Raw genomic sequence first — 57,281 nt, forward strand, 5'->3', positions numbered from 1 at the left:
ACTCATGTCGTACTCGTACCAGCCGTTGCCGCTTCCCGTCGGTATTGCTTTTTCGCTCTCCGTATCTGCCTTAAAGCCGGATTCGGGAGCTGTCGTCACCGTTTCAAACGACGTATCTTTCAACAGCAAGGCCGTTGCACCTCCCTTGCCGCTACTGCCGCCGTTGACCAGGATGGTCGTACGGTTGAATGCGATATCCCAATCTTGGGACCCTTCAGCGACTTCCTTCCCGGTCGCAAAACTAAAATAAGCGGTTTTGGCCGATGCATCGATGTTGCTTACTGTTTTTACTTCCTGGGCATGAAGTGCCTTGATGACAGTCAGTGCCAACACAACGACTGACAACGTTTTATAATACCGTGTTTTCATTCAGCAAATATAAAACAATTGACCGCTTATTTATAATCAATCTAAGAAACAAACACATACCAAAACAGTGCGGCAAGCATTCTTGTTGGAAACGCAGACGAACGTGTATTGGACGTGCTGGAGTCCGGTTGAAAGCTTGCCGCTTCGTTGCTATGCACTGAAGATGGATTACCTATCTTCAATTAATCCGTACTTGTACTCGTAGCGTTCAAAGAGTTGCTTGTGCAGATCATCCAGATTGATGTCACGCCCTTGTATAAACGCGCGCTCGATATCGTTACCGAGCATATCCAACGCATCGCCGCTGGACACGATGATATTAGCATCCTTGCCTACCTCAAGGGTGCCTGTGCGATCATCGATTCCAAGTATCTTCGCGGTATTGCTTGTGATCGTGGCCAATGCCTGTTCTTTGTCCATTCCGTAAGCTGCCGCTGTACCGGCCATGAATGGCAAGTTGCGCTGCTGCCAAAAACCGTCAATACTATATGCAACGAGTATGCCGGCATCGCTCAACAACTTTGCTTGTTTATAAGGAAGGTATACATCGGCATCGCTTGCATAAGGCAGCGAGTGCGACTGTCTGACGATGACTGGTATTTGATTATCGCTGAGCAACTCGGTCACCAGATGAGCCTCGGTCCCCCCGACCAACACCGGCTTGATGCCAAGACGCTTCAGGCTTGAAATTGCCGCTATGATATCCGTCGCCCTGTTTGCATGCACATATACTTGGCGATCGCCAGCAAATACCGCCCTGAAAGCTTCAAAACGTGCATTGCTGACCTTATCTCCACCCAACTCGGCATACGCTTTCGCCTCACTGAGGTAACCCTCCAATTGGGCGATTTCCGCCTGCACCTGCTCTTTTTGCGCCTCGGGATTGGAAGGCCCGCCACCGAAACGCCCGAAACGAACGGTAGGCCAATTGATGTGGATTCCTTCATCAATTTTGTAAGCGGCGTCTTCCCAATTCCACGCATCCAATTGGACAACAGACGATTGTCCGGATACAACACCGTCCTGCGGAGTAATCTGCGCGAGCAATATACCATTGGAACGCAAGGTATTGATGACCTTGGAGTCTGTATTATAAGCAATCAACGAACGCACATGCGCATTGTTCTCCCCTACTTCAGCGAAATCCACTGTAGCTCGTACCGATGAAACCTCCACAAGCCCCAGGTTGGTATTCGGCGCAATAAATCCGGGATAAACGTGCTTGCCCGCAGCGTCTATGGTCAACGCTTCGGCTGGGACGGTCGTTGCGCCGCCCACGTAAGTGATCTTTCCTTGGTCGAAAAGCAATGTACCCTGCGTGATGACCTCGCCGTTACCGACATGAATTGTAGCGCCCGTGATGGCCACAGGGCGTTCCTGCGCTTTCGCGGGATAGATGGTTGGTTGGGCGCTGGCCAAGCCACTGGCTAGTATGAATGCTGCCACGCCTGCTATATATGTGATAATTGATTTCATTTTCTCTAAAAGTTGAAAGCCGTTAATCCATGTATTCCTCATATTCACCGATTTCACCAATAGTATCGCAGTGGTACTCCATATTGGGTTGAGCGACGGCACGTTGCGTGGCGCCTCCATTGCCTTTGGCCTGCAAAGATTTGCGGATAAGCCGTGCCTTCTCCGCTGCCAATTCCTGCTGTTTAGCAAGATCTTCCTCGATATCCCAATATTTCACGCCGTCTACAAAGGTCTTTTCCGCTTTGGCATAAATGGAGAGTGGCCTATCGCTCCATATCACAACATCGGCATCCTTACCCGGTGCTAGGCTCCCCACCCTATCTTCAACATGGAGGATTTCGGCAACGTTGAGTGTTACCATTTTTAGCGCGTCCTCTTCCGTAGCTCCACCATATTTTACGGCTTTCCCCGCCTCTTGATTCAGCCGGCGCGCCATCTCGGCATCGTCCGAGTTGATGGCCGTCAGCACGTTTCGCTTATGCATGAGGTATGCATTGTAGGGGATCGCCTCCTGCACTTCCATTTTGTAAGCCCACCAGTCGGCGAAGGAGGCACCTGCAATCTGGCGGCTAGCCATCTCGTCTGCCAGCTTGTAGCCCTCCAGGATATGGGTAAAGGTATTCACGCGGAAGCCCATACTGTCTCCCACATGCATCAACATGTTTATTTCGGACTGCACATAAGAGTGGCAAGTGATGAAGCGCTTTTTGTCAAGTATTTCGACGAGCGCGTCGAGCGTAAGGTCCCGTCGCAAGGTGGGGTCATTAGCCGCCATCCGTGTTTTGTACTCCTTAGCCCGTGTAAATGCATCGTAGAATACCTGCTCCACCCCCATACGGGTTTGTGGAAAGCGGCTACCTGTAATTCCCCAGTTACTTTGTTTTACGTTTTCTCCCAGGGCAAATTTGATAAACCCGTCGTTGTTGCCAAATTTTAACCCTTCCGGATTTTGACCCCAGCGCAGCTTGATAAGCTGGGACTGGCCGCCGATGGAATTAGCAGACCCATGCAACAGGTGCGAGGCCGTGACCCCGCCCGCCAGCTGCCGGTAGATATTGACATCTTCCGAATTGACAACGTCGCCTATCCGTACTTCCGCGGTGACTGAATGCGAACCTTCATTGACGCCCCGGCTAATGGCAATGTGGGAGTGCTCATCGATGATCCCCGGCGTGACATGCTTGCCTGTTCCGTCGATTACCGTGGCTCCGGCGGCCGACAGTCCTTTGCCTACCGCTTTGATTTTTCCACCCGCCAACAGCACGTCCGCGTTTTCCAGGACCCCATCGGCTTCATTAGTCCATACCGTTGCATTTTTAATTAACACGGTTTCTGAAGCAGGTACGGTTTTATTGCCGTAGGCTACAAACGGGTAGATTATATCGCCTTCGGCGACGACTTTATTCGCGGCAGGCCGCGCCTTATTTGATGTCTCAGCTGTATATGCCGCGGTATACGTAGCCGCCCATGATGAAGATGTGCCGTCTGGCTGCACGACCTCTCCTTTCAGTATCAGCGGGTCGCCTTCGGCGATGTAACCACTGACGCGTGTGCTTCCTTGCTGCCCCTTGGGATTGAAGCTGAATGACACCAAATCGCCGGTTCGGGAGGCAACCATCTTGGTGGCCGTTGTATCCGACCCGATTTTCAGATGCGCCTCCAGTTTGCCATCATTGTCTTTGACAAACAATTTGGCGTTGCCCACATTGGGGAATTGCGTGGCATATTCTCCCGTCAACGCTTTGTCATAACTTTTTGTGGCTACGAATTTTTTGCCTTGTACCCAATTTTCATAAATCACCGTACCGTCTTTGAATAAGGAATCGCTGGTAATAATGAAATTGGCCAGTTTGCCTTTTTCCAGCGTTCCCAACTTGCTCGAAAGCCCTAACATTTCCGCCGGCACTTCGGTGAGCGCCCGTAGTGCATAATCCTGAGAAAGGCCGTTAGCGATGGCGACACGTAGATTGCTCCAGAAATCGCGGAGGTTATCCAGTCCGACGGGGGATATCGCAAAACGGATACCTGCTTTTTCGAGCATAGCCGGATTCGCTGGAGCCATCTCCCAATGTTTCAACTGTGCCAACGTCACGTTGCGCGCATCTGCCGGGTCTTCTACGTCGTATGCCTTGGGGAAGTTAAGCGGGACTATCAAACTGGCGTTCGTCGCTTTGATATCCGCAATCCGCTGATATTCATTGCCTCCGGTCTTAATGATATAGCTTTTTCCGAATTCTTTCGCAATCCTATCCGCCCGGAGGATATCCAGCATATCATCCACCTCAAAAAATTGAGGCAGCGATTGCAATTTGTTGAACGCTTCCAACGAGATATTATATTCATCGTGTTGCTTGGCGTACCATTGACTGTCATAATAGGTTTGACGAAGCAATGCGATGGTCCCCATTAACGATGATGGGTAACTGGTCCGTGCCGTCCCTTTGTTAAATGAATAGTGTGCTCCCGCTTCCGGAAGGATGATGACCTCGTTTTCACGGGCATCGGCCAAGGTTGCAACGACGGAGCTCCCACGGGCAATACCATCTCGCACAACGGATTGCACCGCGCCGAATCCTATCTTCTTTAATTCTTCGCTTTGCCGCTGGTTGACGGTAAAGGTCTCCTTAGCTGCCACTTCCGGGCGTATGGCTTCGTTCCAACCGTAAGGGCCATTTTTAGTCGACTCGAAAATCTGAGCCTGCCGTCCTCCGAATCCCTGTTGGCCGCCACTCCGGCTCTCCCTGGATTGACCATATTCGCTGAAGGCATCTATAAATGACGGATAAATAAATTTGCCCTTCAAATCGACAACAACATAACCTTTGGGGACGGCTTGGCCCTTTCCCAATGCGGCTATGCGTTGCCCGTCTACCAGTAACGTGCCGTTTTGGATAATCTCTCCCGCTTTCACTACGATGTTTGCATTGGTCAATGCAAATAATTGCGGGCGTTCATCATGCGATCCGTTTACCGGAAAGGTTCCTTGAGCCAGTATAAGCCCCGAAACCAGCATAAAACAAAAGAAAAGTATCGGTTTCTTCATCATAACACTTGTTTTTTAAGACAATAAAACAATCATGAGCATTATTTTAGCCATTTCGCAGGCCACTCGCGATAGCTTTACATTAAAAAGGAATGATTTTCACCAAAATTAGACGGTTACCTCGGTTTTTTAACAAAAAACTACCATCGTAATAGGAAAGTTACCAGTTAAGACAACATTGTTGCTATAACAAAGACCACGCCCTGTTTATCCCCGCTGAGGAAAATCTTTTTTATCATTTACACAAAAAAACGTATCTTTGCATCCCGTACACAAACGTGATGTTCGAAGCTTTTTTGGCGTAGACAACGTATAAAATACACCCAGAATTTGTCATGACTAAATACATTTTTGTTACGGGCGGCGTTACTTCGTCGTTAGGAAAAGGTATTATTTCGGCGTCCTTAGCCAAGCTGCTTCAAGCACGTGGTTATAAAGTGACCATCCAGAAATTCGACCCTTACATCAACATCGATCCAGGCACACTTAATCCTTATGAACACGGCGAATGCTATGTGACCGAAGACGGCGCAGAAACCGACCTGGATCTTGGCCATTATGAGCGTTTTCTTAATACGCCCACTTCACAGGCCAATAACGTGACCACGGGCCGTATTTATCAATACGTCATTGACAGGGAGCGCGAGGGAGCCTACCTTGGCAAAACTGTACAGGTCGTACCGCATATCACGGACGAGATAAAACGCCGGATGTGCCTCTTGGGTAAGGACGGTCAGTACGATATCATTATTACCGAACTTGGCGGAACTGTCGGCGATATCGAGTCACTTCCTTTTATTGAAGCCGTGCGACAGCTCCGATGGGAACTGGGCACGAATAACTCCCTGGTTATCCACCTGACGCTTGTACCCTTTTTGGCTGCGGCCGGCGAACTCAAAACGAAGCCTACGCAACACTCGGTGAAAACCCTATTGGAATATGGCATTCAGCCTGACGTGCTGGTTTGCCGTACCGAGCACCACCTCAACGCCGAGATCCGCAAAAAGCTCGCGCTGTTTTGCAACGTCAATGCCAATGCTGTTATCGAATCCATTGATGCGCCTTCGATCTATGATGTTCCTTTGTTGATGCTGAAAGAACAATTGGACAAAACTGTGCTGGCAAAACTTAAGCTCTCGACCAAAAGCGACCCCGATTTGGAAAGTTGGAAAGCGTTTCTGGGTAAACTGAAAAATCCGACAGCGGAAGTGACGATTGCGCTCGTAGGCAAATATGTGGAACTGCCCGATGCATATAAGTCCATTAACGAAGCTTTTATCCACGCCGGTGCTGCCAATGAATGCAAGGTCAAGGTTAAGCTCATTGCCGCGGAAAGTATTAATGCGGCTAACGTTGACGAAAAGTTGAAACGGGTATGCGGTGTGTTGGTTGCACCCGGTTTCGGCGAACGCGGGTTGGATGGAAAGTTGATCGCCATCCAATATGTACGGGAGCACAATATACCGTTCTTTGGCATCTGCCTCGGTATGCAATGTGCCGTCGTTGAATTTGGCCGAAACGTATTGAAAATCAAGGATGCCAATAGCTATGAAATGGATCCCAAAACCAAACACCCGGTTATCCACCTCATGGAAGCACAAAAGAAAGTGAAAAACATGGGTGGCACCATGCGGCTGGGCGCTTATGAATGTGAAGTCAAAAAAGGCACGAAGGCAGCTGCCATCTATGGGAAGAGCAGAATTTCGGAAAGGCATCGGCACCGGTATGAATTTAACAACGACTACCTTGCGCAATATGAAGCCGCAGGCATGATTGCTTCGGGTATCAACCCCGCGAACAACCTGGTTGAAATTGTAGAACTCAAGGGACACCCCTTTTTCGTCGCCGGGCAATTCCACCCCGAATTAAAGTCAACAGTTGCAAATCCTCACCCACTTTTTGTTAGCTTTGTAGCCGCTTCCCTGGCGCATAGCAAAGCAGCGAAGCAGAAATAGTGTATATTAAGAAATGGATAGAAATTCAATCACAGGACTCGTTTTAATCTTCATTATTATCGCGGGTTCCTTTTATTTACTACAACCCTCAGAAGAAGAACTGAAGCGGGAGCGCCAACTGCAGGATTCCCTTGCCCGGGCGCGGGCAGGCATTGAGCAAGTCGATCGTGACACCACGGTACAGCAAACCACCGCCCTTGATTCAGCCCTGCTCAGCGGACCCTTCGGCAATGCCATCCAGGGCGAGGATCGGGTTGTCACCCTCGAAAATGACTATATCCGCGCGGCAATCAGTACCAAGGGCGGACGCGTAAAATCGGTTGAGCTGAAGAATGAAACAACCTATGACGGACGGCCGCTCATGCTCTTCGAAGGCGATCAAAACAAATTTGGCCTCTTTTTCTCCACTGCGGGGAAAAACATCATAACCAACGACCTCTATTTTACAACAGAAGGCGGTGATATCCAGGTGACAGGGCAGGACTCTGCGTCCGTGACCTTCAGGCTGTCCTATGCCCCAGAAAAGTACATTGACTACATTTACTCCATCAAAGGCGATGACCACAACCTCGGTTTTACCGTCGTCACGAAAGGGTTACAGGATGTGGTAGCGCCTACGGAAAGTCAGCTGGTACTCAACTGGGAAGCCGTGCTTTCCCAAAAGGAGAAAGATATGAGCAGCGAACGTCAGCGTTCTACCTTATATTATTCCCTTGCAGATGGGGAAGTCGACCATCTCAATACAGCGAAGGATGACGAGGAACAACTCGACGAACGGGTGGAATGGGTATCCTTCAAGCAACATTTTTTCTCCAACGTACTGGTTGCTGAGAACGGATTCAACGGCGGCAAGGTGAATGTATACACCAGCGCAGACCGTGATATTGTAAAGTTGTTTTCCGCGAACCTCCGCCTTGATTTCAGCCGTCAGGATATCAACACCTATCCGATGCATTTCTTCTTCGGGCCGAACCAATACAAGGTGCTGAAAGCACATGGATACGGACTGGAAAAACAGATAGACATGGGCTGGGGGCCGATGAAATGGATCAACCGGTTCATCACCATCCCTGTATTTTCCTTTTTGGACAGTTTCAACTGGAGCTATGGTCTGGTTATACTCATTTTGACAGTCATGTTGAAGCTGGTCCTGTCGCCCCTCACTTACCGTTCGTATGTATCGATGGCCAAGATGCGGGTACTTAAGCCGGAGATGGACCAGATCAAGGAAAAAGTAGGACAGGATAATCCAACGCTATTGCAACAGGAGTATCTTAAACTGTACAAACAGGCCGGTGTCAACCCATTAGGCGGTTGCATCCCGTTGCTGCTCCAGATGCCGTTTACGATCGCATTCTTTTTCTTTTTCCCCAATCTGTTTGAGTTGCGGGGCGAGAGCCTCCTTTGGGTGAAAGACCTTTCAACTTATGATTCACCCATTACCTTTCCTCCTTTGCCACTCATCGGCATGGATCACATCAGCTTAATGTGTATTTTGATGACCGTCGCCACGCTGCTTTCGACGTGGTACAACAATTCCATTTCCGGAGCCACCGGTCAAATGAAATACATCGGTTATTTCATGCCGCTCATCTTCTTGTTTGTGCTGAATAGCTTTCCTGCCGGTCTTAACTACTATTACCTGCTTTCTACCGTATTCACCTTCGGGCAGCAGTTGGTTATCCGGCAGCTAATCAATGACGATAAAATACTCGCCATCATCGAGGCCAACAAGAAGAAACCCGAAGCACAGAAGAAATCGAAATTCCAGCAACGCATGGAAGAATACATGCGCCAGCAGCAAGCGCAAGGCAAAAAAGGCAAGAAGTAATTCACAGGTACTATTGCAGATACTATTGCAGAACACTGAAGCCGGGATAACGCCCGGCTTCAGTGCGTTAACGCCCTACACGAAGGCGCTAAATCCGGTAATCGACCGGCCAACGATGAGCGAATTGATCTCCTTCGTGCCTTCGTACGAATAAATGGCTTCAGCATCGGCCAGAAAGCGCGCCACATCGTATTCCAGCAGGATACCGTTTCCGCCCATCACCTCCCGTGCACGACTCACGATATCGCGCGTACGGAGTGTACAGAATACCTTTGCCAACGACGCATGTTCATCACGCAGCATTCCGGCATCCTGCAATTCAGAAAGGCGATACACCAAAGTTTGCATGGCTGTGAGGTTGGAGAGCATCTCCACGAGGTGATTTTGAATAAGCTGGAAAGAGGCAATCGGTTTGCCAAATTGTTTGCGTTTACGTGTATAGTCAAGGGCATTTTCATAGGCACCGCGCGCACACCCTACTGCCATCCAAGCCACACCCGCCCGGGTCAGCTGCAATACCTTGGCTGTATCTTTAAACGAATTGGCGTGTTGCAGGCGGTCGCTTTCAGGCACCAAACAATCCGTCAACGTAATTAACCCATTCTGGACAATACGCAGTGCCATTTTCCCTTTGATTTTCGCCACCTCAAATCCCGGGGCGCCTTTCCGCACCAGGAAGCCCTTCACCTCGCCGTCATCGACATCTTTCGCCCAGATAACGGTCACATCCGCAAACGGTGCGTTGCCAATCCACTTTTTCTGTCCGTTGAGTACCCATCCATTGTCCGTCTTGCGTGCGGTCACCGTAAGCCCCCCGGCAGCGCCTGATCCAACTTCCGGTTCGGTAAGGCCGAAAGCGCCAATCAATTTCATCTGTTGCATAGCAGGCAACCACTCTTCCTTTTGCTCATCCGATCCACACAGGTAGAGCGACCCCATGGCCAAGCCGCTTTGCACGCCGAAGAATGTAGCTACAGACGCATCTATGCGTGCGATTTCCATGGCGATGATACCTTCCATCAACGATGACCGGCCGGCACACCCATACCCTTCATAGGTCAGGCCACAGATATTCAGTTCGGCTAATTTCGGGATAATCTCAAAGGGGAATTCATCGCGCAACCAATATTGGTTGACCAGCGGGCGTATTTCGCGCTCCATAAAATCGCGCACCTTGAGTTGCAATGCCCGATCCGCCTCGCTCAACCGAAGATGCAACTCGTAAAAGTCGCCGTTGATAGGTGGCAATTCCTTTTTAGCCTTTCCGCCCTCCAGCATTTTCATCAGGCCTTTAAGTTGTTTATCGTCCAGCTTTGAAAAAGACGCCATCGCCTTGGGTAGGTCTATTTTCTGCGACAGCTTATCCAACGCTTCCAAGTCGATACTTTTGAGCAGCTGGTAAGCCTTTTTGATTTTTGACAACATGGTTCTCTATTTTGGTTTCACAAACAATCCAGACAAATAAAAAGACGGTCCCGAACTACGTCTGTATTATCCCGACGTTAAAACGTTTTTCGATGGGTGCGTGGTTAGCCGCTTCTATCCCCATAGCAATTACCTTCCGGGTATCCAGCGGGTCAATGACCCCATCTACCCAAAGCCTTGCCGCCGCATAATAGGGCGTCGTCTGTTCGTCATAACGCTCGGTAATTGTTTTCAGCAGCGCTTCTTCCGTTGAGCCGTCGATTTCAGCGCCCTTGGCTTTCATGGACGCCGTTTGGATTTGAAGTAACGTTTTGGCGGCCTGCGCCCCTCCCATTACCGCAATTTTGGCTGAAGGCCAAGCAACGATGAGCCGCGGATCATAGGCCTTGCCGCACATAGCGTAGTTGCCAGCGCCATAGGAATTGCCCATAATGATGGTGATTTTAGGCACCACGGAGTTGGCTACGGCGTTGACCAGCTTAGCACCATCTTTGATGATGCCCCCGTGTTCGGCACGGCTGCCCACCATGAAACCGGTCACGTCTTGCAGAAAAACCAGGGGTATTTTTTTCTGGTTGCAGTTCATAATGAAGCGCGCCGCCTTGTCTGCCGCGTCCGAATAGATCACCCCGCCAAACTGCATCTCGCCTTTTTTGGTTTTTACTACTTTTCGCTGGTTGGCCACGAATCCGACAGCCCAGCCCTCCACCCGACCGAGACCGCAAACGATGCTTTGGCCGTACAGCGCCTTATATTCTTCAAACGCGGAGTCATCTACCAGCCGGCGGATAATCTCCCTGGTATCGTATGGTTTCTCGCGCGATGACGGTAGAATACCATAAATTTCATGCTCATCCAACTTGGGAGGTGCGGCTTTTATCCGATCGAACCCGGCATCGCTCGGTTTGCCTAACATGCCCATGATATTACGGATCGAGTCCAGGCAAGCCTTGTCGTCAGGCTGTTTATAATCCGTCACTCCGGAGATTTCGCAGTGTGTCGTCGCTCCGCCCAGCGTCTCATTGTCCACGGATTCGCCGATGGCCGATTTGACCAGGTACGACCCAGCCAAAAACACAGAGCCCGTACCTTCTACAATCATGGCCTCATCGCTCATGATGGGCAGATAGGCACCGCCCGCCACACAAGCCCCCATGATGGCCGCTATCTGCACGATCCCCTCACTGCTCATCCGGGCGTTGTTGCGAAAGATCCGGCCAAAGTGCTCCTTGTCTGGGAATATCTCATCCTGCAACGGCAAAAACACACCTGCCGAGTCAACCAGGTAGATGATGGGCAACCGGTTTTCCATAGCGATTTCCTGTGCGCGTAAGTTTTTCTTGGCCGTCATCGGAAACCATGCGCCAGCCTTTACCGTGGCGTCATTAGCCACTACCACGCATTGCCGATCCGCAACATAACCTATACCGGCTACTACACCAGCCGACGGACAGCCGCCATGCTCGGCATACATGCCGTCAGCCGCCAACGCACCGATTTCAAGCCACGGCTTATTATCGTCCAACAGATAAGCTATCCGCTCACGAGCCAACAGTTTGCCTTTGGCCTTCTGCTTCTCGGCAGCGTTGCCACCCCCTCCCGCATATACCTTCTTCAACCGACTCCTCAACTCAGCAACCGCCAGTTTATTTAGATCCTCATTCTGGTTAAATTCAAGGTTTATCATGGGTTACAAGATACGGTATTCTTTTATTTTGTGCAAAAGGTTCGGCTTTCGGCCGTCCCCAGACCGATGTTGCTACCCGTCTATCAACAGTGCTATCTTTGCTGGATTGCTGTAAGCAGGTCCTTGCAACCTTTTTGATTTTTTTTGGGTTACCTTTTCCAGACTGATGTATTAAGGGATAAATAAACAAATTTGTTTTAACCAAAAAGGAAATTAGCAATGAAAAAGGTATTTAAGTTCGGTTTTTTAGGTTTGGCTCTTTCTGTAGCTATTGCCGCTTGTAATTCAGGCACTTCTGAAAGCGACTCAACCACTGATTCTTTGACCAATGAAATTGAGTCAGAAGTTGATGCCACTACAGATTCTATCGACTCTATCGGCGGCGCTGCCATTGATTCTCTTGACTCTTTGTCAACTGACTCTTTGTAAGATCCGATATCAGACTGATTAAAAAATCGGAAAAAGGAGGGATAGCTTTTCGGCTATCCCTTTCTTTTTCCCTTTATTCGTCATCATTCACCATCAATTTATAGCCGATACCCCGGATATTGACGATTTCGATATTGCTATCTTTTTTTAAATATTTGCGCAGTTTCGTGATGAATACGTCCATGCTCCGTGCATTGAAGAAATTATCCTCACCCCATAAGTAGTCCAACGCCACCTTCCTATCGAGCACTTGGTTTTTGTTTTCCATCAGCATTTTGAGCAACGCCGATTCGCGGAACGAAAGCTTCACCACCTCGCCATCTGCAGCTAGTTCCTGCAACGTGCTGTTGAACATGTAACTGCCAATAGCAAATTGCTCACGTGTGGTGTACTGCGGTTGCTTAACGGGCCTGTTTAGTAGCGCTTTCATCCGTACGATAAGCTCTTCCATGCTGAAAGGCTTCTTAAGGTAATCATTCCCGCCCATTTCAAAGCCCTTCACCACGTCTTCGGTCAGCGACTTTGCGGTAAGGAAGATGATGGGCACATGCTCATTTATTTTGCGAATTTCTTCGGTGAGCGTAAATCCATCCTTGGCCGGCATCATCACGTCGAAGACACAGATAGCTGGGTCGAACGTCCGGAATGCCGAATAAGCTTTCAGTCCATCCTGTACCCAGATCACGTCAAAATCCCGCGATTCCAGGCTTTCCTTTACGATTTTTCCCAAGAAGGGTTCATCCTCTGCCAATAAGACCTTGAGTTTTCCGACGTCCTTTGTCATGTTTCGGGTTTTAGTTATTGATTTGGCGCCACGGGAAACGTAATGGTGAATGTACTCCCGGCTCCGACGGTACTTTTCACCTGGATATTGCCCTGGTGCTTCTGAACAATAGCCGCCACATACCCCAATCCCAAGCCAAACCCTTTGGCATTGTGGACATTGCCGGTAGGCACACGAAAGAAATTTTCAAATATGCGCTCGCGATATGCCGAGGGAATGCCAATGCCGTTGTCGCTCACGGCCAGCTGTACCAGGCCATTGCTGGTCAGCCCATAGGCGATTTCTATTTCGGGTATACCGGCTGTATATTTGAGGCTATTGTCTATCAGATTATACACCACATTGGCCAAGTGAGCACGATCAGCCAAGGCCTCCACGTTGCTGTTGCTTTCCATTCTGACAGACAGCCTGGCGGCCTTTTTTTCCCACTGCGGCCGCATGTTTTCCACTACATCATGCACCAGCTTTCCGATATCGGTTTTTTGCAAGGACAAGTTGAGATCGAGCCGTTCGAATGCAGCCATCTTTAATACCTTTTCCACCATCGCCGAAATACGCTTCAGCTCATGATCGCAGATATCAAGATATTCCTTTGCCTGGTCCGGCTTGTTCATCACATCGAAATTCTTCATGGCCTCCACCGCCAATGACACCGTAGCAATCGGTGTCTTAAACTCGTGTGTCATGTTGTTGATAAAATCGTTTTTGATAGCTGACAACCGTTTCTGCTGGAAAATAGTGCGAAGCATCGCCAGAAAAGCCCATGACGTAATCCCGATAATAATCAACGATGCCAATAGCGCCCAAAGCATATCGCGCAAGATGTAAACGACATCATTGCCGGTGGCTAACGTCAGCCGGTAGGGCTTGCGTATCCCCACCCTGATGGCTCCATGAATCACATCGGCCTGCCGCCCAAAGCGCGTGCTGTCCGAGATATACGTATCGCCCCGCCCGCTGAAATTACTCAATTTGAAGGCAAAGGGCGAACCGATACCAGCAGCCCGCAACAAGGAATCGACTTCACGAGCCAACGCGCCGCTCAACGCCGAAAATTCGTCGGCGGTATAATCATGCGCCGTATTGATGGTAAACAATTGTTTTGAGGTGTTTGCCCGTACCCGTATCTGCGAATCCCGGATAACGGAGTCTCCGACCCGCGCCCTGAACGCCACGACACTGTCCAAACTGATGTTGTGCGGGGTATCGACCGTATCCTCTAAATAAGCGAGCACAACCTTTGATTCGGCGATGAATTTACGGTCTGTTAGCCGTTCGCCGTCGGGCATTTCCGGTTGCATGTGTGGCCCCGAAAGCAAAAAGTCCACTGTTCTGGCCAACCGGCCCGTGTCGCTTCTGCCCACACTGTCTAAAAAGCCCATTTCCCCCATGTCTGCCAACGCATGGCTACGTTCCATCCGCTTCATGATCTCGCGTACATCCCGTTCGAACTGCTGCGTGGACAGCTGATACGAATTATATAACCAATACCCCTGGAAAAGGAGTATCCCCGCCAAAGAACAGCTGACGATAATAACGATAAAACGTATCCTTTTGGACATCATCCTGCAAAGCTATGAAACCTGATAGCTTTTGAACGTGTTTGCCGAACAAATATAACACCGCTTAACACTCGTTAACAGTATTTAACACACGCGGGCGATGTTAACACTGCTTAACACTAAAAATAAAAATCCGCCGGCGGTACTCCCCTACTTTTGCATGCAAAACACGGTTTAAAAATTGAAGATTATGACCATAAAAAACATCTCATTTGCAACCATCTTGGCGGGCGTTTCCACCTTCGGCCACCTATTTGCCGTCCGCGCCCAAGAAAGCGACGTGGCCTTGGCTCACGTCAAGTATGAGCTTGTCCACATCGACGACACCAACTTCCGAGACAATCCACGGCGGGAAGATATGATGCTCTATATTGGCCGACGATCAGCTATGTACAACAGCTTCACCCTCGCATCCACCCTGGAAAAAATGAAAAAGGAAATGGAAAGCCGCCAGCGAGCTGACGCCGCCAAGGCAGGGGCGGCAAACGGCCCCAGCCAATCCCGTTTTTTTGTCAGCTCACCCAATGTATCGAATGAGACGCTTTACCTTTTCCCACAGGAAAACAACGCTTTTCTTACCAACCGGCTTGGCGCAAGTACTTACATTATCCCCCAGGAATACCCGCAGATCGACTGGCAAATCGGCGATGACGTCAAAGAAATCGGTGGCTATACCTGCCAACAGGCCATCGGCACATTCGGTGGGCGCGAATACACCGTATGGTTCGCTCCGGAACTACCCTTCCCCTATGGCCCTTGGAAGCTAAATGGCCTGCCCGGGCTCATCCTTGAGGCAGAAGACAGCAGGAAAGAAGTCATTTTCCGATACGCCGGTTTTGATAAGCAAGGAAGCGGCGGCATCGAAATCGCATTGCCCAGCGATGCGGCAACGACGACAGCCAAAGAATTCGCGAAAGCCAAGGCAGCCTTTGACAAAAATCCTATGGCAAATGCCCTGCGCAATATCGAGGCGCCCGCAGGTGCCAACGTAGAACGCAAAATCGTACTGAAAGATCAGCATGGGCGCGAGCTGTCGCCAGAAGAATTTAACGCGATGCGTGAAATGGCCATGAAAGCGGGAAAAATGAAGCACCCCAATAATCCGCTCGAATTACACGGTGATCGCTGATCGGTGGCGTAAACAGTCACTGGATGGCCTGTGATTCATGGCCGTAAAGATATGCTATAAAACGTCGATGTATGAGAGCGACCTTGTTAATTATCATCCTACTACCCTTATGGTCTTTCCTTGCGTCCGCGCAAAACCGCGCGATTCGGGGCACATTGAAAACGGCAGGGGGTGAGCCTGTTGCTTACGCCAGCGTAACCATCAAAAATGATCAACAGCGCATACTGGCTTTTAAGACCAGCGACAGCCACGGCTCCTTTACGCTGGTATGGCGAGATACGGTCGATATTGTCGGGCTCCGCGTTGAAATCAACCACCTCGGCTACAAAAAAGTGTCGGTGCCGCTTGTGGCAGACCAACATCACTACGACATCTTGATGACAGAGGAAGCCATCGATCTGGCAGAGGTGGAAGTCAAGAGCAGGCCAAAAATCAATTTGCGGGGCGATACGTTGAGCTATGACGTCGCTTCTTTCACCAAGCCCGAAGACCGTACCATTGAGGATGTATTGAAGCGCATGCCGGGCGTAGAGGTCGAAGAAAACGGCCAGATTAAGTATAATGGCAAAGCCATATCCAATTTCTATGTGGATGGCGACGATTTGCTGGACGACAAGTATGCTATCGGCACGAAGACCATCCCTCACGCTATGGTCAAAGACGTCGAAGTGATGCAAAACCATCAGCCCCTGAACGTATTACAGGGCAAGGCACTCAGCGAAAACGTAGCCCTCAATCTCAAAATCAGGGACGAAGCCAAATTGAAGCTCACGGGGCAGGCCAAGCCGGGCGGTGGCCTTCCGAGCCAGTATGACGGGGAGTTAAACACCATCCTGTTCAACAAAAAATATAAAATGCTGAATGTAGGCAAGGCCAACAACGTGGGCACTGACCTCGCCACGGATTTCACCGCATTCAATCAGGCAGGCAGGCGCGCCAACGCGGGCAATTCGCGCCCCGGCGAACTGCTTTCCTCCGGCACGGTGGGCAATCCTGCATTGCCTACCAACCGCTATTATTTCAACAATTCGGGTTCGCTGAATGCCAACAATCTGGTGAATCTCCGAAGTGGGCTGCAACTCAAAGCCAATGTGGGACTGTTGCTCGACAACAACGACATGGAATACAACAGCACCCATGATCTTTACCTTGCCGATGATACCATCCGGTACAGCGAAGTGCAACAAATCGACCGAAGTCCATTTCTTGTCGACATATCGCTCAACGCACAAGCCAACAAGGCAACCTATTACCTAAACAATGCACTCAAAATCGGCTACTCGGGTGAAACGGGCCATGCGGCCCTGGCCAGCAATGCAATGGCTATGAACCAACGAATCAGCCACCGCATACGTGATTTTTCCAATACCTTGGATTATATACCTGCCCTGCGCAACGGGAATATCCTCAGCGTCAATTGGTACCTGAACCATTTCAACCGCCCGCAAGCACTGAACATTGAGCCAGGCATCCACGCGGATGTCCTCAACGAGGGCCACCCGTTCGATGCCGTATCCCAACATACAGAGACGCCAACATGGTTCAATACGCTGGCTGTGGGTTACCGCATGCCAAACGGACGGATTATGCAAAGTTACCGGTTGAGCACACTTAGCGAATGGCAGCAACTCCTTTCGCTGCTCCGTCTGACACAGCACACCGGCGAACAGTCTGCCTACGTCGGGAGTACCGACAACAACCTACATTGGCAACGGCACAATGCCCAGTTCAACACCACGTACGAACTCAGGGAAAGCCGATGGGAGGCCCTGCTTTCCCTGCCACTTATCTGGCAGCGCATTGCGTATAAAGACGCTGGCTTCGGCCTTGATGAGACCAAGGAACGGTTGCTGTTCAATCCATTCTTCCGCGCGAAATACATGACCACCCCGGAAGACTACCTATCGGCAAGCTATACATACAGCAACCAAATGGGCAATATCAACGGCGTATACCGGGGCGCTGTCCTTACCAACTATCGTAGTTTGCAGGCCAATGATGCGGCGTTGCAGGAACAACATGCGCATAACGTCGGCTTGAACTACAACTTTCAGCGCAACATCAGCATGTTGTTTATGAATGCTGGCATTAGCTATACGCATGCCAAAGCAAACACCATTGCGTCCAACGTACAGACCGACAACATCTCGAGCACCGTCCTGCTGCCTTACGAAAACGACGTGAGCACATTCACAGCGAACGCCGGCATCAGCAAGTATATTTTTGCTCTCGGTGCTACGGCAGGTTTAAAGAGCGCATGGAGCACGACACGCTTCAACCAGTTCCTCAACGATGAACTGCTCCCGTATAACAATGTGTCATTCAGCCTCACCCCGCTTTTCGAGGCACGGCTGTGGAACCGCATTAGTCTCCGCTATGAAGGCACAGGTACCTGGACGACCAGCAAGCTGGTAACGGGCGAAACGACCCTCCGCATGCCCGATAGGCAAATCAGCCGGTATGACCAATCAGTGAATCTATTGTATTCACCTTTCCCCAATACGTTTTTGCGCCTGAGTGGCCGTCATCAATATACCAGCCAAGCGCAGGCGGAAGACATCAGCTATTTCTTCATGGATGCCAATATCCGGTACAAGTTGGATCCATGGAATACGGATATCGAATTGAATCTGACAAATCTCGCCAATATCACGGCGTATGAGACCTACAGTTTATCTGCCAACCAATTTGGTTATAGCCGGTACAACCTACGCGGGCGCATGGCCGTGCTTAAACTCGCGTTCAATTTATGAGCGGGTCTATCCATCGGGACGACGCACCTACATCCGGTTGGCAACGCGGTGAAGATTGATTAAGATAGGCATTGCATATCAAAGCTAATTTGTTTAAGTTTGTGTATCAGGTTCATTCATTTCATCCGCATACCATGGAACATGGACAAACTCCCCAGAAACGAAAAAATCCCCTTCGGAAATTTATGATTATTGCTGGAATCGCTCTGCTCGTTATTGGTGCAGCACTGATTTGGTGGAATTACTATTATGTATTCGGCGAAGGCGTAAAATCCGGCCAACTCAACTATGTTGTCAAAAAGGGCAACATCTTTAAGACTTACGAAGGCAAACTTATTCAGGTTGGGCTACGTTCGGCCACTGCCGGCGCCATCCAATCCAACGAATTTGAGTTTTCCGTTGAGGACGACAGCATCGCCAACGTGCTGATGGTGAATAGCGGCAAGACATTTGATCTGCACTACAAAGAGTATAAAAAAGCCATTCCTTGGCGCGGGTTCAGCCCGTTCATTGTAGATAGCATCATCGATATGCGGCCTTAGTGGCGACCGTTATTTCCGGATTTACTTCCAGCAGTGCGGAGACGAATGCCTCGTTGCTGTCTGGGGAAAAATAGATTTCGTCATACCGCTTGTATTTCACAACTACCCCTCTCCGCGCCAGGGCGGGTCTGAGTCCGGACCACATGGTTTCTCCTATGACGACTTCGCGTATCGCTGTGACGCGGATTTTCCCGCGGATCGGACCTGAGCGGAAATAGACAAAGGCTTCGTCTATCGAATAGCGGGTATCAAACCACAGCCAAAACATAAGACCTATTACAAATCCCAATATAATGAGCCCTAAAACCTCTACTCCGTTGCCCGGCTGCCTGATACGGTTTAGTTCAGCAGCCAATACAAAGAGCATCGTCAATACGGTGCCCCACATAACCACTGTAAACAGCGCATCTTTCCGGCTTTTGAAAACTTTCCGTGCCATGCCCAAAAATAAACAATGTTTTGCAATCAATTGGTGTAGTGATTAAGACGCATATTCCGTTGTACAAATCAATTAACAAAATAAACGGCGGCGCAATGAAACAGCGGTTATCTATTTGGGTCAACCTACTTTTCGTAGGTTCAGCCCTTTTTCTTGCCGGTTGCCAGAAAAACGAACTGGGCGGTATCGCTATCGATTTCCACAACGCAAGCGGCAAAACGCTGAACAATCTATCTGTCAATGGACAGCCTTTAGGCACTCTTTCGAATGGCAAGTCTTCGGGTGTCAGGCGGTTTGACGCATTCGGCACGGATTCCGGAATGCCGGACTGTCAAATCGAAGCAACAGTGGACGACCAGCTATTGGAGGGAGTTTCCACGTTTTTCTGGTGCGTCACGGAGAAATCTGCGTTGAAACCGGGGCGATATACCATTGAAATTACGCTATCTCCCTGGACCTCATATAACGAAGCCGGAGAACTAGTGACAAGCGACTATTTGTATTTACAGTTTAAATAGGTTAATTCCCAAAATCTCACAGCGGGATTTAGACTTGCGCAGTTGGCCTTCCACGACAGCTACCTTTGCCGCCTGAAGCAGTACCTGTTCATTTTCCATTACTTCTGAAAGATGTGCTGCCTGCTGAAACACCCTTCAAATTGTGGTCTGTAACACCTTCAGAAATTCAGGGATGAGAATCGCAATAGTTGTATATACCTTTCAAATTGTGATCTGTAACACCGCTGGCTTGAGAAGGCACTGTACAGAGGGGGTTGTATATACCTTTCAAATTGTGATCTGTAACACCTGACATTGCTTTCTTATCTAAGTTCAACAAGTTGTATATACCTTCAAATTTGGGTCTGTAACACCTTGTTTCAAAAACCGACCGCTGGGCCAAAGATTATATATACCTTTCAAATTGGTTTCCACCACTACGGCAAGTTAGCGAATAAGCAAATTCGCAATAGAATAAAGTATTCAGTGAGTGTTAACCTGACCTCACCTTGCGGCTGTACAAGCAGCCTCAAAGATTTTACAGAGCTTACAGGGCGTTTGTTATGTACGAAAGCTTAATCAATACCTAATCCCATAGTGGCTCTTGGCGATTGTCAAACAAATACAGGAGTATAATTTTTGAATCGGTGACTTCGTAGACCAGAGACGTTTGTTTGGAAATGACACACCTTCTATATCTCGGGTTCACAGGTACAGCATGAAACAGATAAGGGTGCGTCTGAATTTTGCCAACCATATCGTCCAATTTTTTCAGAAAACGATTGACATACCGGTCGCCCAATCACGCCCGATTATCGAAACTGTAGCTGATAAGGTTTCTTTGTAGGTTTCGGTATCTTAAACACGAATCGGTACTAACGACCTAATATTTCACGATGGGATTTAAACTTGTGCAGTCGCCCTTCAGCAATATCCGCTTCTGCCCGCCGCAACAGCACCTGTTCTTTTTCACTGATTTCCTTCACAGGCTCTTGCGCATCGTAGGCAATATCCATAGCCTCCAAAATAGCCTTTATGGCCGCCCATTTCTTTTTACTATCAATATGCAAAGTCACCTGTGTCATATGAGTCACGTTTAAAACAAAGATACCGATGAATTATCTTTTTTTAAAACACCTTTCAAATTGGGGCCACCAACAACCAAATAAACTCCTGATAATGAGTATTTCACGTTGTATATACCTTTCAAACTATGATGATCTGTAACACCTTTTTTCAAAAACCGACCCGTTGGCCAACGGTTGTATATACCTTTCAAATTGTGGTCTCTAACACCTGTCTATTTCAATTAGTTACATGCTCATGAGTTGTATATACCTTTCAAATTGGGGCCACTAACAACCAAATAAGCTTCTGAGAATGAGTATTTCACGTTGTATACACCTTTCAAATTGTGGTCAGTAACACCATTAATTTTCTCATTAGAAGACTACAACCTTTTGTATATACCTTTTCAAATTATGATCTGTAACACCCGTACATAAAGCGATATGACATTATGTGCAGTTGTAAATACCTTTCAAATTGTGGTCTCTAACACCACCTATTGATATTGCAAACATCGCTTAATACCTGTTGTAAATATCTTTCAAATTGTGGTCAGTAACACCCCCTGACTTATGGAAGATACTTTAGCATAAGTTGTAAATACCTTTCAAATTGTGGTCAGTAACACCGCAATGCATTTGCTGAACCGCGGACCGCCAGTTGTAAATACCTTTCAAATTGTGGTCAGTAACACCAATAAGGTGTTCATGCACCTTGGGTCAATTGTTGTAAATACCTTTCAAATTGTGATCTGTAACACCATCAACCAGTTTAAACCCGCCTCGTATAGCGTTGTATATACCTTTCAAATTGTGATCTGTAACACCATTTTTGAACGGAACTGATTCGCATTCCACGTTGTATATACCTTTCAAATTGTGATCTGTAACACCCAAATAGGAAAGCGTATCGTAGAAAGAGAAGTTGTATATACCTTTCAAATTGTGGTCATTAACACCTGTATTGGGATATCGGAAAGGACATTTCTGGTTGTATATACCTTTCAAATTGTGGTCTCTAACACCATTAATTCGTTTAACTATATATTTTGTTTAGTTGTATATACTCAAATTGAGGTCTGTAACATCTAAGTGTATTAGTTAACAAAGCAAATATAGTCGTATATACCTTTCAAATCGAGCTGCAACATCACATTATACTTCCGACGCCAGTGCCATTTACTAGTTATAAATACCCCCCGGATTCGGTGTGCCTGACCGCCAAGCGCCATCATGGGCACTCTACTTGGAAAAGGCAAAAATAAAAATAAGGTATTCAGTGAGTGTCAACCTGACCTCACCCTGCGGCTGTACAAGCAGCCGTCGCATTATCACACTTATTTCCACACCTCCAATTCGCTATAATTTGCAATTTTGCCAAAATCGCGATCCGAGTGGACAAGCGGAGTCGAAAACCAAATTGCATAATAAGCAATTAAGCAGTCGTTACTTTTACGAATAGTAACCCCTCGCTTTCGTAACGAGCGATATAAATCGGCCGCCCCAACGGCAGCTTCATAAGCTGGCAATTCTAATAATCGGAAATACGACAGTGTTTCTCTAACGTCAATATAGGTACTGTCTGTACGGATCCCTTGGAGAATTTCTTGTAGGATGGTTGGAGTAAGCAGCACCTCGTCATCAGCTAAAACATATTCTTCCAATAACCTCGCTTCGTGTGTTTCCTTTTTGTTGAGAAAATCAATCCAAACAGAGGTATCAAAAATTAACGGCTCATTCATAGACTGCGCATCTGCTCCAAATTGCCCTCCCACGTTCCCTTACCGCGGATAGACAATAGTTTCTTCCGCTTCAACGAGGCAACGTATTGTTTAAGCGCTTCGTGCACGACGTCCTTTTTTGTTTTCAGATTACTGATTTGTAGCGCTTGCTTAACCAGTTGGTCATCTAATTCAATGTTGGTACGCATAATCACTCATTTTATTATGTGTAAAGATACGAAATTTTATACACATCCAAAAATGAAGATCTCAATGGAACTCAATTAATGGACACATCTTAAATTGGATCCTGTAACACCCCATTATGCTTTTTGGCAAGGCAACCACTAGTTATATATACCTTTCAAATTGGGGTCTGTAACACCTAGACGTTTTATCTGAAAGATTGGCTGATGGTTGTAAATACCTTTCAAATTGGGGTCTGTAACACCGGGCCTACACGGAGACCCAGTTCTTGCACCGTTGTATATACCTTTCAAATTTGGTCTGCAACACCAAAAATGGATTGTATTCAAATAAAACTAATTGTATATACCTTTCAAATTGTGGTCTGTAACACCTCCATTGCTAGGTTCTATCAAGAAAATGTAGTTGTATACACCTTTCAAATTGTGGTCAGTAACACCTGTTTCAGGCGGATCCTGTGCAATCAAATAGTTGTATATACTTTCAAATTTGGATCTGTAACACCTTCCTCGCCCGCAAGGAAAAGCAACAAGCAGTTGTATATACCTTTCAAATTGTGGTCTCTAACACCGATTTCTGACTATATAAAATCACGTATGGAGTTGTATATACCTTTCAAATTGGGAGCTGTAACACCAGAAAGAAATATCGAATCCGCTCTCATATTGTATATACCTTTCAAATTGGGATCTGCAACACCTAAGTAGGCCTATTACCGCAAAGCGCCTATATTGTATATACCTTTCAAATTGGGATCTGCAACACCATAGAGCTGCTTATGGTAAAGAAATCCTGCATTGTATATACCTTTCAAATTGGGATCTGCAACACCCAGTAAATACGTTCTTTATGTTGAATTGAAGTTGTATATACCTTTCAAATTGGGATCTGCAACACCTGACATTGCTTTCTTATCTAAGTTCAACAAGTTGTATATACCTTCAAATTTGGGTCTGTAACACCTTGTTTCAAAAACCGACCGCTGGGCCAAAGATTATATATACCTTTCAAATTGTGGCCTGTAACACCTCCATTGCTAGGTTCTATCAAGAAAATGCAGTTGTATATACCTTTCAAATTGGGGGCTGTAACACCTTTGGGTGTGCTACTAAAGCAAGCCCTAGTTGTATATACCTTTCAAATAGGGGTCTGTAACACCGGAGGTTTACGGCATCCGCAACCTTAATGGGTTGTATATACCTTTAAATCGGGGCTGCAACATCACATTATACTTCCGACGCCAGAGCTATTTATTAGTTACAAATACCCGCCAAGCGCCATCATGGGCTTTCCGTTGGAAAAGGCAAAAATAAAAATATTCAGTGAGTGTCAACCTGACCTCACCCTGCGGCTGTACAAGCAGCCTCTAACATTTCAAAGAACTTTGTATCGGCCTACTCCTCAATCACATTTATCCCCGCCTTCTTGGCCTTATAGGCAATCTTTTCCTTCAGCCCGTAATAGCTCCAGTTGCGGAGCAAGAACTCCTCGTCTTTCGCCACCTCCTCTTTCTGCTGTTGGTTCACCAAAAGCAATGTGCCTGCCTCAGACTTCACGCACAGGTCAATCAGCCTTCGGCTGTACAGGTGCAGCCGGTTGTCGACATACCGCTTTTCTTTAGCATCCCAATCTTCCAGACTTTTCAGCTTGCGCCGGCGGCCTCTGCCCGGGCGGTTGTACGTGGAGCCCCGCTGCAGGCGGTGCCGCGCGGCCTGAATGGCCAGCCTACGGTGCAGGAATTCCTCCTTGTTACCAATTTGGAACTGGGCCTTCCCTACCTTCACCACGATGGGGTGTTCGATGGAGAGCGACGCTTCGGCGATTACCGTATCTTTCAACCGGTGCTCGTCGCGCTCCATCTCAAAGGCCGCGAGCAGGTACAGCTTGCCGTTATCGATTTTCAGCGAGCTGGCGCAAAGCTTGAGCGTACCGGCTACATGGCGCTGGATGAGCACCCGTTTGTCCGTCTTGTCCTTGCCCAAATAGGTCTTGAACGGAATTTTGAACAATGTGAATCGGAACTCCCGCTGCTTCTCGTCGGCCACGAACTTCAGCAGTTTGCCCGAAAAGGGCAGCGGGATGCTGCGCTTATAGTTGCGCAGCGACTTCTCCCCTTTCCAATACGCGCTGCGTTCGGTGCTGTAAACGCTGTAGAGCGAATTGTTCAGGTTGGAAAAGATGTCCGAGGGCATCTTGCCCAGCAACTTGGCGGACAGCACGCGGTAGGTGGTGCTCATCCGCGAGGTGTTCAAAATGCCCCCGGCATCCTTGGCACGGTCGGCCAGCTTCACTTTCACCTCATCGGTAAAGTAAATCAGGTCTTTCACCCGATCCTGTACATACAGGTGGGTGAAAATTAGGTTGGCGGCCTGAAAAGCCATAAACTGCCATTCGTACAGCTGTTTGTAGTGCGCATCTTTCTGCTCCTTGTCTTCGCAGTCTACGTATATCTGTATTTTCCGTGTCAGGATGATGGTCTTTTTTTCCATGGTCAGGCCGATTGTCTCCCCTTCTTAATGGCGGCGTGTGCCTGTACAAACAATGATTTCACCTTGGCGTCGTCCAGTTGCAGCGCCTCGGCGATTTCCTCGAAGGAATATTGCAGGTCATACCGCATGGCCAGTACCTGCGCCTGCTCATCGCTGAGCATGCCTTCGGCGACGAGCGGCTTGGTGCGGGCGGCGCTGTCCAGCTTGGTCGTGTCCGACAGTGCGGCTTTCAGGTTGGCGATGCACTGCTCCACGCGCTGGGCCACTTCGTAGTCCGAGATGCCGCCGAGGTGGTAGGCAATGCGCTCGTAGTTGAACCCATACCGCAGGCACAGCCGGATAAACAGCTGCTGCTGGTCGGTCAGGTTGGGTAGCAGCCCGTTGATTTGCTCCAGTTGCCGCTGTTTTTCCGCTTCCAGCTGTTCGAGGTAGACCACATCTGCCTCCTCTTCTCCCTCTATTTCATAACCCAGCATGAACTCCTGAAAATCTTCGATGCCATCCAGCCGCAGCATACTCCGGTGGAAGCGGTTGGCGGTTTTGCGGTAATACGCCATGCCGGCTTCGCGAAGCTGGCTGCCGAGGAATTCGTGCAGGTGCGGTACGTCGCGGATGATATCGCGCATGAGCCACAGCCGGAGAAACGCTTCCTGTGCGATAACATGGGCTATGACGTCGTCTTTGACGAACCGCTCGGCCCGCCAGGCATAGTAGTTATAATAGGCCCGGTAGAAATAATTCAGCCCGGCTTCATCGCCGGCTTTGAGCGCGTCGAAAAATCGTTCGGCGTTTTTCTTGGTACGGTAGGTCGATGCGTGCATGGAGCGTAAAAATTTCGTCAATCGTTGATGTTTAGTTCAGACTTCAGTTTCTTAATCACCTCGACACCTTTATAGTGTCCATTCACGGTGTTTGTCAGCACTTCCCTGCTGACGCCGATTTTCTCGGCAATCTCTTTGATGGTGCGCCGGGATTTCACGATCTCGAGCTTCAGCGGCAAATTCTCGGGATACCTCGCTTTCTTCATTTTTTATTACTTTTGTGAATACACAAGCAAAGTTTGTGAATATTTTTCATATTTACAACTAATTTGTGATTTATTTTCACAATGAACTATTTTTCTAAAAATATAAAGTTCCTTCGGGAGGAGCGGAAATGGGGCCAAGCTGAATTGGCCAAGCAGTTGAATGTGACCCGTGATAATGTGGCTTCCTATGAACGGGGGTCTATCCCGAAGTTGGAAGTGCTGGTCAAAATCGTGAATTTGTTTCACATCGACCTAAAGGACTTAGTGGAAAAAGATCTGGAATCGACCCCCCCCTCGGGGTATACCATTGCAACTGATTCGGACGGTGCCTATCAGCGTGTCGACCAAAATGGCGATCTTACCCTGGAATCTCTCCAGAAGCTGGTGAAAATACAAGAAAAGTATATTAAAACGTTGGAAGACAAAATCGAGGCGAGCTCCAAGAAGACTCTTTAAAGTTTGTTGCACAAACCGTCTTTTTATCGGCGATATGCTGGCTACTTTCTGCAGCCATACCAGCCATCGCGCGATTCCGCGCCGAAGTGTACCGCAGCTGTGATCATTCCATTTCCCTTGGTATCGCCACCCTTCCGAAAATCTGCTCCGGTTCGTCGTGGGGGAGCGCAAGTAGCAGAAGTGGCGTGAGCAGCTCTTCCGGCGGAGGAAGCTGGGGTGGCAGAAGGCGGTAAATCCCGTTTAGAAGGCACGGTATGCCGTATCATCGCCCTCTTGTAGCCGGACGGCCTGCACCGATCCAGTTCCTACGAATAAAAACATCATGCCGACGATTCGGACCGGTTCAGGCCCTAAAGGCAATACATAAGCCTCCGAGCCATTGACCTCATAGACAAGCTTGCCGTCAACACTGCGGCACCCGACGGTCACCCAGTCTGAAAGGTCCACGCCGAATGCCGATAAGTCCTCATGTTTTCCGGAGACGGAACGGCCGCCTCCCATCAGCGCCAATTCGGATACACATCCTTTGCTTGAAAGCAGCAGCGATATAGGCATGCCGTCGGTGATGAGCATGACCTGCGAAAATTAGCATGCGTTATTGCCCGCTGCATAGTCGTTGCGCACACGGGCGCTGAACGAAAAGTCCGCAATAGACACAGGCTCGAAATTCCCTACGTTGTAGTATTTCACCATGGGCGGATCAGGCGTCAGGCTGACTTGGTTAGCCTCGATGGCAACGGTGGTTGCGCCCATGTGATCAGGATGGAGATAATCCGCCGGCTTCAGGTATATCGGTCTGGGTGCCCGGTTTATCATACCGAGCCACCCATTTGATGGGATGAGCAGTGGATGCTCCTTCACCACCTGCTGGCCCACCAACAGCTTGGCTATATAAAACCCAGGCTCATAATACACGGAGGTATGCTTATGCCCGTCTTTTGCTACTTGCTCCTGCCGCATGGGATCCCAGCTCTGCTGGATAAAAACGGAATCAATCCGGGCCCGGGAAGCGTCGTACGTGAAGATAACCGAATTGGGGATACCACGGGTCACCGGCTCGCTGCTGAACCGATAATCATCAGGTGAAGCCGTCGCTACCGTTCCTACCTCATTATCACCACCCCCATCTTCCTTGCCGCCCCGGTAATAGGTGGCAAACCCAATGGAGACCAAAGCCACGATGACTAATCCCCAGCGCAAAAGCCGCTTCTTCCTGCCAAGCTTAGCCGGTGGTTCCATCGGGGCTGCCTGCTGCTGCGCTACCACAAACGAACGCCAGTTTTCGTAGCCTAGGAAGGCTGCCAGCGTATCCAGCGTCGATGTTGCCGGCTTGCCGTCGTGTTTAACTCGGCCCCATACCCGCTTCAGCGTGCTGGCACTTAGCATAACCTTCGTAGCCTCATAAATGCGATCGCTCAATTGCTGGAAGTCGGTACCCGTCCAATCGCTACTGTCGCCCCATCCCAGTTTTTTCTCGATGGCTCGCAGACAGGCTTCCAAATATACATCCTGTTTTTCCACGGTGTTACCTAAACGCGAAAGACCTTGAACGAAATTGAACGGTTTTGAACCGGCTATGATTCGTTGTTGGCTTTCGCGATGTTAATCTTTGTGATGACAAATACAAAGTTATTAAAGTAACCCAATAAACAACCGTATGATGAGCACAAACAATTTGACAACGCTGATCTGCTGCCTTTCGCTTCTTGGATCAGCTACAGCACAACAACGCAAGCCAAGTTTTCCAGACAGCAATGGGATGGCCATCCCCCTGGATGCCGCACATTGGCAGAATGATTCCGGCAAGGTGGTATTTGAACAAATCGGCGGCGTACCCATCATGCGGCTATTGCCGATGGCGGGATTCACATGGCTAAAAGATTTCGATTTCACCACGGGCACCATCGAATTCGACTGGCAACCAACCGACACCACGTTTTCGCATTTTAATTTCCGGTATCAAAGCAGCATGGAAAGCGAGTGCGTGTACCTGCGTACCGCCCGGGCAGGCGACTCCTTGGCCATGGATGCGGTGCAGTATGCGCCGTTTATCAAAGGCGTCAACCTATGGGATATGCTCCTTCATTTCCAGGCAACGGCCACATTCAGTAAAAGGGAATGGAACCGCATCAAATTGATCATTTCCGAAAAGCAGTTGCTGATCTTTATCAATGATCTCTCGACGCCCCGCCTCTGGGTGCCCGAGCTGGAGGGGGATGTAACGAGCGGCACGTTGGCCTTTTCCGGTGAGGGATTGGTGGCCAACCTGGCCGTGAAACCGGGCGACACGGAGGGGCTACCCCATCAGGCTGGCTTAGATCCCACAGCCAATGACCCCCGCTACCTCCGGCAATGGCTAGTCAGCGATCCTATGGACTTTCCATTCGGTCGTGAACCGGCAGACCTTGATCTCCCTAAGCCGGACGCCCGCTGGACTGACCATCGTGCCGAGCGCCGCGGACTGCTCAACATTACCCGCCTACATGGCTCTAAGATGCCTGAACGACAGCTAATCTGGATTAAGGCGCGCATCCGGTCGGCCATCGATCAGCAAAAGTGGATGGACTTCGGTTTCAGCGATGAGGTATGGCTCTTCGTCAACGGCTCATATACTTATGCCGACAAGAACTACTACGGCACGCCCATCATGAAGCCTCCTTTCGGCCGTTGCTCCATTGAAAATACAGCCGTCTATATGCCATTGAAAAAGGGCGACAATGAAATCCTCATCGGCCTGGCAAACAATTTCTACGGCTGGGGCGTAGTAGCGCGACTCCGGGACCTCCATGGAATTGAAGCGCTGGAATAGCTTGTCCTGCCAAACGGCAGCCCAGCGGTGCGGCAGAAGGCGGGAAGACGACAAGTTTACCGACCCCTGCCGCCCAATACTTCGTCTACCATGCCGAATTCCCTGGCTTCATCTGCGGTCATCCAGTAATCGCGATCAGCCAACTTATTCACTACTTCGTAGTCCTGCCCGCTGTGATTGGCGATGATTCGATAAAGCTCCTGCTGTATTTTCAAGGTCTGCCGGATGCTGATGTCCATATCCGCTGCCGTTCCCTGCATACCACCAGACGTCTGGTGGATCATCACGCGTGCATGAGGCAAGGCGGCGCGTTTGCCGGCGGCTCCGGCGCTGAGCAGCACTGCGCTCATGGATAACGCGATGCCCGTACAGATTGTGGCTACGTCGGGGCCGATGTATTGCATGGTATCATAGATACCCAGTCCGGCGTAGACTGATCCGCCTGGCGAATTGATGTATAATTGGATATCTTTTTTCGCGTCGGCTGATTGTAAAAAGAGCAGTTGGGCTTGAATGATATTAGCTACGCGATCATCTACAGGCTCACCGAGGAAGATAATGCGGTCGACCATGAGGCGCGAAAACACATCCATTTGAGCGACGTTAAGCTGGCGTTCTTCAGTAATGTACGGCGTCATGGCTACAGGCATGACGTAGGCTGATGCCCGTGAAAGATAGTGATCGACATACATGCCATTGATGCCGTGATGCTGCACGGCATACCGGCGAAATTCATTGTGATTGATAGTCATAGTATACGTTGTTAACGATTAAACATAGGCGTCCCTTCACGCCCTTGAAGAGCATGCCAGCACTATTAAGCCAAAAAATCAACGGTTATCGCTGTTGGAAGATGCGTAGTACCTTATCACGGAACGCGCGATGACGTGGCGCAGTAAACAGTGTCCGGTGCATGGCCTCCAATTCATGCCGCAATCGTTGCCGGCCGTAGGCTCGGATGATATGGTAAGTCTTCCGTTGCCAGTGGACATCCTCACGTAGCGCCGGATATAAAAGGAGGCTGGCCTCAAAAAGTAGCCGCTGCTCGTCGGAGGCATGTCCAAGCAGACAATCTTCCGCCATCTGCAAACTATCCAGCAAAGTCTTCATAATGTAACGATTTTTCTTTGACCACTTGTTTTACTTTTTGTAGGCATTTAAATTTCTGAACGGTTGCAGAGCGCGTGCTTGAAAAACCGAAACGATGTGCCAGCTCCTCCATATCCAACTTTTCGTAATAAAAGGCAGTAAGCATGTCCATACACCTGCGACCTGCGGCCTGCAACAGCCGGAGAACACGTTTGCTTGACACGGTTTCATCGGCCGAAACGCCATCCGCCCAATCCGTGTTTACGTCATCGTCACCAAATCCGGCCATCAGTTGATCCAACGACGCGTATCGCTGATTTTCTTGATATCGCTTAGTCCAGAGATGCCGCACTATCCCGAAGATATAAGCCTCCTGCCCTTGCCGCAAAGTGAGTTGTCCATCGCGCATTTTCTCGTAATAAACCAACAGGGCTTCGTGGAACACGTCTTTCGCTTCTTCTAATGTTCCATCCCGCTTGGCTACATAACGAGCCACTAATGGAAAAACGCGCTTATAAAGTGCCGTCGTCATAAAGTCCTTTTACTACTATGTGCTTTTTTCATGCAAAATATCACCCAAACTTACCATTTATCCGCCACTTTTTTTGCCCCTGGCAAGCTATCAAAACAATAACGGGATTGCGCTTGTTAGCACGTATATAGTGAGCAAGTATATACCGGATGCTGCGGGCACGATTGCCACTTTTTACCGAGATAGTTAATGTCGTTATTAGGTAGACGGACCAGCTTCATTGCCATCTAAAAGCAGAAAACAATTTATTCAAATGAAAATAGCGTACATCTCCACTTGTCAGCCTCGGGAATGCGGTCTGGCCACATTCAATGAAAATTTACTGCAAGCGGTAAATCATTATCTGCCGTTTAACGCATCGGGCAGCTTTATGGTCGCCCTCAACGACTCAGATGATAAATATCAATACGACTACGACAATCGGGTAAAATTTGTCATCGCTCAGGAACACCTGGCGGACTATCAGGCCGCGGCGTCGTTCATTAATCGAAGTGGGGCTGATATGTGCTGCATCCAACATGAATTCGGGATATTCGGCGGGCGTAGCGGTGCTCACCTCCTTACGTTGACCAGCGCTTTGCAAATGCCTTATACCGTTATCTTACATACCGTCCTTGAGCGCCCGGATCCGGTTCAGCTTTTCATAACCAGGAAACTCGCCGACGGAGCGGCCAAAGTCATTGTCATGAGTAAAAAAGCCGTCCAGCTGCTGCGCGAGGCTTACCGGATACCACTGGGAAAGATCAGTTCTATCCCCCACGGTGTACCCGATTTCGAGAAGCCGGACATTCAAACCATAAAACAGCAGCTGGAGCTCCCCATCGGGAAGATACTGCTCACCTTCGGCTTGATCGGCCCCAGTAAAGGATTGGAAACCGTAATCAGAGCGCTTCCCACTATCCGCGAACAACATCCCGATGCAAAATATGTGATCCTCGGTAAAACCCACCCGGGCGTGCTGAAGCGCTCGGGCGAAGACTACCGCGATAGTTTAAAATTGCTGGCTGCCCAGCTCGGTGTGGAGAAGCACCTGTTGTTTATTTCTAAATTTGTGGATGAGCAAGACCTACACGCCTACCTGTCGGCATGTGATATCTACCTGACCCCTTATCCAAACGGGGCTCAAATCACCAGCGGGACGCTTTCGTATGCCGTGGGAGCTGGTGCCGCTGTGGTTTCTACACCATATTGGCATGCCCAGGAGCTCCTAAAGAGCAACCGCGGCAAACTCTTCAATTTCAATGACCACAGCCAGTTGTCAGCGATTGTCAATAACCTGCTCAGTAACCCCGCAGAATTGAACAAACTAAAACAGAACGCCTTCCGGCACGGACTGTCTTTGCGCTGGCCCAAGATAGGCAAGCAATATACCCAATTATTTAAAGCAAATGCCGAAACGACATCGCCTACTTTACTTACCGAAAATACGCTCATGAAGGTAACGTCGCTCACGCGCCCGCTGTCTTGGAAAACGTACTGATGGCCAAAAAAAGAGCCGCCCCGATATGTATCGAGGCGGCCGCCCCAATGGGGTTAGGGGCTATCAACCTAAACCTATGCATTCCATAGCAATTCCGATGCCAAAAACACAGACAATTGGCTATCGGTATTTTTTTTGTGTTATCTATCGAAATATGCCGTTCTTTGTTAATCGTACCGCAATAACCAAAGGTACGCATGGCCAATGAATACATTTGCAGAACAAGTCATCCACTCCAATCGAAACCTAACGTTTGCGGATCACTTACCCGACGATGTGCAGTTACTGAATCCTTTTCGGGAAAACGAGGAAATTATGTCGGTGACGGCGGCATTTTACAGCAAGTTCTACAACGACGCCCACGAACGAACATTGATTCTTGGTATTAATCCCGGCAGGCTCGGCGGCGGGGCCACAGGGATACCCTTCACCGATTCCAAACGGCTTACGCAGGTATGTGACATTCCCGTCTCGTCCATCAGTACACACGAGCCGTCCTCTGTATTTATCTATGAAGTTATCCGCCAGTACGGTGGTGCGGCGGCCTTCTACAGCCGTTATTTCATCAACTCGGTATGTCCCCTCGGATTTATCCGGTTAAATAACAGAGGCAATTGGATCAATTGCAATTACTACGACGACGAACGCCTGTTTACGACCATGAAGCCTTTTATCATTTCCAGCCTTAAAAAACAGATTGACTTTGGCATCGACACCACAAAATGTTTCATTCTGGGTAAAAAGAACGCGAAGTATTTCGAAATTATCAATGCGGAAGAAAAGTTATTTGAATCGTTTGTTGCCCTTGATCATCCGCGCTTTATTGAACAATATCGTTCAAAGCATCGCCAGGATTACATTAGCCACTATCTTCAATGCTTGGCATAGCAAAAGCGAAGCCCGTAAACGTGCGTGTTTACGGGCTCAGGCAAGTATTGATAATGCGGTTTGCCGTTTAGGGCATTATACGTTGCGTCGTGGTCGTGTCTGTTGTATCCACGGCATCACGCAATGCTCTGGCTTCTTCCTGATGATGCTTCAATGTAGGCAGCGTTTTAGACGCAAATGCTTTTAGATCGGCATTTTGTGCATCCGACGAAGCGTCCTCAAACATGGATACCACCTTGTCATGATCCTTCACCATCAGGTCGATATATTCACGGTCGAACTCAGCGCCGGACTTCTCGCGTAGCTTGCGTTGCTTTTCTACATGTTCTTCGCTGATCACCGGCGGCAGGGTAATATTGTGCTTACTGGCGATGGTCATTAACTCGTCGTTGGCCTTTTGGTGGTCGTTCACCATTTTTTGCGCAAAATCCTTGATGCGCTGGTCCGTAGCCTTCTCCAAAGCCAGCTTGCCAAGTTCCACTTCGGCTAATCCGGCATCGGCTGCCTTTACGGCAAAGTCAGCATCGCTATTGTTGGTCATTGCGGTAGTGTCATTCACATCCTGAGCCTGATCCACGCTGTCACTTGCCGTGCGCTGATTAGCATTGTTGCATGCCAACATTGCCATACTTGATATCAATACGATCATTAAACATTTTAACGTTCTCATAAGCTTTCAATTTTGATAAGTTTGTTGGATTCTATTCTATTTGATTCTATTCTATAGTTAATTGATATGCAATGGTTCTAAGGCCGCTTCACGATACCGGCTACCAGGCTCTTCCATTGCGGGTACGAAAGCCCCAGCTTGGCTCCCAGACCCACCATGGTGTTTCTTGTATTGTCGACAACCGAGTCTGTATCGGTATTGACTACTTCGTTCCTGCCGTGGTACCTGGCTATCACCCGATGGCCTTGCCGCTCAACGACAATGGTCGAACTGGCTACGTCTTTAAAAAAATGAGCGGTATCGTCGTTCAACTTCAACGGGTTATTGGTGGGCCGAAGGGTTATCGAACACCGTTCTCCCATCGGTCCATCTTCTTCCGTAATGTCTTCAACCTCCACCCAATCGTAGCCGTCGCCTGCAGACGGACCGGGACCGGGAATATCGATGCGGATCCTGTCGCCTTCCTCGGGGCGTGATTTGACAGCTTCGCCGCCATATCGGTCTGTAAGCACGAATGAAGAGACGGGCACTTCAGCAATTTGGTACCAATTGTTCACGTCAAACAGCCGACTTTTCGCCAGCAAAAAGAAATTGCTGGCACTTTGGTCGTCAGGAAGGTCGATATGCGCATCCAGATCGACCTGCTTTCCGGTATATTGAGGAGGCACCGAGGGGTCCCCCATGGTTTTACGTTGTTCTGTCATCATATCTACTTTTGGTGGTTATTAGCCGCTGGTCTCCGTTGGGTCATCTGACTGGATTTGCTTATCCCCCAGTGGATCACGCTCATCCACAGGGGGCACGTCCTCCGGCTCCATCGGACTATTCGGATCATCCCAAATCGGTTCATCATCGTCGCGCCGCGGATCCTCAAATGGAGGGACTTCCACGTCCGAGTCTTCGTCTTCGTCCTCGGGGCCGTCAATGGTGTTATCCATATTTTCTAAAATTGGATTATCATCGCCTCCCGCATCGTCACGTACAGGATACCCTTCTTCATCCAAGTCAACCCGTTCGTCTTCTGGTGTTTCGGCCAGCGCCTCATCCGTTTCGTCAAGCCGCGCATAGCTGTCCGCCGCCACCTCTGCGTCCAATTCTTCGAGTTCTCCTTTCAGCTCGCTTCGTTTGTCGCGGTATTCATCGGGTGTGTACGGGTTTTCTTCATCATAAGTTGAGTTATCATCTTCGCCATCCGGAGCGGCGGTGTCATACGGGTCGGGATGCTGGTATTCGGCATCTTCGGTCTCGACGTCCAGTTCGAAGCTATTTTCTTCTTCATTAAACCGCAGGTCTTCGCCTGTTGGTTCTCTTGTTTCGTCTGTATCCGCTACATCGAGCGGAATTACAGGCGGGTTTTTCCGATTATCTGGTATCATCACTTCTTTTTTCATGATTTAAATCACATACTGCGCCAGTATCGCATTGTGCCAGCTTTCGCGCCAATGCGTGGGATTCCTCATACAATCCTTCCGCAGGAAATGGGGTCTTTTGGACGATCCTGTTCGTTTTTGTGGTTTAGTTGTTTGCAAAAAAGCACACCTCAGCGAAGCGTCTTCATGGCTTGGAGTAATTTTTCTTGAACGGCCAGCCGCGTATCCGGGTAGTTTTGTTCATCGACCCACACTGAAACAGAAATCTTGTACCCGTCCGGTTCCAGCATACTGATGCCTATCAGGTAATTGGTATTGACTAATAAATCGCCTGCTGTACGCAATGCACCAATCAACACCTGCTTAGCATGCTCGAAATCGATTTCATACGTCACTTTCAGCTCCATGTCGAGCCGGCGCTTGCCAGCTTGGCTCATATTAATAATAACTTCGTTGGAGAGTTTGCTGTTGGGCACGATGACGGTGCGATAATCGCGCGTCAGCATGACGGTGTAAAACAACTGGATAGATGTCACTTCTCCTTCCTGCCCTTGAGTAAAGATCAAATCGCCGACACGGAAAGGCTTGAGCATGAGAATGAGTACACCGCTGGCAAAGTTTTGCAAGGTGCCCGATAGCGCAAGCCCGGCCGCAACGCCGAAGGAACCCACCAAAGCCGCAAATAGCGTCATCTGCAAGCCCATCACCTGAATGACCAAGAGAATCAGTAACACCCGTAAGGCCATGACAATCAAACTGGAAAGGAAAACTTCCAGCGTCGGATCCCAATCTTTCTGTGTAATCTTCCTTTTTACCCAACCCGAGAGCAGTCTAATCAACCACATGCCCGCAACGAGCACGAGAATGCCAAGTACAACACGCGGCGCCTGATGGATAAACCATTCGACAAACCGTGCATAAAGTCTTTCGATATCCATAAGCTTGTTTGTATGTGCCTGACCTATGCAAAAAGCCTACCCACTCCGTATATCCATCCCCTACATTCGCATATAAGCGCACTGTACTAAATACTGCATAAGAGTGTCGACATTTCAAAAAACGATGTTTTGTAATGCCGAATAGCCGGCGCCCCCATCACCAAACTACCGGAGCGCCACGCATGCCTGACTAGGCGATTTTGAGGACAAAACAGCCTTTTAAGCTGGCATGCCGCTGTCGTACAAATCATGGCACCGTCTGTGCATTCGTATATACGCAATAAACAGAGTTGACAACATAATACTAAACAGAACAATTATGGCACTGCAAGAAAATCCGCAACACCAAGAAGGACAAACCACGAAGGCAATCGAAGAACAAACCGCCAAATTACCCTCTAAACTGTTTCTCTGTGCAGCATTGGCAGCTATGGGCGTATCACTGGCGTTGAAGTGTGCAGGGCACAAACACACAGCGTTATTTGTCGGGCAATGGGCAGCACCTTTTCTATTACTGGGCACGTATAATAAAATCGTGAAAACACAGGGCCACGACCAGCAAGATAGTTAAGATGAGTCGATGGCTAAATCTGCGCAATAGGGGTGTATTGGGCAATGCCTTCCTTTTTCAAGGAGCTTATTTCATCATCACCGGGATATGGCCATTGCTCAACATGGAGAGCTTTTTGGTAGCTACAGGCCCAAAGCAAGACACATGGCTTGTGGAAATGGTGGGGCTATTGGCAGCCTCCATTGGCCTCACCTTTATTGTAGCAAGCCTGAGAAAACAGCGTCTGCCCATGCTGCTCGGCTACAGTGCCGCATTGAGTTTCCTGGTGATGGACATCCTGTATGTCGCACGCGGGGATATCAGCCGCGTCTACCTATTGGATGCGGCCATACAGGCTATCTTTATCGCTGCGATAACTTTTTTTGGAGCCCGGAAGCCTGAACAAAACAAATAACCAGCTTTCAATATGTATACATTAGGAATCAACGCAGTCTTTCACGACACAGCGGCCTGCATTGTCAAAGACGGGCAATTGCTTGCAGCCGTGGAAGACGAGCGCTTCACACGCATCAAACACGGGAAACGACCTATACCGTTTTCCACCTATGAATTGCCATTTCATGCCATCGATTACTGCTTACAGGTGGCCGGAATCCATCTGAAGGATGTTGACCAAGTGGTATATTCGTTTGACCCCTATCTGCTCATCGATGAAAATCAGGCTGCCAGCCCAAACATCGCCATCCCGTTTCACTTAAAAGACTGGGAACCGGCTGATCCACAACCCTGGGAGGGCCTCTTCCTTTCGTCTATTATCAATGCACCAGCACAACTTGTAGATGGCTATCCTCACCATCTTCAGCGACGATTCAGGGAAGCCAGCCAAGCAGACTGGGACTGGCACTTCGTTGAACATCATCTTTCCCATGCAGCAAGCGCATACCTGCCGTCGCCTTTTGAAGATGCAGCGGTGATGGTATTGGATGGCCGCGGTGAAATCGCAACCACCTCCTATCACGTAGGGCAGCAGCAAAGTTTAACCCGGATTGGCCAGGTAAACTTACCGCACTCGCTGGGCCTGCTGTACGAAGAAGTGACCAGTTACCTCGGGTTCCTCCATTCCTCAGACGAGTACAAAGTAATGGCGTTGGCATCCTACGGCAAGCCTACTTATGCAAAAGACTTCCAGGACATGATTTACTTGAGCGAAAATGGCCAATACCGCATCCAACAGACGCAGCTTGAAGCGCGCTTCGGGCCTGCCCGGCTACGACATGCTGCCCTCACCAATCATCATTTCGATATTGCCCGTTCGCTTCAATACGTGCTGGAAGAAACGGTACTGGAATTGGCATTGTGGCTGCATAGCGAAACCAAACAACGCTACTTGACCATGGCTGGCGGTGTGGCGCTCAATTGCGTGCTCAATGCCCGTATCCGTGACGATGGCCCGTTCGAAAAGGTGTGGGTACAGCCTGCGGCAGGAGATTCGGGAACGGCCTTGGGCGCCGCACTTTGGGCAGATGCCAAGCTACGCGGCGAGCGCCAAAAAGCATTTATAATGAGCCACGCCTACTGGGGGCCGGCTTATGAGGATGATGTAATCGCCGATTTCTTGGAGAAAGCAAAAGTTCCGTACACGCGAATGGAGCGCGTTGCCGAGGAGACTGCCCAGCTATTGGCGGCCAATCGCATCGTTGGATGGTTTCAGGGCGCGATGGAATATGGACCAAGGGCGTTGGGCAGCCGCTCAATCCTGGCTTCACCGGTGCTCCCGGAAATGCAAGCCTGGCTCAATGAAGTGAAGGACCGTGAAGATTTCCGTCCGGTGGCGCCGGTCGTGACCGAAGAAGACGCTCCGTTGTGGTTTATGAATGCACAGCAATCGCCCTTCATGCTTTTCGTCAATCAAGTACCCCCCGCTAGGGCAGCCTTGATACCGGCGGTAAAACATGTGGATGGCACAGCTCGCATACAGACTGTAAATCGTGAACAAAACCCGCTGTATTATGATTTGCTGAGGGCTTTCGAGCAGATCACGGGGATTCCGGTGCTGATCAACACTTCGTTTAATACCGTAGGTCGGCCTATCGTCTGCAGCCCGCGGGATGCCTTGGAATGCTTCTGGACCTCGCCGTTTGACGTATTGATTATGGGATCGTTCTTAATTTCAAAACAATATGGAAACAAAGATATCAGTGGTCATTCCCACATACAAACGGCCTCGGCTTTTGGTTAGGTGCTTGGAGGCATTAGCACTTCAAACGTTGGATAAGACAATGTTTGAAGTGGTCATAGTAAGTGACGGCCCAGACCGGGCTACCGGAGAAGCCATTGCCCGATGGTATGCCACGCAGCCGGCCGTAAATCTCCGTTATCTATCGACGCCGGCAAAAAAAGGGCCTGCCGCGGCACGTAATGCCGGCTGGATGGCGGCAAAGCACACACTTATCGCCTTTACAGATGATGATTGCGTACCCGCACCAGGCTGGCTCCAGGCGTTCCGGTGCCACTACCATGGCGAGCCTCATGTGGCCATGACAGGCCGTGTACAAGTGCCACTATCGCCACGGCCGACGGACTTCGAATGGAATACGGCCCAATTGCAGACAGCAGAGTTCATCACGGCCAACTGTTGCTGTTCCAAAGCTGCATTGCTTAGCGTTGATGGCTTTGACGAAGCGTTCGGCATGGCATGGCGCGAGGATAGCGAACTGCAATTTAAATTGATTACGCAGGGCATTCCCATTGTACGCATCGACGAAGCCTGCGTGTGGCATCCGGTGCGCCCTGCTCCTTGGGGTGTGAGTCTCCGGGAGCAAAAAAAAGGGCTGTACAATGCCTTGCTTTATAAAAAGCATCCCCGCCTCTTCCGTGAAAAAATACAGCGGCGTCCGCTTTGGCATTATTATATCACGGTATTGCTGTTTGCAGCGATGTGCGCTGCATTGGTGTTCGATTGGAGACCGTGGTTTCAGCTGGCTTTGGCCGGCTGGTTGTTCTGCGTGGCTCTTTTTACTTGGAAGCGGTTGCGCAGGACCCGTAAATCGATAAGCCATATTGCCGAAATGGCGGTGACGTCCATGCTGATTCCGTTCGCGTCCGTCTACTGGCAATGGTATGGAGCGATCAAATACCGGGTATTGTTACTTTAACCGAGAGCTGACTATGCAATTCGAAGAAATCGCTAAAATAGCTGTCTTTAGAGCCTTACAATTGGGTGATCTGCTGTGTGCAATACCGGCTGTACGCGCCATGAGACGCCATTTCCCTCAAGCGACGATTACGCTGGTAGGACTTCCCTGGGCCAAGCAACTGGTTGAGCGCTTTCCGATGTATTTTGACGCAATGGAACCTTTTCCGGGCTACCCTGGGCTTCCCGAACAGCCTTATAGCGTACAGGACATGCCCCACTTTCTTGCCCGCATGCAGACCGAACGGTTTGACTTGGCACTGCAGATGCAGGGCGACGGTACGTTGGTCAATCCACTTATTGAGCTTTTCGGCGCTACGTATACCGCTGGATTTTATACGGAGGCAAGCTATCGTCCGCCCGGTGGACTATTTATCCCCTATCCTTCGCATGTGCACGAGGTATGCCGGCATCTACTATTAATGCAGCACCTTGGCATTCCGCACCAAGGGCTGGATTTGGAGTTTCCGCTTACGGACGAAGATTATGCGGACTTTGATGCACTTGGCCTGCCAATCCAACCGGGCGAATACGTATGCATCCATCCTGGAAGCAGGGCTGCGTGGAGGCAGTGGCCGCCCATGGCTTTTGCCTATATGGCCGATAGGTGCGCCGAACTTGGCTACGGTGTTGTCATTACCGGCACGACAGAAGAAATGCCTATTGTCAGTCAGGTTGTCCGATACATGCGCCACATACCGGTTGTGGCGGCGGGAAAAACATCTTTGGGTGCCGCGGCTGTACTTATCAAGCAGGCCAAAGCCATTCTGGCTAATTGTACAGGGACATCCCATTTGGCATCGGCATTGGGAACGCCAGGCGTCATCATCAGCATGGATGGCGAACCAAACCGGTGGCGGCCATTAAATAAATCTTCATTGGCTACCATCGACTGGATTCAAACCCCCGATTTGAAGTTGGTAGAAAAAGCACTAACAAGCAAGCTGGCCCTCCCCTTGTCTATTGAGCACCATATCGATAGCGTTTGAGATCGCTTCGGTGGCCGGTAGATCTATCTTTTCTTGATACAGCGAACGATCCACATGGCGGATCACTTCGTTCCGGCTCTGAAGGCTTTTGTCCGTAATACTGTAAGGAAAAAGCGTATGCGGACAACGCCACGGCGTATGCTGGGGATTAGTAAGTGCATACAAAACCACCAACGGCCTCCCGAAAGCTGCCGCCAAATGAATGGTCGCGGTATTGACGGATACGACCAGCGTTGCCTGCCGAATGACGGCCGCAAATTCGGCAATATCCAATAGCCCTCCCGCAGAAAACGTACCCGGCCCCGACGCCCGGCTCAGGCAGTCGGTCAATGCGCGCTCATCGGAATTGCCGGTAAACACAATTTGTTTTGCAGGATGAGCAGCAAGTACACGTTTCGTCAGCTCCATCCACCGATCGACGGGAAACGCCCGTTTAGGCTCGCTGACCCCGGCATGGAAAATAACAAACGGTTGCCGCGTGTCCACGCCGATGCGAGCCAGCTTTGCCATCGCTCGAATATGAGCTTCGGCAGGTACCGCGATGGTGATCCGATCATCATTGGTGTATGCCCCGATTTGTTCTACCAAATCCAAGTCACGTACAACCTGATGCCTGATATGGGAGTAAGGTTCGTCATCCGGAACCCAGCGTGTAAGCAAATCGTAAGGATTTTCGCGACAATACGCCAGGCGGCGCGGGATACCAGCCGCCCAGGCCAGCATAGCGGTGGGCAACGGATTTTGACTATATACGGTAAAAATCACGCAACCGTCAAAAGCAGCATTTTTGAGCCGAGAAACCATTTTGCTCAAATATGCCGGATGGATTGACGATGTGTGTTTTACCCATGGGAAGTTGGCCACCAGCGTTTCATCTACCTCGGGTAGCAATGCGGAGGCGGCTGCGCCTGCCTCAGACGTAAGCAACGTAATTTTGCATCCAAAACTACGTTTTATCGCGCGTATCGCCGGACTGCTCATCAGTACATCGCCAATATTGTCTGGGCGAATGATCAATAGGTTGGTACAACTATTCCAATTATCCATAATGACTATACAATGGCGCTGTTTACATGCGTGTGTTCATAAATCCGCCGTATCAACTGGGTGGTCGATCGGTTGGCCGTCAACGGAATCAACTGCACACGGCCACCCAGCGACGCTACCAATTTGGCTTCGGGCAACTCGGCCATCCGGTAGTCGCCCCCCTTGACGAAGATATCTGGCGCCAACACCTTAATGAGTGCCGAAGGTGTGTCATCTTGTCGATGGCCGAAGACCACCAGATGATCAATACATCCGAGCCCAGCCAAGACGGACAGCCTATCGGCGAGGCCGTTGATGGGCCTCTCTGGACCCTTTAGCCGCCGGATGCTCTCGTCATCATTGACTCCAACGACAAGTACGTCACCAAGCTTTTTCGCTTCCTTCAAGTAATTGACATGTCCACTATGCAGGATATCGAAACACCCGTTTGTAAATACAATACGGCGTCCCATGCTTTTATAATAGGCACGGATTTCTTCCAGGTGCCTCATTGATGTAACCAGCTTCTGTTCGTTGTCCAACTTGGCTAAGAGCTCCAAACGCGTGCATAGCGACGTTGCATCCTTTTCAATTGCCACCGTGGCTGCGGCAGTTGCCATGGTCGCCGTGCGCCTGGCATCGGCACCCGAAAGTAAGGCCAGGGTACAAGTACTGATAAACGTATCCCCCGCTCCGCATACATGTGGGGCAGCCACCGGGATTGCTCCGGCATGAAAAATCAATTTGCCCTTTTCAAACCATAAGGAGCCGTCTTTATCCAACGTCACTACCGACCACTGCGCGCCTGTTTTCTGATAGAGGGCGTCGCCACATTGCTCAAGCAAAGCCCTCCTGTCTTTGGTGCCAGCCTCGTGTCCAAGCAGGTGAACCGCTTCTTCATAATTAGGTTTCACCAAGGTCGGAGCCAACTCCTTGAAAAGCAAAAGCCGTTTTGAATCTACCGCGATAAATTTTGCCTGTTTGCGCTTCAATTGGATGAGGCTGTCTATTACGGCGTGGGTTACCACACCTTTGTTATAGTCGGCAACGATTACACCGTCACAGGCCTCAACATGCTGTTGTAGATATTGAATCAGCCGTTGAGCCGATTCCGCTGAAATCGTCGTATCGTCGCCCCGATCAAGCCGTACCAGTGGATGGCCATCGGCCAATATCCGGGTTTTGACCAACGTCGCGCGCCCCGCTTCCCGAATGAGAAAATCAGGCGAAAACCCGGCTTCAACAGCTAAATCACATGCCCGACCGGCCTCCATATCGTCGCCGATGACCGAACAAAAGACCACCTCAGCGCCAAGTGCGCGAAGGTTGGCGGCGACATTTGCGGCACCACCCAGTACCCATCTATCCGAATGGATATCAACTACCGGCACCGGAGCTTCGGGAGATAACCGCGTACTGCCCCCTTCGATGTATTCATCAATGATAAAATCACCTATTACTACGATCTTCTTTTGCTCAAACTGTGCGGTAAATTGCCAATTATACTTTTCCATGTGAGGTGCTTTTTATAATTAAGTTTGCGGCTTGCGTAAAACTATCAGCGATGTATGAAGGCCGCTGGTGTTCGTTCAACACATTCTTCCGCTCGCGCCGAAGCCCATCGATCAATACGGTTTTACAGCCTGCCCGGTTACCTGCTTCCACGTCATCGAGGATATCCCCTACCATCCAAGAGTCGCCGAGGCTGATGCCGTAGGTTGCCGCCGCCTGCAATAACATGCCGGGCATGGGCTTGCGGCAGCGGCATATACGCGTGTATGACTTGACGGTGCCTTCCGGATGATGTGGGCAATAATAAAAGCCTGACAATACCACGCCGCTGCTGCTGAGTAACTGCTGCAGTTTTTTCTCCACCCCCAGGAGTGCCTCCTCCCTGAAATAGCCCTTTGCTACGCCTGCCTGGTTGGTTACTACGAAAAACGAATAACCCAAAGTGCCGAGTTGCCGTAGGCCATCAGCCACACCCGCCAACAGTTCGATTTTAGCGGGGTCTGCGTTATAGGGGACGTCCCGGATCAGTGTGCCGTCCTTATCCAAAAATATCGCTTTTTTGCTTGGCATGATGATGTTTAAGTTTCCCATTTTGCTGGTGAGGCAGATCAATAGCCTGCACCAAAGATGAAGAGTGCCCGGTTGCCTCTTGCGAGGCGGCGTAATCGACCAACCGGTGCTCCACGATCGTGCAAAGCAGGTGAATGATATGGAGATGCAATTCCTGGATGCGTTGTGTGTTGCCGGAAGGCACGATGACATTGATATCTCCTTTTGCCGCGGCACGGCCGCCGTCATTGCCCAATAACGTCATGCATACCAGTCCCAATTGCCTGGCTTTATCCATAGCCTCCAGGATATTGGGGGAGTTGCCGCTGGTGCTTAGGCACAACAGGATATCACCTGGGCGACCATATGCTTCTACCTGCCGAGCAAAGACATCGTTGAAACCGATGTCATTGGACCAGGCCGTCAGCATGGCCATATCTGCCATCAAGGAAATAACCGGCAGCCCCACTCTGTTCGGCAGTTCAAACCGTCCAAGTAACTCGGCGGAAAAATGGAGACTCTCCGCTGCGCTGCCACCATTGCCGCAGACGAGCACCTTGCCTCCCTTGGCAAATGTCTTTGCCAGCACCCTTCCCGCCCGCAACACGTGATCGGTAAGACCATCGGCAGACAATCGGAAGAGGTCTGCTGCTTCTTGAAACGCCTGGGCAATGGTCTGCCTTTCATCATCCGCGGTTTCGAGCCGTTGGCTGGTCAGCTTGCGGTATACGTCGTCCATCTGCTGTGCTACCTTTTTCCATGTAAAGTATTCGTTTACGCGTTTTATCGCATTGTGTCGCATGTATATCCTTAAATCGTCATTCTTAAGCACCAACTCCAGTTTTCGGGCGAGTGCTCCCGGGTCTTTTGGCCGCACCAAAAATCCGGTTTTGCCATTGGCCACGCTATATTGGATTCCGCCTACCTTTGCACCAATCACGGGCGTGCCACACGCCATAGCTTCCAGGGGTGTGATGCCAAACGGTTCATACCAAGGGGTAGATACAAACACATCGGCCGCAGAATAAAAATACTTAAGCTGCTCTCTACTCTTCCGTCCTTCAAATATGATGGCGTCGGCTATCCCCAGCGAAGTAGCCATATCCATCAACCGCCGGTATTCGATGTCGGCATGAAGGTGCGGTTTTTCGTATTCGCCCCCCACAATGACCAACTGCGCATCTGTCGCTTCTTTGCGCAACTGCGCTAATGCCTGAATAACCGTATCAATGCCCTTACGTGGCACCATTCTACCCAGTTGCAGAATGATTTTGCGCGTGGGATGCAAGTCCAGTAGCATTCTTGCGTACGCCTTGTCGATGGGATGAAATTCGTGCGGACTGAAACCGCAGGGAATCATCGTTATTTTTTGAGGGTCGGCTTGGTATAATTGAATCAAATCCGACTCATCCTGTGGGCACTCAGCGATGATACCATCTGCGGCCTGCATGATCTGGGTTTCTATTTCACAACGCTCTTCGGGAAATCTGTCGGTTTCCCGTTGATGCATCAACCTTACTTTACCCAGGGCATGGAAGGTGACCACAAAGGGAATAGCATGACGCTCTTTGAGTTTCATGGCTACATAACCCGACATCCAGAAATTGGCATGCACCAGCGCATATTGCTTTGGCTGCCGCGCTATAAAGGCTTCCATGGATTGCGTAAACCTATCCATATATTGAAACAGTTCCTCTTTCGGCAAGGACTTAGCCGGGCCGGCTTCGATATGTATGATACGGACATCAGACAACCATTGCACCTCCATGGGCAACTTGGGATCGTCCCTGCGGGTAAAAACATCGATGGAATATCCAAGCGTAGCTAATTGCCGTGCCAGTTCGCCCACGTAAATATTCTGCCCTCCGCTATCGACACCGCCGATCGCCGCCAGCGGCGATGCGTGTTCACTAATTAATGCAATAGTCTTGTTCATGATTGTATGTGCTAGTAGCTATATGATGTTTTTGCCGTTGCTTGCCCCGCTATGGCCCGAAGAAACAGCGCCTCCCACTCGTGTACAAACCGTTGGATACTGAATTTCTCCAGCGCGTAGCGGCGGGCATTGGCACCCATGGTTTTTGCAACCTCCTTATTTTCCAGCAGAAACGTCATCCGATCGATCAACTGCGCTGGATTTAGATCAAGGAAGCCATTGTAACCATCCCGGATATGCCGCACCATCTCGGTGGTGGCCAGTCCGACAATGGGCATTCCGTATGTCATGGCCTCGCAGACTGCTAAACCCATGCTGGTATAGCGGATGGGGTTGAAAAAAAAACGGTACCGACCGGCAAAAGCAGGCAATTGGGGGTGCAATATTTCAGACAGTCCGTATGGCTCGGTGCCCATCCCGACCAGGTCGAGTGGCACGTACTTGCGCATTTCAAGGAAAAGATCAAATCCGAGCATACGCCCACGATCAGGCAGGTTGTTGATGACCACAAGACCGCGGTTAAGTTCGCCGCTGTACGTATACCCTTGATCAACAACCCCGTGCTCGATGACCTGTGCATCCGGCTGACCATTATCCCACATCAACTTATTGAAATGAGTCACATGAACCAGCATGACATCACTTCCGTAGGTGATATGTTTGGTGTCGGTGGGGTGCCCCCATGGCGGATCGTGCTGAAGGAAGATTTTCGGCAATGCCCGTTGGCGTGCAGATAGTACCTCATACTGGTCATTCTGGTAATTATTTGCCGTTTGAAACAGGATAAGATCGAAATCAAGCGATTGCAAGTCTTCTACATTTACTTCATGCACATTCGGACCAAATGGAAAGGTGGTGCCCCGTCCGTAATAACCCGGTGTGCGATCGCTGTTTACTGGAATGTAGAGGTCGTAGTTGCCCTGTGACAGGTAGTACAAGTAGCTTCCGTGTATATGCCATGTAAAAATGCGTAGTCGTCTATTGTTGCCGTTCATGCTGTCGCTGTTAATCGTATAGAAACACTTGTATGCAGAAACACTTGTATGTGACACCCGTCCAACACCGTACGGTATTGCATACATGATAAAAGCGAATCATATCCAATAGTATAATCGGTTCAAGCTATATACCACGGCACCTGAGCGCACCTAATTTTTCTGGCGAGCGCCGAACCACACCACTGTAAATCACTTATAACGTGCACCTTACAACCAACAACAATATACCTTTGTCCCGGATGGCCCCATTGGGATTATAAAATCATTTTGCTGAATAGTTTAGTCTGCCATTCTTCGATGTACTAAAAAGCAAACTTTTTGTCGGCTAACGGAAAGTATGTTAAAAAAACTAAAACCTTTCTAACGGTTGAAACGTATACCTCTACGATTAACATCGTGTTTATAAGTTTAAAGAACGAAGGTAAGATTATGGAAAATTCAGCAAAAATCATTTGGGCCTCGCCTCAAACACTCGCCCGTGACGGCATTATCGCACTTTTGGATCAAGAGCCCGATTTTACTTTTGCGGAAATTGTTTCCAAGCGGGAGGATATTATACCAGCGCTTTCAGCCAGGCCGGCAACAAACCTGTTGGTTGTTGACCACGTTTTTCTTGAAGAAGATCAGCGGTATTTAGCTACATTAAAAAAGATAGCTTCGCACATCAAAGTACTTGTGTTATCAGGTATTGAATATGACGAAGATATCCTGAGTTTGATGAAATCCGGGGCGGACGGCTACATTGTAAATGAAGCGAACAAGGATGAATTGGTCTTTGCCATCAAACACATCCTGGCTGGCAATACATACATTTGCACAGCCCTGTACCTCAAGGTACTGGAATCGATGGCGGCGACAGATTTCGGGAGGAAAGGACAAACCGTGGAGTTTTCTCCCCGGGAGGAGCAAATCCTCAAACTAATCTTAGAAGGGTATTCAAACCAAGAAATTGCCTACCAGTTATTTACCAATAAACGCACCATCCTGAAATACCGCGAAAGCCTACTTCAAAAAACAGGAGCTCCCGACATTGGCACGGTCATCCGCATCGCGCTTCAGCAGGGCGTGCTGAACTAATAAGGCTGTCTGAGGCAAATAAATGCAGTTGATCATGGAAAAATTGGACGACATCTTCGAAGTCAGCCTGGCAGGTGAACAGTTTGAAGGCAGGCAGTTGACGATAAGAGCCGAGCAAACCACCGATGGCGTGCCGGTCTACCACTGTTATGATGAAGGGGCTTCCATTGCGCAATTACGGCAGGAGACATCGGGCGAATGGACACAGCTTTGGGGTGATTTGCAACCGGATACCGTACAACAACTTGGCGAAGCCATAGCCAGTTATAACCACCAAGAATAAATTCCAGTTGAATTGGCTATGGGCACGATTCATATCGGCACCTCCGGTTGGCATTATAAACATTGGAAGGCCGTCTTTTATCCGGAAGGTTTGAAAGACGCTGACCAGCTCGCTTTTTATACCCAGTCGTTCGATACGGTAGAGGTAAATAATTCATTTTATAGGCTACCTATCGAACGAACATTCCGCCAATGGAAAGAAACCGTTCCTGATGGATTCCTTTTTGCTGTCAAAGCAAACCGTTACATTACGCACCTTAAAAAATTTCACGAAGTGAAAGCGTATACCGCTGGTTTTGTTGAGCGTGCATTAAATTTAGGCGAAAAGCTGGGGCCTATCCTGTTTCAATTGCCCCCTTTCCTGAAAGAAAATACTCGCTTGCTAACAAATTTCGTGGCGGAACTGCCCAAAGGGCCACGCTATACCTTTGAATTCAGGAATCCGAGCTGGTACCAGCAGCAGGTCTATGAAGTCTTGAAGGAGCACAATTGTGCTTTCTGTATCTATGAACTTGCCGGGCATTTATCCCCGCTCGAAATAACAGCTGATTTTGCATATGTCAGACTGCACGGGCCGGAGGGTAAATATCAGGGAACTTATACTGATGACAAACTCGCTTCATGGGCGGCCCAATGCAGGACATGGCTTGAAGCCGGTGTCGATGTCTTTTTTTACTTCGATAATGACCAGCACGCGTATGCACCAGCCAACGCAAAAACACTCCGAGAAATGACGGCTTGATTTAGTTGAAAAACTTCCACTGTAAATAAGCGCATAGCCCTTCCAATTCCGGAAAAATGCTAAAGGCGTCGACCCCCAAACTGTGCAAGTCATCCACGATGGCTTCTACGGCTGATTTGGGCACCTTGATCTTAGTCATTTTGGCCCGGTAATCTGCAATTTCTTCAAACCGATACCGATGTTTTAGCGCTTCGGTTGAATGTACGGAAAATACGCCCGATTGATTATTGATGCGTTGCTTGATAATACGCGGTCTGAACAATTTACTTTCCTTGATGTCAAACGGATGCTGGTCTTGCTCGTTCGGCAGAAAATCTTCGGCTTCAGCCGTGAAGACCCAGACGATGGCATGTGACCCGGCCGTCTGATCAGAAAGTGCCGAGCTTGCAGCAAACCACAGCGCTGCTAAGGCGTTGTTGGTCCAATCGAGAAACCGCGTAGGAAGGCCATAATGTTGTCCTAACGTCAGATAATCCCAATCATTTCTTACCTGAAACGGCTCTATCAGCAATGGGTTGGCACGTTTAAACTCATCGAGCATAGCCTGCTCCATCGCTAACAGGCTTCCCTCGCGCGGCTTCAACCTTAAAATCTTTGGAATAAGCGGCGTGTCGGTCGCTTGCCCCCGGTATAAAAAATCACGCTGCGTACCGGCGTCCAGGTGTTTCTGTTTTAAAGCCTTGATGCATAACATGTAGTCTGCCAACGTGGTTATCTCTTTTTCCATCTGGCGCTGTTGAATCGTTGTATCCTGCTTTTCCTAAAATACTGCCAAACAATTTGTGTCGGCCTTTCCGGAGAGGGTGCTCGTGTACGCTGCTTCGGACGGATTAAAATAGGGAATGAAAGTCAGCAGAAACAGACATCCATACCAAGAAAAAGGACACTTGCCGTTGGTGCTGCAGGACGGTTAAAGCACTGAACGGAAAAAAAACGGCCATCGATGGCATCAATGACCCCAGCAGCAACGATGCCCTCGATATCGGCATAAAAAATGAACTGCATTAGTCGAACCAAATGAATTAAACATCATGGCAAACAAAGCAAAAAACAATTCGAACATGCCCAACGCGCATCTGCACGAATTATTTGTAGACGAACTGAGAGATGTATTAAGTGCCGAGAAGCTTTTGCTTAAAGGGTTAAAGACCATGTCCGGAAAAGCAAATAGCGAAGGCTTGAAAACTGCGTTCGAAGAGCACTACGCCCAGACGGAACAGCATATTGAACGGCTAAAAAAAGTTTTCGCTTCAATAAACCTTTCACCACGAGCAAAAAAATGCAAGGCTATGGAAAGCCTATTGGAAGAAGCTGAAGAAATTATCGAAAACTTCGAGGACGCCCAAGTGCTGGATGCTGCACTGATTGCAGCTGCCCAGAAAGCAGAGCATTATGAAATTGCCAGTTATGGATGCTTGGTCACTTATGCCAATCTAATGGACCACCAAGAGGCTGCCGATCTGCTTAACCAAACGTTGGAAGAAGAGAAAGATACCGATGCAAAGCTCACGGAAATTGCCATGGAAGAAGCAAATGTGACGCAGTGATGCGCCGATAGCAAAAAAACACATGTTCCCTGCCCCCTTTGCGTCATCCCCATGGCTAACACACAAGAAACACCATATTCGCAAAGCGGGGCTCTTTTCTTTTTCTTAGCCTAACCGCAGCTTCACTTCTCCAAGAAAGGTCTTGATATCAAATGGTTTACTGATGAATCCATTGGCCTTTTCGGCTCGGTGATCGTGCTGGTAATCATCATATGCAGACATCAGTAAAATAGGTATCTGGCTGGTTGCCTCATCGGTTTTCCATGCTTCGCAAATATCCAAGCCATTACCATCTGGCAGCATGACGTCAATGATCAGCAAATCCGGCGACTGCTGCCCTGCATGCTGTTTAAACGATGCGATGTTGCTAAACACGGCAACATCGTATCCTTGTTCCGTCAATAAGAATACGATAAGCTCGCCAATATCGATATCGTCCTCTAAGACATGGACTGCTTTTTTCATGCCTCGCAAGTTAGAAAAATTGGCTATTAATTACAAGTTAATCGAATTTATTGACCTCTGGGTATGGAAAAATAAAAGGTTGATCCTTTCCCCAATTCGCTGTTTACGCCGATATGGCCACCGTGGCGCTCAATAATTTCTTTACTTAAATATAACCCAAGTCCAAGGCCAGTCATCTTGGAGGTGCCCTCTACTTGGTAAAAACGGGTAAACACCTTTTCCTGTTGATCCCGGCTCATCCCCATCCCTTCATCCTTGACCTGTACACTCACTTCATGTACAGACGATTCGAGCGCCACATAGACGTTGTTTGCATCAGGAGAGTATTTTATGGCATTGGTGATGAGGTTGATGATCACCTGTTCCATGCGCTGCCGATCAGCGACTACCGTATAGTCTCCACGGACATTATTGACAAAGATTGTATGTGTTTGGCTGCTGAAATGGAAGGTTTCGACTACATCAAGAACCATCTCGCTCATATCGAAACGCTCAAAATGAAAACTTAATTTGCCCGCCTCGATTTTAGAGATATCCAGTAGTTCGGCGATAAGCGCATTTATACGTTCCAGTTGCTTCAGCGCTTTCGTGAGAAAGCGACGTCCAACTTGGTCGATTTCGGACCTTTCAAGAATTTGGAGGTACCCTTTAATCGTCGTCAATGGCGTTTTGAGTTCATGGCTTGCCAATGCGATAAACTCATTCTTTTTAAGATTCAGTGCATTTACTTCTTCCAACAAACGGGCGTTGTCCAGTGTCACGGCAACCAACAAAGCGATGCTCCGCATCATGTCTTCGTCTGCGGTCTTAAACACGTCGGATTGTGCATAACCGAAAAACATGGCCCCAATCAGTAGTTTGTCGCCAGATCGGATAGGGATGGCTAAGCAATGCCGTATACGGGGAGCCTTGGCCCCTTCTTTTGTGTCAAAAAGAGACAGCACATGTGCCGCCTCACACACATCATCAAACTTTACAACATCTTCGCCTGCAAATATGGCGTGAATAATCCCTTCGTCTAAGTGGAGGTTGTAATATTCGTTGTTATTTCCATGTGCAGCCACGGCTACTGACAAGCTTGTATGCCCCTGGTCGTCCGAAATCCGGTAAAAGCAAAGCCCCACATCTGCGGAAGCGAGGTGTGTCGTCGAGTCGATCACCGTCTGGATGATGGAATGCGTGTCGAGCTTTTCGGAAATCACCTTGCCGATAGCGTGAAGCGTTTCCAGTTTTTGCGCGTGGAACTGAATGGTCTGTTCCCGTTGGATTTTATCAGAAATATCTCTTGCTATTTTTGATGCTCCGATAATTTGACCTTGCTTGTTACGCATTGGGGATATGGTGAGCGAGATGGGGATTTCTTTGCCCGATTTGGTCACCCGGATGGTTTGGTAATGGTCTACCTTCCGCCCCTCGCGGATCTCCCGTATAATGGTTTCTTCTTCGCTACGGAGATAGGTTGGGATAAGCGTGTAAATCGATTTACCGATAATCTCATGCTCACTGTAGCCAAAAATACGTTCCGCTCCTGCATTCCAGCTGAGGATTGTGCCATCAAGTTTTTTGCTGATAATGGCATCGTCAGATGACTGTACAATTTCGGAGAGGGCGGCCTGCCTTTCCTCATATTGCTTGTAATGCGTAATATCCACTAAGGTGGTACATACACCGATACACGCTCCCGCCGCAGTATGGATAGGCTTCGGGAAAACCAGCACAATCCGTTGTGTGCCGTCTGAACGCTGGATGACTATCTCTTCACCGGATACTCCCTCCTGCCCAATCACTGCCCGGGCCATGGGAGATTTTTCTAAGGGCATCGGGCGTCCGTCAACAGATGAGATCGCAAACGCCCCCGACCATTTCTCTTTACCAATCTCAGGTTCGCGCCCCCAAAGCGCTATCGCCGCATCGTTAACCACTGTTACAAATCCTTCGACATTACAGATATAACTTGCTATTGGGGAGGCAAAAAACAAATCCCTGAACACAACATTATCAACTTCGCTATACACTTTTTTCATCCAGACAGGTAGTTTACACAATGAATAGTCCGCCAGTATTTTGGACTTACCTTGCGTTATCAACAAAAATACAATTGTTTTGACACATCTCAATATTTTAGCCGATTAATTATGCATCAAATCAGGATGGCCACCGGGTGCCAGTGGCTTTGAGTTTCTGGAAAGCGATAGGAAAAGGTCTCGATTAGTTGTTGCTAAGCAAACTGATGGCCTTTATACAACTGTTTATACTGGCGGTAAAATGTCGATAACTCCGCTTTTTGGCTGACAATTAGTTTTCTCGCCGTGGGGAATAGCCCCTCTTGTCGTTCTGCGTATTGGTAAGCTTTGAGCAATGCTCGCTCGCCTGTATTGAAAAATTCATAAATGGACAACGAATTGCCGTTCTTGGCGAACGTGGCTTTGACAACATTCCAAGCCCTGAGGATCGTCCCCGACGGTTTACCTTTTGCCGGAAGGTCATGTGCCAGCGCCACGAATTCCAGCTCCAGATCTTCCTGCAAACGTTGCCCCTGCGCGATAATCTGCTCAAAAACCCTATTCAACTCATCGTCCGCCCTGTCTGCTGGCCCTTCGAGTACCGCTTGGTAACTCCAAATGCGCTGCCCATTCACTTCTATCAGATCATTGAGCACTTCCAGTGTTTTTGTTAGCTGATCCATATCGCAGCGGCATACGTTTTATATTCAGGAAACAGCGGCCAGCGGCTGTTCCACAGGTTGTCCTTGAAGCCTTCCAAAATGTGCGATCCAATCGCGCGCGGCGATGACCTCTCGTTTTTGCCTATTGATGACTAACCTTAAAGCAGGTTGCAACCCGTCTGTGCCTTCAACGCTATGGTACGCTATGAGCAATGCATTCTCTCCAGACTTACACTTATCTAATGAATAACTCGGCATTTTGCTGGAAAAAACCGCTTTCACCACTGACCATGCCAGACCGAATCTACCGCCGACCACAAGCTGCGTCTCAGGTAATCCCCAATTGGCACCGATGTCGAGCAACTCCTGCCGCATGTTGATACTTTGCTTAATAAAGGCCTCAAAAAGAGTCGTCAAATGTTGTTCGTCTGGTGTAAGTCTATTAAGCAGGGCTTCATAACCATTGATTCGTTCGCTATGGAATGCCACCAAATCCCGGAGGCATTCCACTGTTGTTTTTAGGTTTTCCATGTACGTGTTGATTATTTATTTTATGCAATATCACTCGACCTTCTCCCGGTCTCTCAATTGCTTGATTTGATCATGCGACGCCAGCAACTGCGTTTTCTGGCTGGAGATTAGCGCCTTTGCTGCAGTGGATATTCCTTCTTCCTCTTCTGCCTGCCGATAAGCCTTTTGCGCTGCATCCTCGCCGTACTCACAGCTTTCCAACACGGCCAACCGGTCATCTACGGCAAACACCTGTTTGACATCCATCCATGCACGGTAAATTTTGCCGGATGCGGTAGTTTGGTCATCCACCCGATTTTCCCACGCACTGATATGCTGCTGCAGCTCGGTTTTGAGCCGTTCGCTTTGCTCGATGAGACTGCTAAACAACGCCTTAAGATCCACATCGGCAACTGGCAATTCAGCGATAGCCTTTTCGTAGCCGGCTATCCGATCATTGTTTATTTTAATTAGATCATTAAGTACTTCTGCCGTTTTTTTCAAATCTTCCATTTTTTACGCTCCTTTCTTTTCTTAAGCCAAACTTTTATGGCCGCTATAGGCCTTTTCTATGGGGTTGACAATTGATGACCAAAATTTGTTTGAAAAATTTCGGATAATCGTTAACTTAGTGAGTTGTACCGTGCGTAGGGCCGCAGGGCGTTACCGATAGCTGATATGATATCCGGATGGATTTCATCGTCGACCACTTGCCAGGCCCCCTCCTTTTCAAGGATGACAAACGAGTCTTTATCCGGCGTGATGATTCGCCACCCTTGCTCGCCATTATAATCCTCGGGTTGGGCGAGCAAACTAAGCTGCTCGCCGGTGATGGGTTCTTTAACCTTAATTCGCCTCATAATCGTATCCCCCTGTATAGCTAAGCTTCCAACAATTCTGCAATTTCAGGTGTTAATTGCCCTTTGACGTGTTCGTATTCTCCTGGCGATACATAGTCCTTTATAACACGGAATACCGCGGCAGCGCCGTCCTTCGGATTGCTACCGAAATCACGACCTGGTGTAGGGCTATTTGCGGTGATTTCCTGTAAGAAATCATCCATCGTCGGTGAATCACGTCGTTCCTTGCTGATATTCCAGCCATTGACGTATATGGCTTTCAGCACCATAGGCAGCTCAGATATCAAATGCATTGATTCTTCTACCGTTATCCGGTCACGTAATGCTTGAAATACCGCCTGTACCACGCGGAAAGCATGCTGCCGGTCATCCGGGGTTCCTAACTGTTCGGCTACTTTTTTTAAGAAAAGATTTCCCTCGTGGGCATACTGTTCAAAATGATTTTCCATGACTACATTCCTCCTTTATACGGACTGATAATACGATAACCATTCCAACCGGACCAAGAAAAACAGACTTACCTATCAGCGAAGCCACAAGTAGGCCAAAGGGGATGCTCAATACGCTTTTGTGTACATGATGTTGTTTTTTGTATACAATTCAGCTGGTATTAACTTCGTGGATAGGTTTCCTGTTTCATATAGAAGGTTCCCAAAAAGAAAATAAGGCGTAAAATTTTAAATGAAAACCAGCGGATTAGCCGACTTAGCAACGTCGTCTTAGCCGCAAAATCACTAGGATTGACCCGTGTGCAATGGTTTTGCATAATGTACTCCAGCTCCCCGATTGTCTGCCGCACGAACGATTTTCCCTGTACATCCAAATTCAATTCTACACTTACACGGGCACTCAGATCATTCACATTAAACGACCCAATAGTCAACCATTCGTCATCGCAGGTAGCAAGTTTGCCATGCAGCATATTGCCCGTATATTCGTATATTTCTACACCGTGTTGCAAGAGCCATTCGTACATGGAACGCTCAGCGTCTTTTACCAAGGGGACATCCATGCGGCTGCAAACAATTAATTGTATCGTCACGCCACGCTTTACAGCCATAGTGATATCCCGCCTGACCGTAGCTCCCGGCAAAAAATAACTGGACAGCAGAATTACCTTCTTTTTGGCTTTGCGGAAGATCGCTTTATAGGTGCGGGTGATATCGTATTTGCGGCGCACCCAGTCGTTGCGGCGTATACGGACAGCACCTACGTGCTCGGAACCAAAAGCTATCTCGGTATCGGCAGGTCTGCAACGCTCTGGTACGCTTTTCATGCGCTGCAAGTTTTTCCACATCGCCCAGCACAATTCACACAACCTCACGGCGACCTCTCCCTGCACGCACAGGGCGAAGTCCAGCCAAGCCGGTTTCCCCGGCTTATCATTGTACCGGTCGCCAATGTTGGTCCCCGTAACCACCGCATAACGAGCGTCCACAACGAGCACTTTCTGGTGCATCCTGCGGCCAATATAAAAACGCTTACTTCTGAACAGCGGCTCAAAAACACGGAAATGTATCCCATTTTCAACAAACTGGGAAATAAAGGTCTTTTTCAGCGCCTGTGATCCGTAGCCATCAACCAATAGATAGACCGCCACTCCCCGCTTTGCCGCGGCAATTAAGGCGTCAGCGACCAACTGCCCCGTTTCATCCGCCTCATAAATGTACACCTGCAAGTGAATGCTTTCCTGTGCGTGTTCGATGAGTTGGACCAACAAGGAAAAAAAGGTTTTACCACCGGTAAGCAGCCTCA

General features: G+C 49.0%; 57 protein-coding genes (1 of these 57 running past the window's edge). 20 read left to right on the forward strand and 37 right to left on the reverse strand.

Annotated elements, in window-relative coordinates; genetic code table 11:
- From JHJ32_RS16110 to JHJ32_RS16120, 3 genes are all read right to left on the reverse strand, one after another.
- Positions 1 to 369, reverse strand: a 369-nt coding sequence (locus JHJ32_RS16110) for an HmuY family protein (RefSeq protein ID WP_200121648.1), incomplete at its 3' end; no start/stop codon positions are given.
- Between the two features lie 168 nt (positions 370 to 537).
- The gene (locus tag JHJ32_RS16115; RefSeq protein WP_200121649.1) at positions 538 to 1,845 is read right to left on the reverse strand and encodes an amidohydrolase family protein; all 1,308 of its coding nucleotides are present in this window, start codon (positions 1,843 to 1,845) and stop codon (positions 538 to 540) included.
- A gap of 22 nt (positions 1,846 to 1,867) precedes the next feature.
- Complete coding sequence (locus JHJ32_RS16120) at positions 1,868 to 4,891, reverse strand: amidohydrolase family protein (RefSeq protein ID WP_317043124.1); 3,024 nt, start codon at positions 4,889 to 4,891, stop codon at positions 1,868 to 1,870.
- A gap of 332 nt (positions 4,892 to 5,223) precedes the next feature.
- On the opposite strand from JHJ32_RS16120, the gene JHJ32_RS16125 reads away from it, so the two are divergent.
- Both JHJ32_RS16125 and yidC read left to right on the forward strand, forming a co-directional pair.
- Positions 5,224 to 6,843, forward strand: coding sequence for a CTP synthase (locus tag JHJ32_RS16125; RefSeq protein WP_200121650.1), 1,620 nt, complete (start codon positions 5,224 to 5,226; stop codon positions 6,841 to 6,843).
- 13 nt (positions 6,844 to 6,856) lie between these two features.
- Positions 6,857 to 8,674 (forward strand): membrane protein insertase YidC, encoded by a 1,818-nt coding sequence (yidC, locus tag JHJ32_RS16130; protein WP_200121651.1) that lies wholly within the window; start codon positions 6,857 to 6,859, stop codon positions 8,672 to 8,674.
- 75 nt (positions 8,675 to 8,749) lie between these two features.
- Here yidC and JHJ32_RS16135 read toward each other — a convergent pair whose 3' ends face one another.
- Positions 8,750 to 10,099 carry an acyl-CoA dehydrogenase family protein gene (locus JHJ32_RS16135; RefSeq protein WP_200121652.1) on the reverse strand — a complete coding sequence of 450 codons (1,350 nt, stop codon included), beginning with the start codon at positions 10,097 to 10,099 and terminating at the stop codon, positions 8,750 to 8,752.
- 55 nt (positions 10,100 to 10,154) lie between these two features.
- Entirely contained in the window at positions 10,155 to 11,783 is a 1,629-nt protein-coding gene (locus tag JHJ32_RS16140; protein ID WP_200121734.1) for a carboxyl transferase domain-containing protein, read from the reverse strand.
- Positions 11,784 to 12,005: 222 nt separating this feature from the next.
- Between JHJ32_RS16140 and JHJ32_RS16145 the strand changes: the two genes are divergently transcribed.
- A complete protein-coding gene (locus JHJ32_RS16145) occupies positions 12,006 to 12,215 on the forward strand; it encodes a hypothetical protein (protein WP_079718154.1) in 210 nt (69 codons plus the stop codon).
- Between the two features lie 73 nt (positions 12,216 to 12,288).
- Here the strand turns inward: JHJ32_RS16145 and JHJ32_RS16150 are convergent, their stop codons facing one another.
- On the reverse strand, positions 12,289 to 12,999 hold the full coding sequence (locus JHJ32_RS16150) for a response regulator transcription factor (protein WP_200121653.1): 711 nt from the start codon (positions 12,997 to 12,999) through the stop codon (positions 12,289 to 12,291).
- A gap of 14 nt (positions 13,000 to 13,013) precedes the next feature.
- On the reverse strand, positions 13,014 to 14,564 hold the full coding sequence (locus JHJ32_RS16155) for a cell wall metabolism sensor histidine kinase WalK (RefSeq protein ID WP_200121654.1): 1,551 nt from the start codon (positions 14,562 to 14,564) through the stop codon (positions 13,014 to 13,016).
- 187 nt (positions 14,565 to 14,751) lie between these two features.
- On the opposite strand from JHJ32_RS16155, the gene JHJ32_RS16160 reads away from it, so the two are divergent.
- The 3 genes from JHJ32_RS16160 to JHJ32_RS16170 all read left to right on the forward strand — a co-directional run bounded on the left by JHJ32_RS16160 (position 14,752) and on the right by JHJ32_RS16170 (position 18,985).
- Positions 14,752 to 15,690, forward strand: coding sequence for a GLPGLI family protein (locus tag JHJ32_RS16160; protein ID WP_079718157.1), 939 nt, complete (start codon positions 14,752 to 14,754; stop codon positions 15,688 to 15,690).
- A 71-nt stretch (positions 15,691 to 15,761) separates the two neighbouring features.
- Positions 15,762 to 18,443: a TonB-dependent receptor gene (locus tag JHJ32_RS16165; protein ID WP_200121655.1), complete on the forward strand. Its 2,682-nt coding sequence runs from the start codon at positions 15,762 to 15,764 to the stop codon at positions 18,441 to 18,443.
- 185 nt (positions 18,444 to 18,628) lie between these two features.
- Positions 18,629 to 18,985, forward strand: coding sequence for a hypothetical protein (locus JHJ32_RS16170; RefSeq protein ID WP_139378757.1), 357 nt, complete (start codon positions 18,629 to 18,631; stop codon positions 18,983 to 18,985).
- Here JHJ32_RS16170 and JHJ32_RS16175 read toward each other — a convergent pair.
- Complete coding sequence (locus JHJ32_RS16175; RefSeq protein WP_139378758.1) at positions 18,966 to 19,424, reverse strand: PH domain-containing protein; 459 nt, start codon at positions 19,422 to 19,424, stop codon at positions 18,966 to 18,968. The two genes, JHJ32_RS16170 and JHJ32_RS16175, sit on opposite strands and share 20 nt — an antisense overlap.
- A gap of 95 nt (positions 19,425 to 19,519) precedes the next feature.
- Here JHJ32_RS16175 and JHJ32_RS16180 point away from each other — a divergent pair, with 95 nt between their 5' ends.
- The gene (locus tag JHJ32_RS16180) at positions 19,520 to 19,942 is read left to right on the forward strand and encodes a hypothetical protein (protein ID WP_200121656.1); all 423 of its coding nucleotides are present in this window, start codon (positions 19,520 to 19,522) and stop codon (positions 19,940 to 19,942) included.
- Positions 19,943 to 20,796: 854 nt separating this feature from the next.
- Here JHJ32_RS16180 and JHJ32_RS16185 read toward each other — a convergent pair.
- From JHJ32_RS16185 to JHJ32_RS16210, 6 genes are all read right to left on the reverse strand, one after another.
- Positions 20,797 to 21,006, reverse strand: coding sequence for a hypothetical protein (locus JHJ32_RS16185; RefSeq protein ID WP_079718162.1), 210 nt, complete (start codon positions 21,004 to 21,006; stop codon positions 20,797 to 20,799).
- Between the two features lie 1,319 nt (positions 21,007 to 22,325).
- Entirely contained in the window at positions 22,326 to 22,730 is a 405-nt protein-coding gene (locus tag JHJ32_RS16190) for a PIN domain nuclease (RefSeq protein ID WP_079718163.1), read from the reverse strand.
- Positions 22,727 to 22,918, reverse strand: a complete 192-nt coding sequence (locus tag JHJ32_RS16195; protein WP_079718164.1) for a type II toxin-antitoxin system VapB family antitoxin — start codon at positions 22,916 to 22,918, stop codon at positions 22,727 to 22,729. The genes JHJ32_RS16190 and JHJ32_RS16195 overlap by 4 nt, the downstream gene beginning before the upstream one ends.
- Positions 22,919 to 24,310: 1,392 nt before the next feature.
- Complete coding sequence (locus JHJ32_RS16200; RefSeq protein ID WP_079718165.1) at positions 24,311 to 25,405, reverse strand: hypothetical protein; 1,095 nt, start codon at positions 25,403 to 25,405, stop codon at positions 24,311 to 24,313.
- 2 nt (positions 25,406 to 25,407) lie between these two features.
- Positions 25,408 to 26,247: a sigma factor-like helix-turn-helix DNA-binding protein gene (locus tag JHJ32_RS16205; protein ID WP_200121657.1), complete on the reverse strand. Its 840-nt coding sequence runs from the start codon at positions 26,245 to 26,247 to the stop codon at positions 25,408 to 25,410.
- Positions 26,244 to 26,432: a hypothetical protein gene (locus JHJ32_RS16210; protein ID WP_079718167.1), complete on the reverse strand. Its 189-nt coding sequence runs from the start codon at positions 26,430 to 26,432 to the stop codon at positions 26,244 to 26,246. Before JHJ32_RS16210 ends, JHJ32_RS16205 begins: the two co-directional genes overlap by 4 nt.
- A gap of 81 nt (positions 26,433 to 26,513) precedes the next feature.
- Here JHJ32_RS16210 and JHJ32_RS16215 point away from each other — a divergent pair, with 81 nt between their 5' ends.
- Positions 26,514 to 26,888, forward strand: coding sequence for a helix-turn-helix domain-containing protein (locus JHJ32_RS16215; protein WP_200121658.1), 375 nt, complete (start codon positions 26,514 to 26,516; stop codon positions 26,886 to 26,888).
- A 240-nt stretch (positions 26,889 to 27,128) separates the two neighbouring features.
- Here the strand turns inward: JHJ32_RS16215 and JHJ32_RS16220 are convergent, their stop codons facing one another.
- Both JHJ32_RS16220 and JHJ32_RS16225 read right to left on the reverse strand, forming a co-directional pair.
- Positions 27,129 to 27,461, reverse strand: a complete 333-nt coding sequence (locus JHJ32_RS16220; protein WP_200121659.1) for a hypothetical protein — start codon at positions 27,459 to 27,461, stop codon at positions 27,129 to 27,131.
- Positions 27,462 to 27,473: 12 nt separating this feature from the next.
- Positions 27,474 to 28,409, reverse strand: a complete 936-nt coding sequence (locus JHJ32_RS16225; protein WP_200121660.1) for a hypothetical protein — start codon at positions 28,407 to 28,409, stop codon at positions 27,474 to 27,476.
- Positions 28,410 to 28,545: 136 nt separating this feature from the next.
- Here JHJ32_RS16225 and JHJ32_RS16230 point away from each other — a divergent pair, with 136 nt between their 5' ends.
- Positions 28,546 to 29,697: a hypothetical protein gene (locus JHJ32_RS16230; protein WP_139378760.1), complete on the forward strand. Its 1,152-nt coding sequence runs from the start codon at positions 28,546 to 28,548 to the stop codon at positions 29,695 to 29,697.
- Between the two features lie 56 nt (positions 29,698 to 29,753).
- Here the strand turns inward: JHJ32_RS16230 and JHJ32_RS16235 are convergent, their stop codons facing one another.
- The 3 genes from JHJ32_RS16235 to JHJ32_RS16245 all read right to left on the reverse strand — a co-directional run bounded on the left by JHJ32_RS16235 (position 29,754) and on the right by JHJ32_RS16245 (position 31,318).
- Positions 29,754 to 30,449 carry an ATP-dependent Clp protease proteolytic subunit gene (locus JHJ32_RS16235; protein ID WP_200121661.1) on the reverse strand — a complete coding sequence of 232 codons (696 nt, stop codon included), beginning with the start codon at positions 30,447 to 30,449 and terminating at the stop codon, positions 29,754 to 29,756.
- A gap of 85 nt (positions 30,450 to 30,534) precedes the next feature.
- Positions 30,535 to 30,807: a hypothetical protein gene (locus tag JHJ32_RS16240; RefSeq protein ID WP_200121662.1), complete on the reverse strand. Its 273-nt coding sequence runs from the start codon at positions 30,805 to 30,807 to the stop codon at positions 30,535 to 30,537.
- Entirely contained in the window at positions 30,788 to 31,318 is a 531-nt protein-coding gene (locus tag JHJ32_RS16245) for an RNA polymerase sigma factor (RefSeq protein ID WP_200121663.1), read from the reverse strand. The genes JHJ32_RS16240 and JHJ32_RS16245 overlap by 20 nt, the downstream gene beginning before the upstream one ends.
- Before the next feature lie 253 nt (positions 31,319 to 31,571).
- Here JHJ32_RS16245 and JHJ32_RS16250 point away from each other — a divergent pair, with 253 nt between their 5' ends.
- Positions 31,572 to 32,798, forward strand: coding sequence for a glycosyltransferase family 4 protein (locus JHJ32_RS16250; RefSeq protein ID WP_233632710.1), 1,227 nt, complete (start codon positions 31,572 to 31,574; stop codon positions 32,796 to 32,798).
- A 204-nt stretch (positions 32,799 to 33,002) separates the two neighbouring features.
- Positions 33,003 to 33,686: a uracil-DNA glycosylase family protein gene (locus tag JHJ32_RS16255; protein WP_200121664.1), complete on the forward strand. Its 684-nt coding sequence runs from the start codon at positions 33,003 to 33,005 to the stop codon at positions 33,684 to 33,686.
- Positions 33,687 to 33,753: 67 nt separating this feature from the next.
- Here the strand turns inward: JHJ32_RS16255 and JHJ32_RS16260 are convergent, their stop codons facing one another.
- From JHJ32_RS16260 to JHJ32_RS16275, 4 genes are all read right to left on the reverse strand, one after another.
- Positions 33,754 to 34,356: a DUF4142 domain-containing protein gene (locus tag JHJ32_RS16260; protein WP_200121665.1), complete on the reverse strand. Its 603-nt coding sequence runs from the start codon at positions 34,354 to 34,356 to the stop codon at positions 33,754 to 33,756.
- A gap of 77 nt (positions 34,357 to 34,433) precedes the next feature.
- Positions 34,434 to 35,063, reverse strand: a complete 630-nt coding sequence (locus tag JHJ32_RS16265) for a hypothetical protein (RefSeq protein WP_200121666.1) — start codon at positions 35,061 to 35,063, stop codon at positions 34,434 to 34,436.
- Positions 35,064 to 35,081: 18 nt separating this feature from the next.
- Positions 35,082 to 35,747, reverse strand: a complete 666-nt coding sequence (locus JHJ32_RS16270; RefSeq protein ID WP_176146256.1) for a hypothetical protein — start codon at positions 35,745 to 35,747, stop codon at positions 35,082 to 35,084.
- A gap of 149 nt (positions 35,748 to 35,896) precedes the next feature.
- Positions 35,897 to 36,664, reverse strand: coding sequence for a mechanosensitive ion channel family protein (locus tag JHJ32_RS16275; RefSeq protein WP_079718177.1), 768 nt, complete (start codon positions 36,662 to 36,664; stop codon positions 35,897 to 35,899).
- A gap of 319 nt (positions 36,665 to 36,983) precedes the next feature.
- On the opposite strand from JHJ32_RS16275, the gene JHJ32_RS16280 reads away from it, so the two are divergent.
- From JHJ32_RS16280 to JHJ32_RS16300, 5 genes are read left to right on the forward strand one after another with little or no spacing between them, the layout of a single operon-like run.
- Positions 36,984 to 37,235, forward strand: a complete 252-nt coding sequence (locus JHJ32_RS16280; RefSeq protein WP_079718254.1) for a hypothetical protein — start codon at positions 36,984 to 36,986, stop codon at positions 37,233 to 37,235.
- Position 37,236: 1 nt separating this feature from the next.
- A complete protein-coding gene (locus tag JHJ32_RS16285) occupies positions 37,237 to 37,629 on the forward strand; it encodes a hypothetical protein (protein WP_079718178.1) in 393 nt (130 codons plus the stop codon).
- A gap of 12 nt (positions 37,630 to 37,641) precedes the next feature.
- On the forward strand, positions 37,642 to 39,414 hold the full coding sequence (locus JHJ32_RS16290) for a carbamoyltransferase N-terminal domain-containing protein (RefSeq protein ID WP_200121667.1): 1,773 nt from the start codon (positions 37,642 to 37,644) through the stop codon (positions 39,412 to 39,414).
- Positions 39,356 to 40,330: a glycosyltransferase family 2 protein gene (locus tag JHJ32_RS16295; protein WP_200121668.1), complete on the forward strand. Its 975-nt coding sequence runs from the start codon at positions 39,356 to 39,358 to the stop codon at positions 40,328 to 40,330. Before JHJ32_RS16290 ends, JHJ32_RS16295 begins: the two co-directional genes overlap by 59 nt.
- Before the next feature lie 13 nt (positions 40,331 to 40,343).
- Positions 40,344 to 41,357 (forward strand): glycosyltransferase family 9 protein, encoded by a 1,014-nt coding sequence (locus JHJ32_RS16300; protein ID WP_079718181.1) that lies wholly within the window; start codon positions 40,344 to 40,346, stop codon positions 41,355 to 41,357.
- On the opposite strand, the gene JHJ32_RS16305 is transcribed toward JHJ32_RS16300, so the two are convergent.
- From JHJ32_RS16305 to JHJ32_RS16325, 5 genes are read right to left on the reverse strand one after another with little or no spacing between them, the layout of a single operon-like run.
- Positions 41,301 to 42,404 (reverse strand): glycosyltransferase family 9 protein, encoded by a 1,104-nt coding sequence (locus JHJ32_RS16305; RefSeq protein WP_200121669.1) that lies wholly within the window; start codon positions 42,402 to 42,404, stop codon positions 41,301 to 41,303. The two genes, JHJ32_RS16300 and JHJ32_RS16305, sit on opposite strands and share 57 nt — an antisense overlap.
- 5 nt (positions 42,405 to 42,409) lie before the next feature.
- On the reverse strand, positions 42,410 to 43,897 hold the full coding sequence (rfaE2, locus tag JHJ32_RS16310; protein WP_200121670.1) for a D-glycero-beta-D-manno-heptose 1-phosphate adenylyltransferase: 1,488 nt from the start codon (positions 43,895 to 43,897) through the stop codon (positions 42,410 to 42,412).
- Positions 43,884 to 44,465, reverse strand: coding sequence for an HAD-IIIA family hydrolase (locus JHJ32_RS16315; protein ID WP_200121671.1), 582 nt, complete (start codon positions 44,463 to 44,465; stop codon positions 43,884 to 43,886). The genes rfaE2 and JHJ32_RS16315 overlap by 14 nt, the downstream gene beginning before the upstream one ends.
- On the reverse strand, positions 44,434 to 46,380 hold the full coding sequence (locus JHJ32_RS16320; RefSeq protein WP_200121672.1) for a glycosyltransferase: 1,947 nt from the start codon (positions 46,378 to 46,380) through the stop codon (positions 44,434 to 44,436). Before JHJ32_RS16320 ends, JHJ32_RS16315 begins: the two co-directional genes overlap by 32 nt.
- A gap of 11 nt (positions 46,381 to 46,391) precedes the next feature.
- Positions 46,392 to 47,375 (reverse strand): glycosyltransferase family 4 protein, encoded by a 984-nt coding sequence (locus JHJ32_RS16325; protein ID WP_200121673.1) that lies wholly within the window; start codon positions 47,373 to 47,375, stop codon positions 46,392 to 46,394.
- 432 nt (positions 47,376 to 47,807) lie between these two features.
- Here JHJ32_RS16325 and JHJ32_RS16330 point away from each other — a divergent pair, with 432 nt between their 5' ends.
- The 3 genes from JHJ32_RS16330 to JHJ32_RS16340 are packed head-to-tail and all read left to right on the forward strand — an operon-like array spanning position 47,808 to position 49,479.
- Positions 47,808 to 48,455, forward strand: coding sequence for a response regulator transcription factor (locus tag JHJ32_RS16330; RefSeq protein WP_079718185.1), 648 nt, complete (start codon positions 47,808 to 47,810; stop codon positions 48,453 to 48,455).
- Positions 48,456 to 48,489: 34 nt separating this feature from the next.
- Positions 48,490 to 48,738: a hypothetical protein gene (locus JHJ32_RS16335; RefSeq protein ID WP_200121674.1), complete on the forward strand. Its 249-nt coding sequence runs from the start codon at positions 48,490 to 48,492 to the stop codon at positions 48,736 to 48,738.
- An 18-nt stretch (positions 48,739 to 48,756) separates the two neighbouring features.
- Positions 48,757 to 49,479 carry a DUF72 domain-containing protein gene (locus JHJ32_RS16340; RefSeq protein WP_079718187.1) on the forward strand — a complete coding sequence of 241 codons (723 nt, stop codon included), beginning with the start codon at positions 48,757 to 48,759 and terminating at the stop codon, positions 49,477 to 49,479.
- Position 49,480: 1 nt separating this feature from the next.
- On the opposite strand, the gene JHJ32_RS16345 is transcribed toward JHJ32_RS16340, so the two are convergent.
- The gene (locus JHJ32_RS16345) at positions 49,481 to 50,206 is read right to left on the reverse strand and encodes an FRG domain-containing protein (RefSeq protein ID WP_200121675.1); all 726 of its coding nucleotides are present in this window, start codon (positions 50,204 to 50,206) and stop codon (positions 49,481 to 49,483) included.
- 304 nt (positions 50,207 to 50,510) lie between these two features.
- Here JHJ32_RS16345 and JHJ32_RS16350 point away from each other — a divergent pair, with 304 nt between their 5' ends.
- Positions 50,511 to 51,026: a ferritin-like domain-containing protein gene (locus JHJ32_RS16350; RefSeq protein ID WP_079718189.1), complete on the forward strand. Its 516-nt coding sequence runs from the start codon at positions 50,511 to 50,513 to the stop codon at positions 51,024 to 51,026.
- Positions 51,027 to 51,131: 105 nt separating this feature from the next.
- Here JHJ32_RS16350 and JHJ32_RS16355 read toward each other — a convergent pair whose 3' ends face one another.
- The 8 genes from JHJ32_RS16355 to JHJ32_RS16390 form a co-directional block, all read right to left on the reverse strand.
- The gene (locus JHJ32_RS16355) at positions 51,132 to 51,491 is read right to left on the reverse strand and encodes a PleD family two-component system response regulator (RefSeq protein ID WP_200121676.1); all 360 of its coding nucleotides are present in this window, start codon (positions 51,489 to 51,491) and stop codon (positions 51,132 to 51,134) included.
- Positions 51,492 to 51,538: 47 nt separating this feature from the next.
- Positions 51,539 to 53,515: a PAS domain S-box protein gene (locus JHJ32_RS16360; protein WP_200121677.1), complete on the reverse strand. Its 1,977-nt coding sequence runs from the start codon at positions 53,513 to 53,515 to the stop codon at positions 51,539 to 51,541.
- 194 nt (positions 53,516 to 53,709) lie between these two features.
- Positions 53,710 to 54,177, reverse strand: a complete 468-nt coding sequence (locus JHJ32_RS16365) for a DUF2383 domain-containing protein (protein ID WP_079718192.1) — start codon at positions 54,175 to 54,177, stop codon at positions 53,710 to 53,712.
- A gap of 24 nt (positions 54,178 to 54,201) precedes the next feature.
- Positions 54,202 to 54,687: a hypothetical protein gene (locus JHJ32_RS16370; protein ID WP_079718193.1), complete on the reverse strand. Its 486-nt coding sequence runs from the start codon at positions 54,685 to 54,687 to the stop codon at positions 54,202 to 54,204.
- A gap of 30 nt (positions 54,688 to 54,717) precedes the next feature.
- On the reverse strand, positions 54,718 to 55,179 hold the full coding sequence (locus JHJ32_RS16375; RefSeq protein ID WP_079718194.1) for a PA2169 family four-helix-bundle protein: 462 nt from the start codon (positions 55,177 to 55,179) through the stop codon (positions 54,718 to 54,720).
- A gap of 110 nt (positions 55,180 to 55,289) precedes the next feature.
- Entirely contained in the window at positions 55,290 to 55,526 is a 237-nt protein-coding gene (locus JHJ32_RS16380; RefSeq protein WP_079718195.1) for a hypothetical protein, read from the reverse strand.
- 20 nt (positions 55,527 to 55,546) lie between these two features.
- Positions 55,547 to 55,975 carry a DUF2267 domain-containing protein gene (locus JHJ32_RS16385; protein ID WP_200121678.1) on the reverse strand — a complete coding sequence of 143 codons (429 nt, stop codon included), beginning with the start codon at positions 55,973 to 55,975 and terminating at the stop codon, positions 55,547 to 55,549.
- A 161-nt stretch (positions 55,976 to 56,136) separates the two neighbouring features.
- Positions 56,137 to 57,281 carry the 3' portion of a phosphatidylserine/phosphatidylglycerophosphate/cardiolipin synthase family protein gene (locus JHJ32_RS16390; protein WP_079718197.1) on the reverse strand. The gene runs 73 nt beyond the window's last position, so the window shows 1,145 of its 1,218 coding nt (coding positions 74-1,218); the start codon falls outside the window, past its right edge — the gene reads right to left on this strand; it ends in the stop codon at positions 56,137 to 56,139.

This window comes from Parapedobacter sp. ISTM3, from assembly GCF_016533505.1.
In the GTDB taxonomy this organism is placed as follows: Bacteria; Bacteroidota; Bacteroidia; order Sphingobacteriales; family Sphingobacteriaceae; genus Parapedobacter; species Parapedobacter luteus.

Bases quoted from the DNA above. Each gene is read 5' to 3' on its own strand.
- JHJ32_RS16115 (WP_200121649.1), bottom strand. From the start codon at position 1,845: ATGAAATCAATTATCACATATATAGCAGGCGTGGCAGCATTCATACTA.
- JHJ32_RS16120 (WP_317043124.1), bottom strand. From the start codon at position 4,891: ATGATGAAGAAACCGATACTTTTCTTTTGTTTTATGCTGGTTTCGGGG.
- JHJ32_RS16125 (WP_200121650.1), top strand. From the start codon at position 5,224: ATGACTAAATACATTTTTGTTACGGGCGGCGTTACTTCGTCGTTAGGA.
- yidC (WP_200121651.1), top strand. From the start codon at position 6,857: ATGGATAGAAATTCAATCACAGGACTCGTTTTAATCTTCATTATTATC.
- JHJ32_RS16135 (WP_200121652.1), bottom strand. From the start codon at position 10,099: ATGTTGTCAAAAATCAAAAAGGCTTACCAGCTGCTCAAAAGTATCGAC.
- JHJ32_RS16145 (WP_079718154.1), top strand. From the start codon at position 12,006: ATGAAAAAGGTATTTAAGTTCGGTTTTTTAGGTTTGGCTCTTTCTGTA.
- JHJ32_RS16150 (WP_200121653.1), bottom strand. From the start codon at position 12,999: ATGACAAAGGACGTCGGAAAACTCAAGGTCTTATTGGCAGAGGATGAA.
- JHJ32_RS16155 (WP_200121654.1), bottom strand. From the start codon at position 14,564: ATGATGTCCAAAAGGATACGTTTTATCGTTATTATCGTCAGCTGTTCT.
- JHJ32_RS16160 (WP_079718157.1), top strand. From the start codon at position 14,752: ATGACCATAAAAAACATCTCATTTGCAACCATCTTGGCGGGCGTTTCC.
- JHJ32_RS16165 (WP_200121655.1), top strand. From the start codon at position 15,762: ATGAGAGCGACCTTGTTAATTATCATCCTACTACCCTTATGGTCTTTC.
- JHJ32_RS16170 (WP_139378757.1), top strand. From the start codon at position 18,629: ATGATTATTGCTGGAATCGCTCTGCTCGTTATTGGTGCAGCACTGATT.
- JHJ32_RS16175 (WP_139378758.1), bottom strand. From the start codon at position 19,424: ATGGCACGGAAAGTTTTCAAAAGCCGGAAAGATGCGCTGTTTACAGTG.
- JHJ32_RS16180 (WP_200121656.1), top strand. From the start codon at position 19,520: ATGAAACAGCGGTTATCTATTTGGGTCAACCTACTTTTCGTAGGTTCA.
- JHJ32_RS16185 (WP_079718162.1), bottom strand. From the start codon at position 21,006: ATGACACAGGTGACTTTGCATATTGATAGTAAAAAGAAATGGGCGGCC.
- JHJ32_RS16190 (WP_079718163.1), bottom strand. From the start codon at position 22,730: ATGAATGAGCCGTTAATTTTTGATACCTCTGTTTGGATTGATTTTCTC.
- JHJ32_RS16195 (WP_079718164.1), bottom strand. From the start codon at position 22,918: ATGCGTACCAACATTGAATTAGATGACCAACTGGTTAAGCAAGCGCTA.
- JHJ32_RS16200 (WP_079718165.1), bottom strand. From the start codon at position 25,405: ATGGAAAAAAAGACCATCATCCTGACACGGAAAATACAGATATACGTA.
- JHJ32_RS16210 (WP_079718167.1), bottom strand. From the start codon at position 26,432: ATGAAGAAAGCGAGGTATCCCGAGAATTTGCCGCTGAAGCTCGAGATC.
- JHJ32_RS16215 (WP_200121658.1), top strand. From the start codon at position 26,514: ATGAACTATTTTTCTAAAAATATAAAGTTCCTTCGGGAGGAGCGGAAA.
- JHJ32_RS16220 (WP_200121659.1), bottom strand. From the start codon at position 27,461: ATGCTCATCACCGACGGCATGCCTATATCGCTGCTGCTTTCAAGCAAA.
- JHJ32_RS16230 (WP_139378760.1), top strand. From the start codon at position 28,546: ATGATGAGCACAAACAATTTGACAACGCTGATCTGCTGCCTTTCGCTT.
- JHJ32_RS16235 (WP_200121661.1), bottom strand. From the start codon at position 30,449: ATGACTATCAATCACAATGAATTTCGCCGGTATGCCGTGCAGCATCAC.
- JHJ32_RS16240 (WP_200121662.1), bottom strand. From the start codon at position 30,807: ATGAAGACTTTGCTGGATAGTTTGCAGATGGCGGAAGATTGTCTGCTT.
- JHJ32_RS16245 (WP_200121663.1), bottom strand. From the start codon at position 31,318: ATGACGACGGCACTTTATAAGCGCGTTTTTCCATTAGTGGCTCGTTAT.
- JHJ32_RS16250 (WP_233632710.1), top strand. From the start codon at position 31,572: ATGAAAATAGCGTACATCTCCACTTGTCAGCCTCGGGAATGCGGTCTG.
- JHJ32_RS16255 (WP_200121664.1), top strand. From the start codon at position 33,003: ATGAATACATTTGCAGAACAAGTCATCCACTCCAATCGAAACCTAACG.
- JHJ32_RS16260 (WP_200121665.1), bottom strand. From the start codon at position 34,356: ATGAGAACGTTAAAATGTTTAATGATCGTATTGATATCAAGTATGGCA.
- JHJ32_RS16265 (WP_200121666.1), bottom strand. From the start codon at position 35,063: ATGATGACAGAACAACGTAAAACCATGGGGGACCCCTCGGTGCCTCCT.
- JHJ32_RS16270 (WP_176146256.1), bottom strand. From the start codon at position 35,747: ATGAAAAAAGAAGTGATGATACCAGATAATCGGAAAAACCCGCCTGTA.
- JHJ32_RS16275 (WP_079718177.1), bottom strand. From the start codon at position 36,664: ATGGATATCGAAAGACTTTATGCACGGTTTGTCGAATGGTTTATCCAT.
- JHJ32_RS16280 (WP_079718254.1), top strand. From the start codon at position 36,984: ATGGCACTGCAAGAAAATCCGCAACACCAAGAAGGACAAACCACGAAG.
- JHJ32_RS16285 (WP_079718178.1), top strand. From the start codon at position 37,237: ATGAGTCGATGGCTAAATCTGCGCAATAGGGGTGTATTGGGCAATGCC.
- JHJ32_RS16290 (WP_200121667.1), top strand. From the start codon at position 37,642: ATGTATACATTAGGAATCAACGCAGTCTTTCACGACACAGCGGCCTGC.
- JHJ32_RS16295 (WP_200121668.1), top strand. From the start codon at position 39,356: ATGGAAACAAAGATATCAGTGGTCATTCCCACATACAAACGGCCTCGG.
- JHJ32_RS16300 (WP_079718181.1), top strand. From the start codon at position 40,344: ATGCAATTCGAAGAAATCGCTAAAATAGCTGTCTTTAGAGCCTTACAA.
- JHJ32_RS16305 (WP_200121669.1), bottom strand. From the start codon at position 42,404: ATGGATAATTGGAATAGTTGTACCAACCTATTGATCATTCGCCCAGAC.
- rfaE2 (WP_200121670.1), bottom strand. From the start codon at position 43,897: ATGGAAAAGTATAATTGGCAATTTACCGCACAGTTTGAGCAAAAGAAG.
- JHJ32_RS16315 (WP_200121671.1), bottom strand. From the start codon at position 44,465: ATGCCAAGCAAAAAAGCGATATTTTTGGATAAGGACGGCACACTGATC.
- JHJ32_RS16320 (WP_200121672.1), bottom strand. From the start codon at position 46,380: ATGAACAAGACTATTGCATTAATTAGTGAACACGCATCGCCGCTGGCG.
- JHJ32_RS16325 (WP_200121673.1), bottom strand. From the start codon at position 47,375: ATGAACGGCAACAATAGACGACTACGCATTTTTACATGGCATATACAC.
- JHJ32_RS16330 (WP_079718185.1), top strand. From the start codon at position 47,808: ATGGAAAATTCAGCAAAAATCATTTGGGCCTCGCCTCAAACACTCGCC.
- JHJ32_RS16335 (WP_200121674.1), top strand. From the start codon at position 48,490: ATGGAAAAATTGGACGACATCTTCGAAGTCAGCCTGGCAGGTGAACAG.
- JHJ32_RS16340 (WP_079718187.1), top strand. From the start codon at position 48,757: ATGGGCACGATTCATATCGGCACCTCCGGTTGGCATTATAAACATTGG.
- JHJ32_RS16345 (WP_200121675.1), bottom strand. From the start codon at position 50,206: ATGGAAAAAGAGATAACCACGTTGGCAGACTACATGTTATGCATCAAG.
- JHJ32_RS16350 (WP_079718189.1), top strand. From the start codon at position 50,511: ATGGCAAACAAAGCAAAAAACAATTCGAACATGCCCAACGCGCATCTG.
- JHJ32_RS16355 (WP_200121676.1), bottom strand. From the start codon at position 51,491: ATGAAAAAAGCAGTCCATGTCTTAGAGGACGATATCGATATTGGCGAG.
- JHJ32_RS16360 (WP_200121677.1), bottom strand. From the start codon at position 53,515: ATGAAAAAAGTGTATAGCGAAGTTGATAATGTTGTGTTCAGGGATTTG.
- JHJ32_RS16365 (WP_079718192.1), bottom strand. From the start codon at position 54,177: ATGGATCAGCTAACAAAAACACTGGAAGTGCTCAATGATCTGATAGAA.
- JHJ32_RS16370 (WP_079718193.1), bottom strand. From the start codon at position 54,687: ATGGAAAACCTAAAAACAACAGTGGAATGCCTCCGGGATTTGGTGGCA.
- JHJ32_RS16375 (WP_079718194.1), bottom strand. From the start codon at position 55,179: ATGGAAGATTTGAAAAAAACGGCAGAAGTACTTAATGATCTAATTAAA.
- JHJ32_RS16380 (WP_079718195.1), bottom strand. From the start codon at position 55,526: ATGAGGCGAATTAAGGTTAAAGAACCCATCACCGGCGAGCAGCTTAGT.
- JHJ32_RS16385 (WP_200121678.1), bottom strand. From the start codon at position 55,975: ATGGAAAATCATTTTGAACAGTATGCCCACGAGGGAAATCTTTTCTTA.